The 55,301-nt window shown below is 69.1% G+C and carries 56 protein-coding genes (2 of these 56 cut by a window edge); 20 read left to right on the top strand and 36 right to left on the bottom strand.

Features of this window, described 5'->3' with window-relative positions; genetic code table 11:
• Window positions 1–259, bottom strand: partial view of a cytosine permease gene (locus HMPREF9056_RS06470; RefSeq protein ID WP_009403906.1) — the start only. Its footprint begins 1,190 nt before the window's first position; the window shows 259 of its 1,449 coding nt (coding positions 1–259); it begins with the start codon at window positions 257–259; the stop codon falls past the left edge of the window.
• A 262-nt stretch (window positions 260–521) separates the two neighbouring features.
• Here HMPREF9056_RS06470 and HMPREF9056_RS06465 point away from each other — a divergent pair, with 262 nt between their 5' ends.
• Complete coding sequence (locus tag HMPREF9056_RS06465; RefSeq protein ID WP_009403905.1) at window positions 522–710, top strand: CsbD family protein; 189 nt, start codon at window positions 522–524, stop codon at window positions 708–710.
• 74 nt (window positions 711–784) lie between these two features.
• Here HMPREF9056_RS06465 and HMPREF9056_RS06460 read toward each other — a convergent pair whose 3' ends face one another.
• The 3 genes from HMPREF9056_RS06460 to HMPREF9056_RS06450 all read right to left on the bottom strand — a co-directional run bounded on the left by HMPREF9056_RS06460 (window position 785) and on the right by HMPREF9056_RS06450 (window position 3,471).
• Window positions 785–1,960 (bottom strand): hypothetical protein, encoded by a 1,176-nt coding sequence (locus HMPREF9056_RS06460; protein WP_009403904.1) that lies wholly within the window; start codon window positions 1,958–1,960, stop codon window positions 785–787.
• A gap of 39 nt (window positions 1,961–1,999) precedes the next feature.
• Window positions 2,000–2,641 (bottom strand): hypothetical protein, encoded by a 642-nt coding sequence (locus tag HMPREF9056_RS14890; protein ID WP_009403903.1) that lies wholly within the window; start codon window positions 2,639–2,641, stop codon window positions 2,000–2,002.
• A 152-nt stretch (window positions 2,642–2,793) separates the two neighbouring features.
• Window positions 2,794–3,471 carry a ferritin-like fold-containing protein gene (locus HMPREF9056_RS06450; RefSeq protein ID WP_009403902.1) on the bottom strand — a complete coding sequence of 226 codons (678 nt, stop codon included), beginning with the start codon at window positions 3,469–3,471 and terminating at the stop codon, window positions 2,794–2,796.
• A 268-nt stretch (window positions 3,472–3,739) separates the two neighbouring features.
• Between HMPREF9056_RS06450 and HMPREF9056_RS06445 the strand changes: the two genes are divergently transcribed.
• A complete protein-coding gene (locus tag HMPREF9056_RS06445) occupies window positions 3,740–5,413 on the top strand; it encodes a DEAD/DEAH box helicase (protein ID WP_009403900.1) in 1,674 nt (557 codons plus the stop codon).
• Between the two features lie 62 nt (window positions 5,414–5,475).
• Here the strand turns inward: HMPREF9056_RS06445 and HMPREF9056_RS06440 are convergent, their stop codons facing one another.
• Entirely contained in the window at window positions 5,476–6,102 is a 627-nt protein-coding gene (locus HMPREF9056_RS06440) for a MarC family protein (RefSeq protein ID WP_009403899.1), read from the bottom strand.
• A 44-nt stretch (window positions 6,103–6,146) separates the two neighbouring features.
• Entirely contained in the window at window positions 6,147–6,992 is an 846-nt protein-coding gene (locus tag HMPREF9056_RS06435) for a PHP domain-containing protein (protein ID WP_009403898.1), read from the bottom strand.
• A gap of 36 nt (window positions 6,993–7,028) precedes the next feature.
• Here HMPREF9056_RS06435 and HMPREF9056_RS06430 point away from each other — a divergent pair, with 36 nt between their 5' ends.
• The 4 genes from HMPREF9056_RS06430 to HMPREF9056_RS06415 all read left to right on the top strand — a co-directional run bounded on the left by HMPREF9056_RS06430 (window position 7,029) and on the right by HMPREF9056_RS06415 (window position 11,339).
• Window positions 7,029–8,138 carry a Gfo/Idh/MocA family protein gene (locus HMPREF9056_RS06430; RefSeq protein ID WP_009403896.1) on the top strand — a complete coding sequence of 370 codons (1,110 nt, stop codon included), beginning with the start codon at window positions 7,029–7,031 and terminating at the stop codon, window positions 8,136–8,138.
• 69 nt (window positions 8,139–8,207) lie between these two features.
• On the top strand, window positions 8,208–9,836 hold the full coding sequence (locus HMPREF9056_RS06425) for an aminopeptidase P family protein (protein ID WP_009403895.1): 1,629 nt from the start codon (window positions 8,208–8,210) through the stop codon (window positions 9,834–9,836).
• A 169-nt stretch (window positions 9,837–10,005) separates the two neighbouring features.
• Window positions 10,006–10,377, top strand: coding sequence for a helix-turn-helix transcriptional regulator (locus tag HMPREF9056_RS06420; RefSeq protein ID WP_009403889.1), 372 nt, complete (start codon window positions 10,006–10,008; stop codon window positions 10,375–10,377).
• Window positions 10,374–11,339, top strand: a complete 966-nt coding sequence (locus HMPREF9056_RS06415; protein WP_009403881.1) for a cation diffusion facilitator family transporter — start codon at window positions 10,374–10,376, stop codon at window positions 11,337–11,339. Before HMPREF9056_RS06420 ends, HMPREF9056_RS06415 begins: the two co-directional genes overlap by 4 nt.
• A gap of 28 nt (window positions 11,340–11,367) precedes the next feature.
• Here the strand turns inward: HMPREF9056_RS06415 and HMPREF9056_RS06410 are convergent, their stop codons facing one another.
• Window positions 11,368–12,216: a sugar phosphate isomerase/epimerase gene (locus tag HMPREF9056_RS06410; RefSeq protein ID WP_009403879.1), complete on the bottom strand. Its 849-nt coding sequence runs from the start codon at window positions 12,214–12,216 to the stop codon at window positions 11,368–11,370.
• A 29-nt stretch (window positions 12,217–12,245) separates the two neighbouring features.
• A complete protein-coding gene (locus HMPREF9056_RS06405) occupies window positions 12,246–13,064 on the bottom strand; it encodes a general stress protein (RefSeq protein WP_034514048.1) in 819 nt (272 codons plus the stop codon).
• Between the two features lie 80 nt (window positions 13,065–13,144).
• Between HMPREF9056_RS06405 and HMPREF9056_RS06400 the strand changes: the two genes are divergently transcribed.
• The 3 genes from HMPREF9056_RS06400 to HMPREF9056_RS06390 all read left to right on the top strand — a co-directional run bounded on the left by HMPREF9056_RS06400 (window position 13,145) and on the right by HMPREF9056_RS06390 (window position 16,216).
• The gene (locus HMPREF9056_RS06400; RefSeq protein WP_009403877.1) at window positions 13,145–14,437 is read left to right on the top strand and encodes a CBS domain-containing protein; all 1,293 of its coding nucleotides are present in this window, start codon (window positions 13,145–13,147) and stop codon (window positions 14,435–14,437) included.
• The gene (locus HMPREF9056_RS06395) at window positions 14,430–15,002 is read left to right on the top strand and encodes a DUF1003 domain-containing protein (RefSeq protein ID WP_009403876.1); all 573 of its coding nucleotides are present in this window, start codon (window positions 14,430–14,432) and stop codon (window positions 15,000–15,002) included. The genes HMPREF9056_RS06400 and HMPREF9056_RS06395 overlap by 8 nt, the downstream gene beginning before the upstream one ends.
• Window positions 15,003–15,073: 71 nt before the next feature.
• The gene (locus tag HMPREF9056_RS06390; RefSeq protein WP_009403875.1) at window positions 15,074–16,216 is read left to right on the top strand and encodes an Mrp/NBP35 family ATP-binding protein; all 1,143 of its coding nucleotides are present in this window, start codon (window positions 15,074–15,076) and stop codon (window positions 16,214–16,216) included.
• 102 nt (window positions 16,217–16,318) lie between these two features.
• On the opposite strand, the gene HMPREF9056_RS06385 is transcribed toward HMPREF9056_RS06390, so the two are convergent.
• Window positions 16,319–17,248, bottom strand: a complete 930-nt coding sequence (locus tag HMPREF9056_RS06385) for a twin-arginine translocase TatA/TatE family subunit (RefSeq protein WP_034514046.1) — start codon at window positions 17,246–17,248, stop codon at window positions 16,319–16,321.
• A gap of 159 nt (window positions 17,249–17,407) precedes the next feature.
• Here HMPREF9056_RS06385 and HMPREF9056_RS06380 point away from each other — a divergent pair, with 159 nt between their 5' ends.
• Window positions 17,408–18,043: an O-methyltransferase gene (locus HMPREF9056_RS06380; protein WP_009403872.1), complete on the top strand. Its 636-nt coding sequence runs from the start codon at window positions 17,408–17,410 to the stop codon at window positions 18,041–18,043.
• A 148-nt stretch (window positions 18,044–18,191) separates the two neighbouring features.
• On the opposite strand, the gene HMPREF9056_RS13640 is transcribed toward HMPREF9056_RS06380, so the two are convergent.
• From HMPREF9056_RS13640 to dapE, 3 genes are all read right to left on the bottom strand, one after another.
• Complete coding sequence (locus tag HMPREF9056_RS13640; RefSeq protein WP_003782053.1) at window positions 18,192–18,359, bottom strand: DUF3117 domain-containing protein; 168 nt, start codon at window positions 18,357–18,359, stop codon at window positions 18,192–18,194.
• A 105-nt stretch (window positions 18,360–18,464) separates the two neighbouring features.
• Window positions 18,465–19,220: a TIGR00730 family Rossman fold protein gene (locus tag HMPREF9056_RS06375; protein WP_009403871.1), complete on the bottom strand. Its 756-nt coding sequence runs from the start codon at window positions 19,218–19,220 to the stop codon at window positions 18,465–18,467.
• Between the two features lie 104 nt (window positions 19,221–19,324).
• Entirely contained in the window at window positions 19,325–20,545 is a 1,221-nt protein-coding gene (gene dapE / locus HMPREF9056_RS06370) for a succinyl-diaminopimelate desuccinylase (RefSeq protein ID WP_009403870.1), read from the bottom strand.
• 309 nt (window positions 20,546–20,854) lie between these two features.
• Between dapE and HMPREF9056_RS06365 the strand changes: the two genes are divergently transcribed.
• Window positions 20,855–22,591 (top strand): phospho-sugar mutase, encoded by a 1,737-nt coding sequence (locus HMPREF9056_RS06365; protein WP_009403868.1) that lies wholly within the window; start codon window positions 20,855–20,857, stop codon window positions 22,589–22,591.
• A gap of 32 nt (window positions 22,592–22,623) precedes the next feature.
• On the opposite strand, the gene HMPREF9056_RS06360 is transcribed toward HMPREF9056_RS06365, so the two are convergent.
• The gene (locus tag HMPREF9056_RS06360; RefSeq protein ID WP_009403867.1) at window positions 22,624–23,484 is read right to left on the bottom strand and encodes an AraC family transcriptional regulator; all 861 of its coding nucleotides are present in this window, start codon (window positions 23,482–23,484) and stop codon (window positions 22,624–22,626) included.
• 109 nt (window positions 23,485–23,593) lie between these two features.
• Here HMPREF9056_RS06360 and HMPREF9056_RS06355 point away from each other — a divergent pair, with 109 nt between their 5' ends.
• Window positions 23,594–24,013 carry a DUF6157 family protein gene (locus HMPREF9056_RS06355; RefSeq protein WP_009403866.1) on the top strand — a complete coding sequence of 140 codons (420 nt, stop codon included), beginning with the start codon at window positions 23,594–23,596 and terminating at the stop codon, window positions 24,011–24,013.
• On the opposite strand, the gene HMPREF9056_RS06350 is transcribed toward HMPREF9056_RS06355, so the two are convergent.
• The 18 genes from HMPREF9056_RS06350 to HMPREF9056_RS06280 all read right to left on the bottom strand — a co-directional run bounded on the left by HMPREF9056_RS06350 (window position 23,969) and on the right by HMPREF9056_RS06280 (window position 41,392).
• Window positions 23,969–24,898, bottom strand: a complete 930-nt coding sequence (locus tag HMPREF9056_RS06350; protein WP_009403865.1) for a metal ABC transporter permease — start codon at window positions 24,896–24,898, stop codon at window positions 23,969–23,971. The two genes, HMPREF9056_RS06355 and HMPREF9056_RS06350, sit on opposite strands and share 45 nt — an antisense overlap.
• Window positions 24,895–25,938, bottom strand: a complete 1,044-nt coding sequence (locus tag HMPREF9056_RS06345; RefSeq protein WP_009403864.1) for a metal ABC transporter permease — start codon at window positions 25,936–25,938, stop codon at window positions 24,895–24,897. Before HMPREF9056_RS06345 ends, HMPREF9056_RS06350 begins: the two co-directional genes overlap by 4 nt.
• Window positions 25,935–26,735, bottom strand: a complete 801-nt coding sequence (locus HMPREF9056_RS06340; protein ID WP_009403863.1) for a metal ABC transporter ATP-binding protein — start codon at window positions 26,733–26,735, stop codon at window positions 25,935–25,937. The genes HMPREF9056_RS06345 and HMPREF9056_RS06340 overlap by 4 nt, the downstream gene beginning before the upstream one ends.
• 8 nt (window positions 26,736–26,743) lie before the next feature.
• The gene (locus HMPREF9056_RS06335) at window positions 26,744–27,958 is read right to left on the bottom strand and encodes a metal ABC transporter substrate-binding protein (RefSeq protein ID WP_009403862.1); all 1,215 of its coding nucleotides are present in this window, start codon (window positions 27,956–27,958) and stop codon (window positions 26,744–26,746) included.
• 252 nt (window positions 27,959–28,210) lie between these two features.
• Window positions 28,211–28,867: a deoxyribose-phosphate aldolase gene (gene deoC / locus HMPREF9056_RS06330; protein ID WP_009403861.1), complete on the bottom strand. Its 657-nt coding sequence runs from the start codon at window positions 28,865–28,867 to the stop codon at window positions 28,211–28,213.
• A 92-nt stretch (window positions 28,868–28,959) separates the two neighbouring features.
• The gene (locus HMPREF9056_RS13635) at window positions 28,960–29,310 is read right to left on the bottom strand and encodes a VOC family protein (protein ID WP_172635245.1); all 351 of its coding nucleotides are present in this window, start codon (window positions 29,308–29,310) and stop codon (window positions 28,960–28,962) included.
• A 28-nt stretch (window positions 29,311–29,338) separates the two neighbouring features.
• A complete protein-coding gene (locus tag HMPREF9056_RS13630) occupies window positions 29,339–29,563 on the bottom strand; it encodes a hypothetical protein (protein WP_087942209.1) in 225 nt (74 codons plus the stop codon).
• A gap of 64 nt (window positions 29,564–29,627) precedes the next feature.
• Window positions 29,628–30,437: a hypothetical protein gene (locus tag HMPREF9056_RS06325; protein WP_009403859.1), complete on the bottom strand. Its 810-nt coding sequence runs from the start codon at window positions 30,435–30,437 to the stop codon at window positions 29,628–29,630.
• Entirely contained in the window at window positions 30,434–31,780 is a 1,347-nt protein-coding gene (locus HMPREF9056_RS06320; protein WP_009403858.1) for a thymidine phosphorylase, read from the bottom strand. The genes HMPREF9056_RS06325 and HMPREF9056_RS06320 overlap by 4 nt, the downstream gene beginning before the upstream one ends.
• A gap of 72 nt (window positions 31,781–31,852) precedes the next feature.
• Entirely contained in the window at window positions 31,853–32,287 is a 435-nt protein-coding gene (locus HMPREF9056_RS06315) for a cytidine deaminase (protein ID WP_009403857.1), read from the bottom strand.
• The gene (locus HMPREF9056_RS06310; protein WP_034514044.1) at window positions 32,284–33,576 is read right to left on the bottom strand and encodes an ABC transporter permease; all 1,293 of its coding nucleotides are present in this window, start codon (window positions 33,574–33,576) and stop codon (window positions 32,284–32,286) included. The genes HMPREF9056_RS06315 and HMPREF9056_RS06310 overlap by 4 nt, the downstream gene beginning before the upstream one ends.
• Window positions 33,577–33,579: 3 nt before the next feature.
• Entirely contained in the window at window positions 33,580–34,899 is a 1,320-nt protein-coding gene (locus tag HMPREF9056_RS06305; protein ID WP_009403855.1) for an ABC transporter permease, read from the bottom strand.
• Complete coding sequence (locus HMPREF9056_RS06300) at window positions 34,896–36,425, bottom strand: ABC transporter ATP-binding protein (protein WP_009403854.1); 1,530 nt, start codon at window positions 36,423–36,425, stop codon at window positions 34,896–34,898. The genes HMPREF9056_RS06305 and HMPREF9056_RS06300 overlap by 4 nt, the downstream gene beginning before the upstream one ends.
• Window positions 36,426–36,482: 57 nt before the next feature.
• Window positions 36,483–37,583, bottom strand: coding sequence for a BMP family protein (locus tag HMPREF9056_RS06295; RefSeq protein WP_009403853.1), 1,101 nt, complete (start codon window positions 37,581–37,583; stop codon window positions 36,483–36,485).
• A gap of 206 nt (window positions 37,584–37,789) precedes the next feature.
• Entirely contained in the window at window positions 37,790–39,010 is a 1,221-nt protein-coding gene (locus HMPREF9056_RS06290) for a mannose-1-phosphate guanylyltransferase (protein ID WP_157185025.1), read from the bottom strand.
• A gap of 54 nt (window positions 39,011–39,064) precedes the next feature.
• Window positions 39,065–39,625 (bottom strand): hypothetical protein, encoded by a 561-nt coding sequence (locus tag HMPREF9056_RS14660; protein WP_253269955.1) that lies wholly within the window; start codon window positions 39,623–39,625, stop codon window positions 39,065–39,067.
• A gap of 76 nt (window positions 39,626–39,701) precedes the next feature.
• Window positions 39,702–40,724 (bottom strand): YihY/virulence factor BrkB family protein, encoded by a 1,023-nt coding sequence (locus HMPREF9056_RS06285; protein ID WP_009403849.1) that lies wholly within the window; start codon window positions 40,722–40,724, stop codon window positions 39,702–39,704.
• Entirely contained in the window at window positions 40,721–41,392 is a 672-nt protein-coding gene (locus tag HMPREF9056_RS06280; protein ID WP_009403848.1) for a 2'-5' RNA ligase family protein, read from the bottom strand. Before HMPREF9056_RS06280 ends, HMPREF9056_RS06285 begins: the two co-directional genes overlap by 4 nt.
• A gap of 277 nt (window positions 41,393–41,669) precedes the next feature.
• Between HMPREF9056_RS06280 and HMPREF9056_RS06275 the strand changes: the two genes are divergently transcribed.
• The 5 genes from HMPREF9056_RS06275 to HMPREF9056_RS06255 all read left to right on the top strand — a co-directional run bounded on the left by HMPREF9056_RS06275 (window position 41,670) and on the right by HMPREF9056_RS06255 (window position 47,321).
• Window positions 41,670–42,518 (top strand): DeoR/GlpR family DNA-binding transcription regulator, encoded by an 849-nt coding sequence (locus tag HMPREF9056_RS06275; protein WP_253269954.1) that lies wholly within the window; start codon window positions 41,670–41,672, stop codon window positions 42,516–42,518.
• 72 nt (window positions 42,519–42,590) lie between these two features.
• Window positions 42,591–43,865 (top strand): galactokinase, encoded by a 1,275-nt coding sequence (galK, locus tag HMPREF9056_RS06270; RefSeq protein WP_009403846.1) that lies wholly within the window; start codon window positions 42,591–42,593, stop codon window positions 43,863–43,865.
• Window positions 43,866–44,047: 182 nt separating this feature from the next.
• Window positions 44,048–45,115, top strand: a complete 1,068-nt coding sequence (locus HMPREF9056_RS06265) for a biotin/lipoyl-binding protein (RefSeq protein WP_009403845.1) — start codon at window positions 44,048–44,050, stop codon at window positions 45,113–45,115.
• Window positions 45,112–45,900 (top strand): ABC transporter ATP-binding protein, encoded by a 789-nt coding sequence (locus HMPREF9056_RS06260; RefSeq protein WP_009403844.1) that lies wholly within the window; start codon window positions 45,112–45,114, stop codon window positions 45,898–45,900. Before HMPREF9056_RS06265 ends, HMPREF9056_RS06260 begins: the two co-directional genes overlap by 4 nt.
• A complete protein-coding gene (locus tag HMPREF9056_RS06255) occupies window positions 45,897–47,321 on the top strand; it encodes an ABC transporter permease (protein ID WP_009403843.1) in 1,425 nt (474 codons plus the stop codon). Before HMPREF9056_RS06260 ends, HMPREF9056_RS06255 begins: the two co-directional genes overlap by 4 nt.
• Window positions 47,322–47,405: 84 nt before the next feature.
• Here the strand turns inward: HMPREF9056_RS06255 and HMPREF9056_RS06250 are convergent, their stop codons facing one another.
• Window positions 47,406–48,239, bottom strand: coding sequence for an exodeoxyribonuclease III (locus HMPREF9056_RS06250; protein WP_009403842.1), 834 nt, complete (start codon window positions 48,237–48,239; stop codon window positions 47,406–47,408).
• Between the two features lie 100 nt (window positions 48,240–48,339).
• On the opposite strand from HMPREF9056_RS06250, the gene HMPREF9056_RS06245 reads away from it, so the two are divergent.
• Together HMPREF9056_RS06245 and HMPREF9056_RS06240 are read left to right on the top strand one after the other, a co-directional pair.
• Window positions 48,340–48,636, top strand: a complete 297-nt coding sequence (locus HMPREF9056_RS06245) for an acylphosphatase (RefSeq protein WP_009403841.1) — start codon at window positions 48,340–48,342, stop codon at window positions 48,634–48,636.
• Window positions 48,637–48,648: 12 nt separating this feature from the next.
• Window positions 48,649–48,873: a hypothetical protein gene (locus HMPREF9056_RS06240; protein WP_009403840.1), complete on the top strand. Its 225-nt coding sequence runs from the start codon at window positions 48,649–48,651 to the stop codon at window positions 48,871–48,873.
• 128 nt (window positions 48,874–49,001) lie between these two features.
• On the opposite strand, the gene HMPREF9056_RS06235 is transcribed toward HMPREF9056_RS06240, so the two are convergent.
• Window positions 49,002–50,216: a choice-of-anchor L domain-containing protein gene (locus HMPREF9056_RS06235; protein WP_009403839.1), complete on the bottom strand. Its 1,215-nt coding sequence runs from the start codon at window positions 50,214–50,216 to the stop codon at window positions 49,002–49,004.
• A 333-nt stretch (window positions 50,217–50,549) separates the two neighbouring features.
• Here HMPREF9056_RS06235 and HMPREF9056_RS06230 point away from each other — a divergent pair, with 333 nt between their 5' ends.
• Window positions 50,550–52,442: a glycoside hydrolase family 68 protein gene (locus HMPREF9056_RS06230; RefSeq protein WP_009403836.1), complete on the top strand. Its 1,893-nt coding sequence runs from the start codon at window positions 50,550–50,552 to the stop codon at window positions 52,440–52,442.
• Window positions 52,443–52,555: 113 nt separating this feature from the next.
• Here the strand turns inward: HMPREF9056_RS06230 and HMPREF9056_RS06225 are convergent, their stop codons facing one another.
• The 3 genes in view from HMPREF9056_RS06225 to glyA are tightly spaced (at most 41 nt apart) and all read right to left on the bottom strand, a layout consistent with a single transcriptional unit that may run on beyond the window.
• Window positions 52,556–54,259, bottom strand: coding sequence for a glycoside hydrolase family 32 protein (locus tag HMPREF9056_RS06225; protein ID WP_009403835.1), 1,704 nt, complete (start codon window positions 54,257–54,259; stop codon window positions 52,556–52,558).
• A gap of 41 nt (window positions 54,260–54,300) precedes the next feature.
• A complete protein-coding gene (locus HMPREF9056_RS06220; RefSeq protein WP_009403834.1) occupies window positions 54,301–55,197 on the bottom strand; it encodes a bifunctional methylenetetrahydrofolate dehydrogenase/methenyltetrahydrofolate cyclohydrolase in 897 nt (298 codons plus the stop codon).
• Window positions 55,194–55,301: the 3' end of a serine hydroxymethyltransferase gene (gene glyA, locus HMPREF9056_RS06215; RefSeq protein WP_009403833.1), read on the bottom strand. 1,203 nt of this gene lie beyond the right edge of the window; the window shows 108 of its 1,311 coding nt (coding positions 1,204–1,311); its start codon lies beyond the right edge, outside the window; it ends in the stop codon at window positions 55,194–55,196. The genes HMPREF9056_RS06220 and glyA overlap by 4 nt, the downstream gene beginning before the upstream one ends.

Here is a 55,301-nt window from a genome sequence, read left to right as displayed (position 1 = left end):
TACCAAGGACGGCCACGACACCACACAGGAGGAAGGAGACGATGACACCGACGCTGCCCGCGACGACCGCCTGCCAGAAGGACAGTCCGAATCCGAGGACCCAGGCGCCCCAGGACAGCCCCAGGACGGAGATGTTGGCCGCGAACCAAGGCATGAAGAGATCGCTCGGCCGGCCTTTACGATCGGACTCGGCGATGACGTCAAGACCGGCATTCTCGACGCGGGTAGCGGAGGGCGCATCCGCAGCTGCACTGCTCATGGGCAATCGACCTCAGTGTCAGTATCGGGACACTCTCGAATGAGAGGTGCATGAAGTCTACGGGTCCTCAGGCGCGACGGACGACGTCAACGAGACGAGACGCGCAGCCCACGCCCCAAAAATAGGAAACAGTGCATGTCGCACTCGATTTCTATAGAAAATTTCACTGTATATCGAGCGTCATCTCAGATGTCGGCATGTATGGTCGAGGCATCCGCACGTCTCCGCCCTATGGAGACTCACCACGGGAAGGAGCTCTCACATGAGCGACAACGGAACCTTTGACAGGATCGCCGGCAAGGCGAAGGAGGCCACAGGCAAGGTCACCGGTAACAAGGAGACCGAGACCGAGGGCAAGCTCCAGCAGGCCGAGGGCAAGGTCAAGGAGGTCGCCGAGGACGCCAAGGACGCCATCCAGGGCGCGGTCAACCGTCTCAAGGGCGACAAGTAGAGCCCATCGCGGAATACACCGAGCGCCCAGCCCCGTGAAGGAGGCTGGGCGCTTCTCTGTTGCCGATACGGGCGTCAGCTTTCCGCAGGAATGAGGGTCGGCGCCACGTTGACGACGCTCTGTGAGGGATCCGCCTGCCCCCAGGAGTTGTTCCCCCAGGCCCAGGTGCCCTTGTCAACCGCGGCCCAGGTGTCATAGCCCGATGTGCCGATCCGGGTGGCTCCGTCGATCTTGTCCACCTGCACCAGCCCGGATGGGGTGTCCGAGACGGCGCCGTTGACCTGTCCGTAGCGGTTGGAACCGAAGCACCAGACCGTTCCCTGCGCCAGCGCGCAGGTGTGCTCATAACCCGAGACGAGCTCACTGGGAACAGCCGGCAGCTTACCGACCTCAACGGCCTGGTTGACGAGCGCCTCATCGGTCTTCTTGCCGAGCTGGCCGACCTCGTTGGCCCCCCAGGCGTAGACGGTGCCCGAGTCGTCCACGGCCACGGCGAAGCCCTTGCCGACGCTCAGTGCGGAGACCTTGACCTTCTCAAGCCCGGGCACCGCCGTCGGCGAGACACGCGCCCCCTGGGTGTTGGCCTGGGCATCAGCACCCCAGCAGGAGACGCCGGTGCCGCTGGAGGAGCAGACGAAGGATCCGCTACCGGCACGCAGGAACGCCGGCTTCGTGGCAGCGGAGGGCGCTGGCGCCGCCGACTCCTTGGCGGGCCAGAGCCAGTGTCCTCCCAGGGCACCCCCTACCAGCCCGATGACGAGGACTCCGACCGCAACGACCGGCAGGACCCAGCCACGGCGGGGAGTACTGTCGGAGTAGTCGGAGTACTGGGCGATTCCCTGACTGGACTGCACCTCGGTCACGGCGGGCAAGGGCTGGAGCCGGAAACCCTGCGGCTGAGGCTGCGTCGGCGTCACCGCCTGCGGCTGGAGCTGCTCAACGCCGGCCGGCTGCGTGGCGCCATAGTCCATGGTGGAACCGTCGGCATAGCCGCCCCCGTACACGCCATCGGAGGCGAAGACGCCTCCAGACCTCCCGTAAGGGGGCACGGGCTCCTGTGCAGGAGGCTGCTGCACAGACGGGTACCCGGCGGACTGGGGGGAGTATGCGGCAGACGAAGCGATCCGCTCGAGCTGTGCACGCTGCTCGGGCGTCCAGGCATGACCGGCGGCCAAGGCCTCCCGAGCACGCTCAGGGCTGCCACCGATGAACCACAGCACCCTGTCCCCGTCGAGCATCCGGTCATCCATGGGCGAGACCTCTCCTCAACGTGAAGGACCCGATATGCGTCAGTACGCCAACCGACGGCGCGCCATGAGCATGGCAGCGCCCGCGGCACCGGCACCCGCAGCCATCCAGGCGGCGGTCGTCCCCGCACCGGTCTGTGCGAGAGCGGGGCGGCTGGCGCTGGAGGAGCCCCCCTGACGAGGAGCGGCGGCCTGCTCGCGCGGAGCAGCAGCATCGGCAGAGCCCTGGGCCGGCCCCTCCTCGGATGCCACGGGAGCACCCTCGGAGGACTCCTCGGGCGCCGCCTCCCCCTGGGGAGCCTGCTGCTCAGGAGCGGCCTCGGAGCCGGAGGGGGCCGCGCCCTGGTTGTCCTCGGGCTGCTCGGCAGGAGCCTCCGGCTTGTTCTGCTGCGCAGCAGCGTTGTTGGCGTTCTGCGCCTGCTGATCATCCTTGCCGGCGTCATCCGCGGGGGCAGGAGCCGGCGCAGGCTCCGGAGCGGGTGCGGGAGCGGGCTTGCCACCATTGGGATCGGGGACGGCGGGGGCAGGCGTCTTGGGCTCGTTGGGCTCGGGCTTCGCGGGAGAGTCGACCTGCGCCGCCTGCTCGGCAGCCGGGGCGGGATCCGACTCGGCAGCAGCCGCACCGACCGGCACAGCGGACAGGGCAACGGCCGCAGACGCAGCCATCCACACGCTTCGCTTCATGGGAACTCCTTCAGCGCCGAGAACTGCGGTTCTCGAGGCGGGTCATGGGGCTTGGATACTCACACCCTACCCGGTAAAGCCCCGGTTCTGTCACGTTGCCGACACGGGCACCACTCCCACTGTTGGCCACCTCACACCTCGGACGTGAGTCGCTAGACCCGCAGGCCCAACCCCTTCATCCGCGAGACAGCCCCCTGGGACAGTACCGTGTGAAGCTGCTCGGGGCCTATGGATCCCAGTAGCTCGGGGAACTGGCCGAGGAGCCTCTGGAAGGTCCCGATCTCCTCGCCGACGACGCGCCTGCACCACAGCCCCAGCCGCGCGGCCAGCTGCGGGTCGGCTGAGATAGCGGCCTCCAGCTCGGCAACGGCGTAGGAGCTGATCGGGTCCTCGCCGAGCTCGTCGATGAGCCCGCCGCGCAGAGGCTCGGTCAGGGAGTCACTCAGCGCCATGCCGAAGTCGATGAGCAGCCCGAAGGCGATGTAGGTCTTGACCAGCCGCTCCGCCCAGTCCAGGGGGCGCAGGCGCTCGTCGAAGTCGCCGAGCACGTCCGTGAAGCGCCCCGCCGCCCCGGCGGCGTCGATGCCGTGAGCCGAGGCCAGGGCTACGACACGGTCGAAGGAAGAGACCTCCCAGGCACTCATGCGCAGCAGGTCGATGCGGGCACTCATCTGCGGGGCGCGGTCGGCGTCCTTGGCGTAGCGCGTGCAGGCGGCCGTCCGGGAGATGGCGACGACGCCGACGACGGACAACTCGTGCGGACCGACCTGCATCGGCGAGGAGGCGCTGGGCTGCGGTGACGGCGTCGACATCTGAGTCATGGGCCCCATCGTATCCAGATCGCGCCATGCGCGAAGCGACGCCGTGACATCAGCCACGCCCGCGGCACGTTTCCTCACCAAGGGAGGCCATCATGAGGTTTTCCCGCTACGCTGACGGCGTCCACGGTTGCCCGGTCGTCAGATGGACTCAGATATGACTCGCGATCGGCTGCCACCCCGACGGCGCCAACACCCACGCAGCGCGCCCTAGAGCTGTACGCGCGAGCGACGGATACGCCGGACCGGAACAACCTGATCAGAAGACTTAAGGAACCTCGTGAGCAACGAGCAGCACGGGGCCGACGCCGTCGAGCCCAGCCACAACTCCACAGACGAGCAGACCATCACCTCAGGCACCGGCACTCCCGCCTTCGCCTCCGGGATCATCGAGACGGCCGGCGCCCACGCCCCCGTCCTGGACGAGGCCACTCCCGACATCACCGACGAGGGCGACCAGACCGACCTGACGCGGAAGACCTTCGCCGACTTCGGCGTCGAACCGGAGATCTGCGAGGCCCTGGCCGCCAAGGGCATCACCCATCCCTTCCCCATCCAGGCGCTCACCCTGCCGGTGGCCCTCGAGGGGCAGGACATCATCGGGCAGGCCAAGACCGGTACCGGCAAGACCCTGGGCTTCGGCATCCCTCTGCTCATGGACACCCTGGGCCCCGGGGAGGAGGGTTGGGACGAGGACCCCGCCTCCGGCAGCCCCCAGGGCCTGGTCATCCTGCCCACCCGCGAGCTCGCCAAGCAGGTCGCCGAGGAGCTGTCCACCGCCGCCGCCAAGCGCACCGTGCGCATCGTCCAGGTCTACGGCGGACGCGCCTACGAGCCACAGATCGAGGATCTCGAGCGGGGCGCCGAGGTGGTCGTGGGAACGCCGGGCCGTCTCATCGACCTCATGGACCGTGGTGTCCTGGACCTGACCCACGTCACCACCGTCGTCCTGGACGAGGCCGATGAGATGCTGGACCTGGGCTTCCTGCCGGACGTGGAGAAGATCCTGGCCCGCACCCGAGCCGATCGGCACACGATGCTGTTCAGCGCCACGATGCCCGGTGCCGTGGTGACCCTGGCGCGCCGTTACATGACTCGTCCGACCCACATCCGCGCCCAGGACCCGGGTGATGAGGGCATGACCGTCCAGACCGTTCAGCAGGTCGTCTACCGCACCCACTCCATGAACAAGGTGGAGGTCGTCGCTCGGATCCTGCAGGCCGAGGGGCGCGGACGCACGATCATCTTCGCGCGTACCAAGCGCACGGCGGCCCGGGTGGCCGACGACCTGCGCGCACGCGGCTTCGCCACCGCCGCGCTCCACGGGGACCTCGGTCAGGGGGCCCGGGAGCAGGCGCTGCGCGCCTTCCGCAACGACAAGGTGGACGTGCTCGTGGCCACCGACGTGGCCGCCCGCGGCATCGACGTCGACGACGTCACCCACGTCATCAACTACCAGTGCCCTGAGGACGAGAAGATCTACGTCCACCGCATCGGGCGCACCGGCCGAGCCGGCAACTCCGGCACGGCGGTCACCTTCGTCGACTGGGACGACGTGCCGCGTTGGCGGATCATCGCCAAGGCTCTCGGCCTGCCCATCGAGGAGCCCGTGGAGACGTACCACACCAGCGAGCACCTCTTCTCCGACCTGTCGATTCCCGAGAAGGTCACCGGTCGCCTCCCCCGTCACAAGCGCACCCTGGAGGGCCTGGACGCCGAGGAGATCGAGGACCTGGGCGAGACCGGCAGACGCGGGCACAAGCAGTCCGGCCGGCAGGGCGGGCGCGCAGACCGCGGCCGGGGTCGCGGCGGCAGGGACACCAAGCGCGGTGAGCGCTCGCGCTCCCGGCGCTCGGCCGAGGGAGAGGCGAAGCCTCGGCGCAAGCGCACCCGCAAGCGCACTCGCGGGGGCCGCCCCATTGGCGGGGCCACCGACGGGTCCGCCGGCGAGTAGGCCGGACTGTCGCACGGCGACGGAGAGTCCTACGAGAGCCCGGCCGGCTCAGACAGCCCGGGTTAGAGGCGGGTCGCCAGGAAGGCGAAGACGCCGTCGGCCATGATCTGGACGGCGATCGCCGCCAGCAGCAGTCCCATGACCCTGGTGAGGATCCGGATGCCGGAGGTGCCCAGCACCCGGTTGAGGCCCAGGGAGAAGCGCAGGGCTACCCAGATGGCGATGTGTGTGCCGACGATCGCCGCCGTCACGGAGACCCATCCGGCCACGCCGCCGCCGGTGGTGTCCACCGCGACCATGGCCGCAACGATCGCTCCTGGACCTGCTAACAGGGGTGTGCCCAGGGGGACGAGGGCGGCGTTGGAGGTGACGGCATCAGGATCGGGGCTCTCATCGGCCTTGTCAGTCAGCAGCTCGAGCGCTACCAGCAGTAGGAGCAGCCCGCCGGCCACCTGGAGGGCGGGCACTGAGATGCCCAGGAACTTGAGGATGTAGCGGCCGAAGACCGCGAACACCAGGATGACGCCGAAGGAGACGAATGTGGCCTGACGCGCGGAGACGGCGCGCTCGGCGGGGCTCTGCCGCGAGGTCAGGGACAGGAAGATCGGGATGGCTCCCAGAGGGTCCTGGATGACCAGGAGCGTCATGAAGGTCGTGGCGAAGACCGCTGGTTCGAAGACGGACTGCATGGTGGCTTTCTATCACCGGCGATCGGCGGGAGTCAGAACGTGGTTCAGGGAGTGACAAGGTCGAGGACGCCCTCGTCGACGATCCGTTCCAGGAGCTCGGGCGGCATGAGGTTCTCCCCCAAACGGTTGGGCTTGCCGGCGCCGTGGTAGTCCGAGGCCCCTGACAGCCCCAGCCCCAGGCGCCGAGCCAGGACACGAACCTGCTCGCGCTGCTCGGGAGTCTGGTCTCGATGGTTCATCTCCAGGGCGGCCAGTCCGGCCTCGGCCATCTCGGCGAAGACCGCATCAGGCACAAGACGGCGCTGGCGGGACGAGGCGCGTGGGTGGGCAGCCACAGGGACCCCGCCGGCAGCGCGCACCAGGCGACAGGCCTCGACCGGGTCCAGTGCCCAGTGGATGACGTAGTAGGGGGAACCGGTGGCGAGTGGCCCGGCGAAGGCGGCATCACGATCGGGGAAGGACCCGGCCGCGACGAGGGCGTCGGCGATGTGGGGTCGGCCGATCGTGTGGGCGCCGGAGGACTGGACGATGACGTCCTCCCAGGTGATCGGGTAGTCCTCGCTGAGGCGCTCGACCATCCGCTGGGCACGGGTGTCCCGTGAGGTGCGGGCATGAGCGAAGGCCTCGCTCAGGGCCTGGTCGTCCCCCCGGTGCAGGTAGGACAGCAGGTGAAGGGTGATGCCGTCTGCGGCGCAGGAGATCTCGGTTCCGCGCAGGAGGGTCACGCCGGTGACCGGCACGGCGGAGGCGGCCTCGTCCCAGCCGGCCATGGTGTCGTGGTCGGTCAGCCCGACGACGTCGAGGCCGGACCCGGCCGCCCGGGCCATGAGCTCGGCGGGTGAGTCAGTGCCGTCGGAGCAGGCCGAGTGGGTGTGGGGGTCGATGCGCACTGGGACAGTGTAGGGAGGCATGGAAAACTGGACGACATGAGCGACCTGAGCCGAACGACAGATACCACGTCCAGCCTCGGCGACCACCCGGTCCGTTTCGGGGTGATCGGGGCCGGATTCATCGCCCGATGGTTCGCCGAGGCCGTCTCCCGCGAGCCGGCCGCCCAGATCGTGGCCGTCACCTCCGCCCGCCGTGAGCGCGCTACCGCCTTCGCCGAGGAGTACGGAGTCCCACATGCCTGCGCATCGCTCGAGGAGATGCTCGCGGCCCACGGCCCGGACTCCGAGGCCCCGATCGACGTCGTCTACGTGGGCTCTCCCAACTCCCTACACGCAGAGCATGCGATCACGGCGCTGGAGGGCGGTCTCCATGTTCTGGTGGAGAAGCCCTTCGCGCTGACGGCTGGCCAGGCCCACGCCATGGTGGACGCAGCCGGGCGGGCCGACCGTTTCCTCATGGAGGGGTGGCTCTCCGCCTTCGAGCCGGGCGTGGCTCGGCTGCGCGAGGCCCTGCCGCGACTGGGCCGGCTGCATCGGGTGGTGCTGTCCAAGGAGCAGTTCTCCTCTCGGATGAAGGCCTATCGGGCCGGCCAGCTGCCACCGGCCTTCGATCCTGCGCTGGGCGGCGGCTCCCTCATGGACCTGGGGATCTACCCCGTAAGTCTGGCGATCCACCTGTTCGGAGAGCCGGACCGGGTGACGGCCACGGGGGAGCTGCTCGACTCCGGTGCTGACGTGAGGGGGACGGTGATCCTGTCCTACGACTCCGGTGAGCATGCCGGATTGGAGGTCGTCTGCCTGCACTCCAAGACCTCCCCGGGGACGGAGTCGACCTTCGCTGCGGAGCATGACGTGCTGAGCATCGACGACTGCCAGTGGCCCGAGTGCATCGAGTTGCACGGGCCGACGGCAGACAGGAGCGCGGGCGAGGACGCGCAGGCTCATGAGGACCTGTCAGTGGAGCGCAAGGCGCAGCAGCCCGGCCGCCAGCTCGCCTACGAGCTGGCCGAGGTCTGCCGTCTGGTGCGCGCCGGAGCACGCGAGTCCGACCTTCACCCACTGAGCAGCTCGGTGGCGGCGATCGCCGCACTGGAGGAGGCCCGCCGTCAGGTGGGAGTGCGCTTCCCGGCCGACGAGCAGGGCTGATCCACGTCGGTGGTCTTGACGTTCTCTTCTCCACACCAGCAGGGGGTCGACGGTGGGATGATGCCTCCTATGACATCGATCTCCCCAGCAGACGACAACCGGTCCGACGACACCTCCTCGTCCACCTCCTCGAGTGAGGTTCCCCAGTCCCTGGCGGCGCGCGGCTCCAACCGGTCCCGACAGCCCGACAACCAGGCCTTCAGAGACTTCATCGGCTCGGGCTGGGGCCCTCGCCCCGAGGGACTGCCCTCCCGCAGCGAGGCGGCTCCGTGGGCGGCCGCCCGCCGCGAGGCCCTCGGGCGACTCTTCCCCGGCGAGCGCCTGGTGCTGCCCGCAGGCACGCTCAAGGTGCGCAACAACGACTGCGACTATCGCTTCCGACCGCACAGCGCCTTCGCCCACCTGGCCGGGACCGGCACGGACTTCGAGCCCGACGCCGTGCTCGTCCTGGACCCACTCACCTCGCCGGCCCAGGACGCGGACTCCCCGGACAACGCCGATGACGTGGGTGGTGCCGCCCCGACACACGAGGCGGTCCTCTATTTCCGCCCTCGGGCCTCACGCTCCAGCCGAGAGTTCTACGGCGACCCTCGCTACGGCGAGCTGTGGGTGGGAGTACGTCCCTCCCTGGAGGAGGTCGAGTCGGCCACCGGCATGCGCTGCGCCCACATCGACTCCCTGCCTGACGCCCTGGCCAAGGACGCGGGGCCCGGAGCGGTCCACCTGCGCGTCGTCGCGGAGGCCGACGAGTCCGTGACCGCCCTGGTGACCACCACCCGCCGGCAGGTCGGGCTTGAGACTGGTCAGGCCGCTGCCGAGGTCGACGCCGGCCTGACCGAGGCCGCCAGCGAGCTGCGCCTGATCAAGGACCCCTGGGAGATCGACCAGCTGCGCGCCGCCGTCGCTGCCACCAAGGCCGGCTTCGACGACCTCATCCGCTCCATCCCGAGGGCCCGTGGCCACTGGCGCGGCGAGCGGGTCCTGGAGGGGGCCTTCGGGGCCAAGGCTCGCGAGGAGGGCAACGGCCTGGGCTACGACACGATCGCCGCGGCCGGCGATCACGCCAACACGTTGCACTGGATCAACAACGACGGCGCCGTCGAGCCCGGCCAGCTGGTCCTGGTGGACGCCGGCGTCGAGGTCGACTCCCTCTACACCGCCGACGTCACCCGCACGATCCCGGTCGACGGCCGCTTCACCGAGGCGCAGCGCCGGATCTACCAGGCGGTTCTCGACGCCGCCGACGCCGCCTTCGCCCGGGCGGGCACGCCCGGCTGCCGTTTCAAGGACGTTCACGCCGCCGCCATGGAGGTGATCGCCGCCCGGCTGGAGGAGTGGGGGATGCTGCCCGAGGGAGTGAGCGCCGCCGACTCACTCGCCCCCGAGGGCCAGTACCACCGGCGCTGGATGGTGCACGGGACGAGCCACCACCTGGGTCTGGACGTGCACGACTGCGCCCAGGCGCGCCGCGAGATGTACATGGACGCCGAGCTCGAGCCGGGCATGTGCTTCACCATCGAGCCGGGACTGTACTTCCGCCAGGACGACCTGCTGGTGCCCGCCGAGATGCGGGGCACCGGTGTGCGCATCGAGGACGACGTGATCGTGCGCGAGGACGGCGGCGTGGAGCGTCTCACCCAGGACGTCCCCCGCACTGTGGAGGAGGTCGAGGCCTGGGTGAGCAGTCTCATCGCCTGACTGCTTCTTTGGTCGCTTCCCCGGCCACGAGCCCGGTGCGGGCCGGTTGCCACTGCGGCAGCCGGCCCGCACCGTCATGTGTCAGGAGACAGGGTGGGCGGTGTGAAACCAGTTCGAGGTCGGTCAATAACCCTTGCACGTCATCGTTATCCATAGATAGCATCGTCATATGACGATGAAACATGGGCTGCTCCCCGAGGACCGCTCGCAGGACCATGGCGCCGTGCACGAGGCCTCCACCGTGGCCTCCCTGCTCGATGTCCTGGGGGACGCCACCCGCCTGGCGATCCTGCGCCACCTCCACGGCGGCGAGCACCGGGTGGTGGAGCTGACCGAGCACCTGGGCCTGGCCCAGTCGACCGTCTCCCAGCACCTGGCGATCCTGCGCAGCGCCGGTCTCATATCCAGCCACTCCCACGGGCGGGCCAACGTCAGCCGGATCGAGAACCCCGAGGCCATCGAGCAGGTCCTGGCCGCGGCCGAGTCCCTGGCCGCCATCATCTCCGCCGATGCCTCGAGCCGGGACAAGGAGCAGCCGTGAGCACCCCCCGCAGCCACACGCACCACGATCACTCACCCGCCTCCGAGCACTCCCACGGGCACACGCACGGCCACGGCGCCGGTACCTCGCGCGGTCGGCTCCTGGTCGCCCTGTGCCTGTCGGCCACCGTCCTGGTGGCCGAGATCGTCACGGCGCTGCTGACGGGTTCACTGGCACTGCTGGCCGACGCCGGGCACATGCTCACCGACGTCGCCGGCCTGGTCATGGCGCTGACGGCCGCGCACCTGTCCACGCGGCCGGCCACGGACCGCTCCACCTGGGGCATGCGCCGGGCCGAGGTCATCGGGGCGGCACTCCAGGCGGGCATGCTCGCCGTCGTCGGCGTCCTCGTGGCCTTCAAGGCGGTCCACAATCTCGTAGAGCCCCCGCAGGTCGAGGCCTCCGGCATGCTCGTCATGGGTGTCATCGGGCTGGTCGCCAACGTCATCGCGCTACTGGTACTGGCCGGCGGGCACGGCGACAACCTCAACATGCGCGCAGCCTTCCTGGAGGTCCTCAACGACGCCCTGGGATCTGTCGGCGTCATCATCGCCGCAGTCATCGTGGCATACACCGGCTGGACCCGTGCGGACGCGGCGGTCTCCCTCGTCATCGCCGCGCTCATCCTGCCGCGGGCCGCCTCCCTGCTGCGCTCCGCGGGCCACGTCCTCATGGGCTTCACTCCCAAGGAGCTGGATCTGGCACAGGTGCGCACCCACATGCTCGGGGTCGACCACGTCGAGGAGGTCCACGACCTGCACGCCTGGACGGTCGCCTCTGGGATGCCGGTGCTGACCGCGCACGTCGTCGTCCGCGACGAGTGCCTGCGCGACGGCCACACCGAGGAGATCCTCGACCGGCTGCAGGGCTGCGTGGCCGAGCACTTCCCAGTCAGGATCCAGCACGCGACCCTCCAGATCGAGCCCGTCTCACACCTCGACCACGAGCCCGCACACTGCTGAGAACCGCGAGCGCCCGCTCGCCAAGGGCTCAGCCGCGACGGTAGCGCTTACGGGTCGGCTCGGGGATGTGCGCCGGCTCCCCGCCCTCGAGGTGCTCCCGGGCGAAGGCGAGCGCGCTGGCGAGCCCCTCGAGGCGCTGGGCGGCCGTCATGGACCGAGTGGTCACCTCGACGACCACCTGTCCCCCGCCGGCCTCGAAGCCGGTGGCGACCAAGTGCTTGAGGACCCCGGCGCAGTCCTGGTTGCCCTGCCCGGGGAGCAGGTGATCGTCCAGGGGCCCGGGCACGCCGTCGGTCAGGTGGAGATGGCGCAGGGTCGGCCCCAGGGAGCGGGCCATGGCCAGGGCGTCGGAGCCTGAGGTGGCGGCGTGGGAGATGTCCAGCGTCACCGACTTGTAGCCCTGCCCCACCGGGTCCCAGGTGGGCGAGTAGGCCTGGAAGTCACGTGTGGAGTGGGCGTGGCGAGGCCGCCAGGTGAACATGTTCTCCACCGCCAGGTGGATGCCCGTGGTGGCCTCGCGCTGCGCGACCCCGGCGATGAAGGAGCGCGCGTAGCGGGTCTGCCAGAAGAAGGGCGGGTGCAGCACCACGGTGGGAGCCTCGAGGTAGTGGGCCAGCTCGATGGAGCGGTCCACCTTGTCCCAGGGGTCCACTCCGAAGACTCCGCGGGTCACCAGCAGCGTGGGGGCGTGGACCGCCAGCACCGGCTGGTCGAACTTCTCCACCAGGGACGCCAGGCGGGTGGCGTCCTGGGACGCCTTCTCGCTCCAGACCATGATCTCGACGCCGTCGTAACCCAGCTCCTGGGCGATCGCGAAGGTATCGGGAACGCTGCCGGGAACCACGCAGGCAGTCGACAGCCCCACCGGAATACTCATTGCTGAAATCCCTCGTCCCTCAGTGCCCGTCAGTCATCGTTGCTGGAGCCGGCCTCGTCGGCGGGGCCCTGCGACGACGGCGAGCCGCCAGAGCCCCCCTGGTCGTCTCGACGCGGGGGACGCCGGAACGGGTCGTAGTCGTCGGGGACGGAGGGAGTGCGGGACTCCGGCCCCAAGACGCCACCGGGGGTGATGCCGGGAGCCGAGTCGGAGACGCTGCTCCCGGGCTGCGGCAAGCGCACCCCGAAGCGGGGTTGCTCGTCGGGGCGGGAGCCGAAGGCCGTCGGTCCGGAGGCCTCCTCCCGAGCCCGACGACGTTCCTGGGAGCGGCGCAGCGCCTCTCCTCCGCGCGAGAGGTTGCCCGGGACGTCGGCCAGCGCCTGGGTCGCCTCACGGGCCTCACGGGCGGCGATGATCGAGTAGCGCGAGGCCACGACCTGGCTGATCGAGGTGAAGTCGCGCCGCCCGCGCGTCAGGGCGTAGCTGAAGAGCTGGAAGACGATGCCCCACAGCACCCCCAGCAGGACGCAGGCCCAGAAGTTGAGCCGGGGCCCGCTGCTGCCGGCCACCGACATGATGAGACCGAAGAACACCCCGATCCACAGACCGCTCATCGCGCCCGACATCGCCGCGCGCCCCCAGCTCATACGCCCGGTGATGCGCTCGACCTGACGCAGGTCCGTACCGATGATCGCCAGGTGCTGAACCGGAAAACCCTGGTCCGACAGGGCGTCGACGGCCCTCTGCGCCTCGGGGTAGGTCGCAAAGGAGGCCACCTCCTCCCCCTGTGGCATGACACCACCGCCGGGCGAGGTCAGGGAGGACAGCGGGCTCGGATTGGCACTCATGGGGGCTATCGTCGCACGCGCGGGCACGCGGTACAGACCCATCGGCAGGCATTCACGCCTCAGGCGCATAGGCTTGGCTTGTGGAGAACACCAGGACGCGCACGACCAGCAGGGTCTTCGTGGCCCGCCTCATCGGCACCTCCGTCTTCGACCCCCTGGGCGACGCGGTGGGCAAGGTTCATGACGTCGTCGTCCTGCTGCAGATGCGTGGCGAGCCGCGAGCCGTCGGGTTCGTCATCGAGGTCTCCAGCCGGCGCCGCGTCTTCCTGCCTCTGTCCCGGATCACCGCGATCGAGCCCGGAGCCGTCATCACCACGGGTCTGATGAACATCCGCCGCTTCACCCAGCGCCACGTGGAGACCCTCGTCGTCGGTGAGCTGCTGGACCGGGTCGTCACGATGCGTGACGGCTCCGGGACCGTCACCGTGCGAGACGTCGCCATCGAGCGTGACCGCGGCATGGACTGGAAGGTGACCCGGCTGTTCGTCCAGCGCGCCTCCACCGGGCCGCTGGGCCTGCGTCGCGGCGAGACCTTCACAGTGCGCCCCGATGAGGTCGCCGGGCTGGCCGCCAGCGCCGACCAGCAGGGCGCCACCGCGCTGCTGGCCACCCTGGAGGACCTCAAGGCCGCCGACCTGGCCGACGTCATGCGCGACCTGCCCCAGGACAGCCAGATGCGCGTGGCCGCCGAGCTGACCGACGAGCGCCTGGCCGACGTCCTCGAGGAGCTCGGCAACGAGGACGCCGTCGCACTCCTGTCCCGTCTGGAGGCCGGACGCGCCGCCGATGTCCTGGACGCGATGCAGCCCGACGACGCCGCCGATCTGGTCGCCGACCTCCCTCAGCTCAAGGCCGCAGAGCTCCTGGGCCTCATGGAGCCCGGGGAGGCCGAGGACGTGCGCCGTCTCATGGCCTATGACGACTACACCGCCGGCGGCCTCATGACCACCGAGCCGATCATCCTGCCCCCCGAGGCCACGGTGGCGACCTTCCTGGCCCAGTCGCGCAAGGCCGAGATCCCCCCGGCCCTGGCCGCCGTCGGCTTCGTGTGCCGACCTCCCCTGGAGTCGCCCACCGGCAAGTTCGTGGGCATGGTCCACTTCCAGCGGGCCCTGCGCGAGCGCCCCCAGCGCCTGGTCGGCTCGATCGTGGACACCGACATCGACTCGGTGCGCGCCGAGGACTCCATCGGTACCGTCACCCGCCTGCTGGCCACCTACAACCTGACCGCCCTGCCGGTCCTCGACGATGCCGGGCGCCTGCTGGGCGCCGTCAGCGTCGACGACGTCCTGGACCACCTCATGCCCGACGACTGGCGCGTGGCCGACGAGGCCGTCACCGACGAGACGATCGAGAGGGGCGCCAATGCCTGACCAGCTCGACCAGCCCTTGCCCGACAACCGTTTGCGGTGGCTGCGCAGGACCCATCCGGCACACGCCTCCCGCTCGGACGGGTTCGGTCGCTTCGCCGAGGCGACCGCCCGCTTCATGGGCTCACCCAAGTTCGTGCTCTACATGTCGATCTTCGTCATCGTGTGGATCGTAGCGAACCTCGTCCTGGCCAGGATGCAACGGGCGTGGGATCCCTACCCCTTCATCCTGCTCAACCTGGCCTTCTCCACCCAGGCCTCCTACTCGGCCCCCCTCATCATGCTGGCGCAGAACCGTCAGGACGACCGCGACCGGGTCACCGCCGAGCAGGACCGCCAGCGTGCCCAGCGCAACCTGGAGGACACCGAGTTCCTCACCCGGGAGATCGCTGCTCTGCGCCTGGCCATGAATGACGTCGCCACCCGCGACTTCGTGCGCAGCGAACTTCGCGACATGCTCGGCGAGATCCTTGCCGAGGAGCGTCTCACCCGCGAGGAGATCGCGGAGTTCCAGGAGGGGGCCGACGACGATGCAGGCGACCAGCCGGACCAGCGCGCGACGCACTGAGTACAGGCTGACCTTCCCACGTGGGACGTGCCACCTGTTGAGGCGCCAAGCGCCGCCCCTAGGATGGGGACATGCCGCTACCGACTCATGACGCCGTCATGGAGGCGCTGGATCGGGTCATCGACCCCGAGCTGCGCCGCCCCGTCACCGACCTGGGAATGGTCTCCTCCGTTGACATCGCCGAGGACGGCGTCGTCAGCGTCGAGGTGCTCCTGACCGTAGCCGGATGCCCCCTGAAGGACACGATCACTGCCGATACCCGGCGCGAGGTCGGTTCCGTCGAGGGCGTCACCGATGTGCGGGTGAGCCTGGGCGTCATGAACGACGAGCAGAAGGCCGAGCTGCGCCGCCGGCTGCGCGGAGGAGCCGCCGAGCCGGTGGTGCCTTTCACCCAGCCGGGCAACCTCACCCGGGTCTACGCCGTCACCTCCGGCAAGGGCGGGGTCGGCAAGTCCTCGGTGACCGCGAACCTGGCCGCCGCCATGGCCGCCCAGGGACTGAACGTGGGCGTCGTCGACGCCGACATCTACGGTTTCTCCATCCCCCGCATGCTCGGGGTGGACCGGGTGCCCACCCAGCTCGACGGCATGATCGTGCCACCCGTGGCCCACGGGGTGAAGGTCATCTCGATCGGCATGTTCGTCGAGGACAAGCAGCCGGTCGTCTGGCGCGGCCCCATGCTGCACCGAGCCGTCCAGCAGTTCCTCTCCGACGTCTTCTGGGGTGACCTGGACGTCCTCCTGCTGGACCTGCCGCCCGGAACCGGCGACGTGACCATCTCGGTGGCACAGCTGCTGCCGAACGCCGAGATCCTCGTGGTCACCACTCCGCAGACGGCCGCCGCCGAGGTGGCCGAGCGAACGGGGCTCATCGCCGCACAGACCCACCAGAAGGTGGTGGGCGTCATCGAGAACATGTCCTACATGCCCCAGCCCGACGGCTCGCGCCTGGAGATCTTCGGATCCGGCGGGGGCACGATCGTCAGCACCTCCCTGAGCGAGACTCTCGGCTACGAAGTGCCGCTGCTGGCCCAGCTACCGTTGGACATCCGTCTGCGCGAGGGCTCCGACACCGGTCACCCGGCCACCGTGGCCGACGAGGGCAAGCCCGTCGCCGACGCCCCCGCAGCTTTGGAGCTGTCCGCCGTCGCTCAGCGTCTGACCCACCGTGCTCGCGGCCTGGCCGGCAAGAGCCTGGGAGTCACCCCGGCCTGATCTGCGTCCTCGCTCTCGCCATCTCTCGTCGAGCTGGGCATTGTTCGCCTAAGCCGACGGTTTTTCTGCCCGGCTACGCGAGAAGCACCTGGCTCGATGAGGTCAGAAATCGACGGCGACGCGCGCGACCTCGGCACGAGTGCGGGCGGCGGCGTTGGCGGCGCGCACGATGTCACGCGGAGACAGAGGACGCACTCGGGTGCCGGAGTCATCAGCCGTCGCTGAGGCGTCCCTCTGGTGCTCACCGGAGGCACTCCCCGGTTCGACCAGGCTCGCCGGGACCTCCGCCGGCTCCGTACCGGGCTCCGGCGGCTCGGACTCGACTGCCTCGTACTCGACCTGATCAGTCGACTCAGCCGGCTCGGGCTCATCATCGGACTCAGTACCGCCCGCCGTCTGAAGCACACCCTGCGGCACGGCAGAGGTCTCAGGCTTCTCGGTGTCCCCCGTACTCTCAACAGCCTCGGCCGCATCTGCGCCCCGGACGGCCTCCAGCACGTCCTGAGACTCGGGAGGGACATCTGCGCCGGTCTGCGGCTGTGTGGCATTCTCCTGGCTGTTGCTCCCAGCGCTCTTCTCAGCATCGTCAGCAGCGCTGCTCGCGCCGTCCTTCTCGACAAGCTGCTCGGCCCGCTTGGCCTCGATCTGCTTGCTCAGCGACTTGGCCCGGTCCTGCGTGACGACGTCGTTGACGGCCTGGGCGGCGTCGTCGGAGACCTCCTTCGCGGCCGAGCCGACGGACCTGAAGGGGTGGGCGAGGTCCTCGCGGATGGCGTCGATATCCTCCCCCAGGGCGTCGCGCACGATCTTGCGCGGGTCGTACTGGCGCGGGTCGAGGCTGGACAGGTCCAGGTCCGCCATCTCGGGGCCGACCTCCTCGGCGATCTGACTGCGCGCGTTGTCCAGGAACACCCTGAGCTGACGCACCATCTGCGTGAGCTTGCGGGTGTACTCGGGCAAGCGCTGCGGCCCCACCACGATCACCGCCACCAGGACGATGACGAGGAACTCAGATCCAGAAATGCCGAACACGCCGCCAGTATAGGGAGTCCTCCCAGGCCGGGCCCGCATCGGTTCGCCTACCGGCGGACTCACCCGGGTACCCGCCCTTCCCCCTATCCGGCCGAACACCTGGAACAATGTGATTTGAGGGGTCGCACCTGGCACCCCGAAGCAGGAGAAAGGCTCACAGTGAGTGCGGACAAGACGCTGAGCTGGTCCTACACGGAGGACTTCACCGCGGAGGACGAGGCCACCGCCCAGGCCCGTATACGCGGGCTCGAGCTCGGCATCACCCCGGTCTCCTCCGGAACGGGTGCGGCGCTGCGGATGCTGGCCGCCTCGGTAGGCGCAAAGTCCGTGGCCGAGGTCGGCACCGGCACCGGCGTCTCGGGCCTGTGGCTGCTGGGCGGCATGGGCTCCGACGGGGTCCTCACCACGATCGACGTCGAGCCCGAGCTCCAGCGCGAGGCCCGTCGCGCCTTCGACGGGGCCGGTTACCCCTCCTCACGCACCCGCATCATCCAGGGACGCGCCTCGGACGTCATGCCCCGGATGGCGGCCCGCTCCTACGACATGGTGGTGCTCGACGTCGCCCCGGAGGAGGCGATCCTCCTGGCCTCCAACGCGCTGCGGATGCTGCGTCGCGGCGGGGTCCTGGCCGTCACCCGGGCCCTGTGGAACGACCACGTGGCCGACCCGGCCCGCCGCGACGTCACCACCGTGGCAGCCCGTGAGCTCGGCAAGGCGCTGCGCGCCTCACGGGCGCTGCTGACAACACTGCTGCCCGTCGGAGACGGCCTGCTCGTCTCCGTACGCCAGACCTGATAGCACGCCACCAGGAAAGGCTGGACACAGGAAGAGGGCCGGACCCGCGTGGGTCCGGCCCTCTCCTCATAGGCTGGATGACCCGGTCACCGATTCCTCGACGCCGAGGACCGCGTGGGACCGGCAGTACCCAGGCCGCCCGGATCGATCAGATCTTGGCGTTGGCCAGGGCCTCTCCAAGCTCCTTGACCTCGTCGGCCGTGATCTCGAGGACGAGTCGACCGCCGCCTTCAAGCGGAACCCGCATGATGATGGCGCGGCCTTCCTTGACGACTTCGAGAGGGCCGTCTCCGGTCCGGGGCTTCATGGCAGCCATGTGCTCACCTTTCGTCAGTGCTGCGCGGGCACATCGCCGCGCGACCTGTCATATTCTACGACATTCAAGGTGCAACGTTCGAGGATGCGTCCGCGATAACACAACTCACGCCCCGCCCTGGCCGTTGCGCAGCCGACGGGCGGCACCGACCACGTAGTCCACCGCCTCCCCGGCGTCATCGACGACATGAAGCAGGTCGGGATCGGCCGGCGAGATCATTCCGCGCTCGATCATGGCGGTGCGCACCCACTCCAGGAGCCCGCCCCAGTAGCCGCTGTCCACCAGAGCGATGGGGAAGGAGGAGATCTTCTGGGTCTGGACCAGGGTGAGGGCCTCGAAGAGCTCATCGAGGGTTCCCATGCCGCCGGGCATGACGACGAATCCGTCGGAGTACTTGACGAACATGGTCTTGCGGGCGAAGAAGTAGCGGAAGTTGACCCCGAGGTCGACGTAGTCGTTCATGCCCTGCTCGTGGGGCAGCTCGATGCCGAGCCCCACCGAGGTGCCACCGGCCTCGTGGCACCCGCGGTTGGCGGCCTCCATCATGCCCGGCCCGCCTCCGGTGATGACGGCGTAGCCGGCGCGAGCCAACCCGGCTCCGATCTCCGCAGCCACCTGGTAGGTGGGATCCTCGGGCCTGGTGCGGGCCGAGCCGAAGACGCTGATGGCAGGGCCCAGCTCGGCCAGGGCCCCGAAGCCCTCGACGAACTCTGCCTGGATGCGCATGACCCGCCACGGGTCGGAGTGCAGCCAGTCGGCGTCGGCGGCGCTGCTCAGCAGGCGCGCGTCGGTGGTCTGGGAGGGGATCTGGGTGCCGCGCAGCACCACTGGCCCCTTGCGGTAGGACTCGCGTGTACTCATGTGGTCATGATTCCTCAATCCGGCCGGGGCGGCGATGCATCTGCCGCTCCGGAAAGTAGCGGACAGCGAATGACGAGGAGAATGACGAAGAGTAGCTGCCGCCTTCAGGCCAGCCAGTCGCGCAGGATGGAGGCGACGGAGTCGATCTGATCGACGGGGCAGTGCTCGTCGTCGGTGTGGCAGAGCACCGGGTCACCGGGTCCGAGGTTGACCGTGGGCACCCCGGCCGCCGAGAAGCGGGCGACGTCGGTCCACCCGTACTTGGGGCCGATCCCTCCCCCGCGAGCCCGCACGGCCTCGACGAGCTCGGCGGCCAGGGGTGAGTCCAGGCCGGGGCGCGCCGCCGGCGAGAGGTCGTCGACGACGACGTCGACTCGTCCGGTTCCCGCAGTGATGACGGGCAGTTCGGCGTCGCCATCAGGCACCTCGACGCCGTCGGCCGGCAGTCCGGCCAGAATGCGCAGGGCACGGGCGAGGGCCTCATCGGCAGCCAGGTCGGGGGCGAAGCGGTAGTTGACACCGATGCGACAGCGGTCGGGAATGGTGTTGGTGGCGACACCGGCCTCAATGCTCACCACGGAGAGGCTCTCACGGTAGGTCAGCCCATCGACCTCGACCTCGCGCACCGGGGCGTTGGCGGCACGCTCGATGATGGGAGCGGCGGCGTGGACGGCATTGACTCCGCGCCATGCCCGCCCGGAGTGGGCCGCGGTGCCGTGGACGGTGAGGTAGATGCGCAGAGTGCCATTGCAACCGCCCTCGATCTGGGCGCCGGTGGGCTCACCCAGGACGGCGAAGTCGGCCTCCAGCCAGTCGGGATGGGCCTGAAGGGTGAGTCCCAGACCGTTGAGGTCGCTGGTGACCTCCTCGTTGTCGTAGAAGACCCAGGTGACGTCGCGGCGCGGCGCGCTCAAGGTGGCAGCCAGGTGAAGGGCGGCCGCGACCCCACCCTTCATGTCGACGCTGCCACGACCCCAGATGACCTCTCCGCCTTCTCTCCGCTCGAGGCGTCCGGGGACGTTGTCGGTGCGCAAGGATACGGGAACCGTGTCGAGGTGGCCGGCGATGACGACCCGCTCAGAGCGGCCCAGGTGGGTACGGGCGACGACGGTGTTGCCATGGCGCAGGACCTCCAGGTGCGGCAGCCGGCTCAGGGCCTCCTGGACTGCGTCTGCCAGTGGGGCCTCGGTCCCGGAGACGCTGCGGGCATTCACCAGGGCCAGGGCCAACTCGGCCGGGCTCACGACATCCGGCCCCGTCAATGGGGGCAGGGCGACGGTGGCGGACTGGCCTGAGAACGGTTTCGGCGAAGTGGGGGAGGTCATGCCCAGAGGCTACTGGAGACCGGAACATACCGGCCCGCCCATGGCAGGTCCATCGGTTCAGGTCGGCCGTCTTCCTGTAGCTGGCCCACCACGTCGAGCACTCGGTCTCCTCACTCCAGGCCCTCATCACACCGGTACATCCCATTTTTCTAAAACGACCTCGAATTATAATTCGAATTTAATTCGAAATTACTTATTTCATGCGCGATCCGAGAACATCTCACCTGGATTCTTCCTGTGTCTGGAAACACCCGTGAGGAGAGTCATTGTGAGCGCTTCCAGAACTTTTAGCGCGGTACCGTCACCGATATGACCCGAGGCCACACAGACGTAGACGACGACGCCGTGAATGCCTGGATCCACGACGATCCGGACCCCACCACTCGCGCAGAGCTCACTGAGCTTCTGGCGGCGGCCCGCTCTCACGGTGAGCAGGCCGCAGTGGCTCAGGCAGCCCTGAGCGATGCCTTCAGCGGCACACTCGCCTTCGGTACGGCCGGGTTGCGCGGCCGCCTGGGCGGTGGCCCCAACCGGATGAACCGGGTTGTCGTCATTCGAGCCGCGGCTGGATTGTCGGCCTACCTCAAGGAGCGCCTCGGCAAGGGTTTCAGCGTCGTCATTGGTTACGACGCCCGTCATAACTCCGAGCAGTTCGCCCGCGACACGGCCGCTGTGGTCACTGGTGCGGGTGGGCGAGCCATTCTCTTCGAGTCCTACTGCCCCACCCCGGTTCTTGCTTTTGCTCTGCGGCACTTGGAGGCCGACGCCGGGGTGATGGTGACCGCCTCGCACAACCCGCCCCAGGACAACGGCTACAAGGTCTACCTGGGCGGCCGGGCCGTGACGGACTCGGGCCAGGGAGCTCAGATCGTCCCCCCTTATGACACGCAGATCGCGGCGGCGATCGACGCTGTCGGCCCGGTCGAGTCCGTGCCGCGTCCACAGGCGGGCTGGGAGACTGTCGACCCGGCCGTCCAGGAGGAGTACATAGAGCGGACTGCCCAGGTAGCGCGGATGAAGGCCCCGACTTCAGTGAGGATCGTGCTGACGGCGATGCACGGCGTGGGCGGGGCCACCTGCCGTGAGGTTCTTGCCCGGGTCGGATTCACTGACGTCGTCGAGGTGGCCGAGCAGTTCGAGCCCGACCCGGACTTTCCGACGGTCACCTTCCCCAACCCTGAGGAGCCCGGAGCCCTGGACCTGGCGCTTGCCAAGGCACGGGAGGTCGAGGCAGATCTGGTGATCGCCAATGACCCCGATGCCGATCGATGCTCGGCCGCGATCCCGGACGGCGATTCCCCTGGCGGCTGGCGCCAGCTGACCGGTGACGAGGTCGGTGCGCTCCTGGGTGAGCAGGCCGCCGAGCTGGCCGCCTTTGCCGGCAACGGGGTCCTGGCGTGCTCAGTGGTCTCCTCCCGCCTACTGCGCCGAATCGCCCAGTCCCACGGGCTGGGGTTCCGCCGTACCCTGACGGGCTTCAAGTGGATCAGTCGGGAGCCGGGGCTGGTCTTCGGCTACGAGGAGGCACTGGGGTACTGCGTGGACCCTGCAGCGGTGCGGGACAAGGACGGCATCTCGGCCTCAGTGAGGCTGGCGGTGCTGACCTCAGTGCTCAAGCAGCAGGGGCGCACGCTGCAGGACCTGCTCGACCGGCTGGCTCGCGAACACGGACTGCACGCCACGAGCCCGTTGAGCATGAGGGTCGAGGACCTTGGGATCATCGCCGAGACCATGGAGCGCCTACGCTCGGGCGGGGCCCCGGCCAAGCTCGCCGGCTCCCCGGTCTCCACAACGGTGGACCTGCTCGACGGCGTCTCGGACGGCAACGGCGGCACACTGCCTCCCACGAATGGCCTGGTGTGGGTGACGGCCTCGGATGACCGTGTGGTCGTGCGTCCTTCCGGGACCGAGCCCAAGCTCAAGTGCTACTGCGAGGTCATCCTGCCGGTGGGCGACAGGCCGGTGAGCGAGGTTCGTCGGGATGCGGCTGAGCGCCTGGAGACCATCAAGGCCGACCTGCACGGCGTCCTGGGGATCGCCGCCTGAGCCGAGAGCCCTCCACCGCATCATCCCGTTGATCATCCGTTGATGAGGACCTCAAGGCTGCGCCGATAGGCGCTGGGGCTCATCCCGCAGGCGGCCCTGAAGGCGCCCGCCAGGTGGGACTGGTCGGCGAAGCCGAGATCGGCGGCGATCGTGGCAAGGTCGGCGTCAGGGCGCGCCGTGAGTGCCAGAACCACCTCCTGGAGCCTGATGCGGTGCCCCACCCATCTTGGTCCGCGTCCCAGGGTGGCGCGCAGGCAGCGCTGGATCGTGCGCTCGCTGACGTGCAGAGCCGCAGGCAGGGAGTCGCCTGTGCGCCGGTGAAGCCGGGAGCGCAGCTCATCGACCACCCGGTTGGCCAGGAGTCCACCCTCCGAGAGCGGACGGTCGGCCAGCCGTGCCCGGATCGCCTCATCGGCGGCCTGAGTGCGGGCCTGGGGCGTGGGGTGGGCCGCGACCCTGCGCATAAGTGCGTGCAGTCCAGCGTCCAGCTCCTCGGTCAGGGGGAGCGTGGTGTTGGCCAGGCGCTGGGGCGAGAGCGCACCGAGGACGGCGAGTCCCGCGGGTCGCAGCCGTACGGCGAACACCCTCCCATGGCCGTGGATCGTGCGGCGCCAGGCGCGGGCCTGGACTCCGGTGATCACCAGGGGCGCGGGCACATCACCCTCCTCCACCGTCAGGGTCACGGCCGGGGCATCAATGATCCGCTGGTCGATGCTCCGGTCACCCAGGTTCCACGAGACGTGCCAGTACTGGTCGACGACGTCGGCCACCGCAGGATCGGGCGTCACCCAGTGCGCGTGGTAGCGGGTGAGGTTATCCGGCGCCAGCACCCCGGTGCGCTCCTGTGGACGGATCGGGGACTCCCGTGGATCACAGTCCAGATCGACTGACATGGCCCCTAGTGTGGCACGCGCCCGTGCCTCGCCGTGGCCGTCGCGATCACCACCGCACCTGTCGCCTTTCTCCTATGCCAGCACTGCCGGCCCCCTTAGCGTTCTGGCCATGAGCAGCACCAACTACACTGAGACATTCATCCAGGTTGCCGAGGACTGCCCGGCGCAGGGCGCGCAGGTGCCTCCTGCTGGCCCGGCAAGCAGGCCCCCGACGATCGCCCTCCTCCAGTACCGGCTCCTCAGTGAGCGCCCCTACGAGCTGACCTCCGACGACCTGCTGTTCGAGGTGCACGCCATCCGTCAGAACATCGAGCCCCCGGAGCGGACCGCACAGCGGGAGGCCTTCTTCGCCAAGCCCCAGGCCTGTCTGCGCTCCTCACCGCTGGCCAAGCGCTACGGCTGGGGATTCCATCATGACGGCCAGGGCCGGGTGGCGCTGGTCCCTCTCGGCTCGACGCGCTACCAGGAGCTTTCGGAGGACTCCTCACTCACCCAGCTGAGAGCCATGCGCTCGCGCCGCGCCTCCTGACGTGACTCGTTCCAGGATCCTCACCCGGGTCTTGCTCATCACAACCCAGTGGGCGACGGCGGAGATGACGTACACCAGCCCCGAGGCCACGGCGATGACGCCGCCCGCGGACAGGCTCAGCCGCACCGCGGCCAGCAGCCCCACCAGGGCGGTGGCAGCGCCGAGGAGCGGGGCCGCCACGAGCAGCCGGCGCATGGTGGAGGTCCACGGTGCCAGCGCGGCCGCCGGCGCGGCGATGAGCGCGATGGGCAGGATCGTGCCGACAGCGGGAACGAGCATGACGATGGTCAGGGTGATCATGAGCATGACGGTCCCCTCGGCCCAGGCAGGGCGCAGTCCACTGGCGCGGTAGCCCAACGGGTCGAAGCTGTAGAAGATGAGGAACCGCCCGGCAACCATGAGCGCGAGCACCGTCAGCACCAGGACGACGCCGACGGCGACGACGTCGACGCGGCTGACGTTGAGCACGGATCCGGCCAGGAAGGAGTCCACCTTGAGAGGCAGCGGGGAGAACCACTTGTTGAGGAAGTAGCCCAGGGCGAAGCCGAAGGTGAGGACGACGCCGGCGGCCGACTGGGACGAGACCCCGGGAACCTGGGAGAGGCGTCGCATGAGCCAGATCATCGGCAGGCACATGAGGGCGGCCCCCACCAGTACCAGGGCGGACAGGAGGGTGAAGTCGGCACGCTGGCCAAGAAGCGCCTGCGAGGACCAGGCGGCTACGACAACGCCGACGATCGCGCCCGGGAAGGTCGCGTGGGTGAGTGACTCGGTGAAGAAGATCCGGCGATGGACCAGTGCGACCGCGCCCACGAGCCCGGCCAGCAGCCCCATGAGGACGACCTCGATAATGGGCAGCAGGAGAATGTCGAGCCCGATGCTCATACCCGGCTCCTTTCAGCCGCCGGGGCCGCAGCGCTCTCCGATCCCACAGCGCGACCGGCGGTGCTGTCCGCGCCCGCGTTCCTCGAGGTCGTCGGAACCGTTGCGGACCGTGTCGACCGAGCGCGCTGGATGGCCCCGCGAAGCCGTTCGCGCGCGGCGGCGACACCGACGGCGAGGAGGAGGATCGCGGTCATCACCAGGGCCACGGCGGCCTGCGGGGAGATTGGCTTGTCGAGGGTCTCGGGCAGGGCCATGAGCAGCATGCCGAGGTACCCGCCACCCACGCCGACAGCGATCGCGACCGCGACCATGGAGCGCACCCGGGAGGCGAGGATGCGCGCCGTCGTTCCTGGGATGACGAGGTAGCCGATGACGAGGAGGGTTCCCACCGCCGTCGAGGCCGAGACGACCGCGGCCGCGATGGCGGTGTTGAGGGCCAGGTCGAGCGCGAGGAGACGCAGACCCGAAGCACGGGCACCGGTGCGGTCGAAGGCGTAAGCGACCTGCTCCTTCCAGGTCGCCATGATGAGCAGGAGCGCGACGGTGCACACGATGAGCGCCTGAGCCAGGCGCTCATCGGTGACTTCCAGGAGACGGCCAAACATGAGGGCCTCAAGCTGTCCGGACATGTCGCCCTTGGCCAGGGACAGGATGAGCCCGATGGAGAAGAAGCTGGTGAGGACGACGGCGGTTCCGGCCTCGGAGGCCTCGTTATGACGCGCGCGGTGAGAGACGAGCGTCAGGACCAGGGCCGCGGCAACGGCGACGACGGAGGCGGCCGGGATGATCGCATTGATCCCCCAGTAGACGGCGCCGGCGACGATCCCGGGGAAGACGGCGTGGACCAGGGCCTCCGCACTGAACTCGGCGCTGCGCAGGTTGATGATGACGCCGATGACGCCGGCGACGATGCCCAGAAGCACCACCATGACCAGGGGCCGGAAGAGAAAGGGGGCATCGGCCAAGGGCGCGAGGCCGGGGACATTGAGGGCTGCCAGGCGCAGCTGCTCGAGGACCTGGCTGAAGAGCGTACCGTTCACTGTGACTCCCCCTCCCCTGCTCCAGATCGCAGGCCCAGCAACCGGGTGGTGCCGTGGCCGCCATAGGCCTCATCGATGTAGCGGGCCACGAGGACCTCGTCACGCGGCCCGAAGGCGATCTGCCGCCCTGCCAGGAGTGCCGCCTGCTCGCAGGTCTCCTGAGCCAGGACGAGGTCGTGGGTGGAGATGATCAGCGAGATGCCCTGCTCCTTGAGGTCGGTGATGATGGAGAGCAGGGCTTCACGGTTTGGCTGGTCCAGGCCGTTAAAGGGCTCGTCGAGGAGGATGAGACGGGGGCGGGCGGCCACGCAACGGGCGACGAGGACGCGCTGCTGCTGGCCGCCGGACAGGGTTCCGAAGCGTCGCTCGGCCCGGTCGGCCAACCCCACGCTTTTGAGGGCGTCCAGCGCCCGACGACGGGTTTGGGCGCCGGGGCGCCGCAGGATGCCGAGCTGGGAGTACATGCCCATCTGGACCACCTCCCGCACGGTGACGGGGAAGGTGGGGTCGAGGTCGCTGACCTGCGGAACGTATCCGACGGACCCGCGCGGTGCCCTCCCCGGCACCGCCCCGTTGACCCGCACCCGCCCGGAGCTGACAGCCACCATGCCGAGCAGGGCCCGCATGAGGGTGGTCTTGCCCGAGCCGTTGGGGCCGACGAGGGCGAGTGCCTGTCCGGCTGGGACCTGCCCGGTGACCCCGGTGAGCACCGTGGCGGTGCCGTAGGAGAAGGAGGCGCCCTCCAGGGTGACGACCGGCTTGGCCGAGGCGGGTGCGGGATCGTGGGGCTCTGTCATGTGCTGCCTCACTTGACGTCGGATGCCTTGGGGGTCCACCGGGTGAGGTCCGTGGGAATCTCGGCTACTGTACCGCCCCACGCCTTGGTGAGGTTGGAGACGTTGTGGAGGATGGAGCCGATGTAGGTCTCGCCGTCGGAGCCGGGGGCCCCTAGGGAGTCGCCGTAGAGGGCCTCGTCACCGATGACGGCCTTGACCCCGGCGACCTCGGCGACCTTCTCGATGGACTTGGGGTTATTGGAGTTCTCGGCGAAGATGGCCACGGCACCGGAGGCCTTGACCTTGTCGGCGGTCTGGCGGATCTTGTCCGCGGTCGCGTCCTGCTGAGAGTTGAAGTCGGACAGAGCGGCACCCTCGAACTTCACGCCAAACTCGTTGCTGAAGTAGCCGAAGGCATCGTGGCTGGTGAACAGGACCCGCTTGTCCTGGGGCACCGAGTCGAGAGAGCTGGCGGCCCACTCGTCGAGCTTCTTGAGCTTGGCGGCGTAGGCGTCCACATGGTTGCGGAAGACGCCGGCCTGGTCGGGGGCGGCCTTCTCCAGGGCGGCACCGATGTTGGTGACCTGGACGATGGCGTTCTTCGGGGAGGTCCACACGTGAGGATCGAAACGGAACTCCGGCTCACTCTCACCCTCCTCCGGAGGGAAGGGCCACGTGGCCACCTCGACCTTGTCGCCGCCCCGGTCGACCTTGTAGGGCTTGGACTCCTCCTTCTTCTGCTGGGCTTTCAGATCATCGACGTCGGCAGCCCCGGCCACACCGGAGGTGACCACCATGGTGCCCTTGAAGCCGGTGGAGTCGACGGCGGAGTCGAGGAAGTGCTCCAGGTCGACGCCGGAGACGAAGAAGAGGTCCGCCTCGGACAGGGCCTTGGACTGGGGCGTGGTCATGTCGTGCTCGTGCGCCGAGGCGTTGGGGGCCAACAGGCAGGTGAGCTTGAGGTGGGACGTGGCCTTGGCGGAATCGGCACCGAAATGCTGGGTCTTGCCGTCCGCACCGGTGCGCTCGAAGGAGAGGTCGCTGGAGGCGTCTCCCTCAGCATCGCCAGTGGCGAGCTGGGTGATGTAGTCGCAGATCTGGGTGGTGGAGGCGACCGCCTTGACCGTTCCCGGGGCGTCGGCGGAGGTCGAGCTGTGACCACAGGCTGCCAGGGCGGGAGCGGACAGGGCGAGGCAGGCGAGCGCCGCGACGCTGCGGCGACCCGTACTGGGGATGGTTCTCATAGCATCGAGTATAGTTTCGGGGAGCCGAAACTTCGCAAGTTAAGGCGATCCTTCGACAGATCGCGCCGGCAGGTGGCGCGGTGGGCACATTCAGGAACGGGCAGGACCATCGTCGCGGCGTCAGCCCGAACTCCACGACCCTTGGCTGTCAATGAGGGACACATGGGTGCACTCCACGACCGTCGGAAGTACGTGCAGTGCAGCCAACCCCCGGCCAGTAGACCCCAGGGCTCGTGCAGTGCGCACCCGACCTCAACCGACTGAGAGCCCCTCAAGGACGGCGGCGGAGGCGGACAGGCCCAAGCGGTTCGCACCGGCCTCGACCATAGCGAGGGCGTCGGCAGCGGTGCGGATGCCGCCGGAGGCCTTGACGCCAAGACGGTCTCCGACCGTGGCGCGCATGAGGGCGACGGCGTGGGCGGAGGCGCCGCCGGCGGGGTGGAAGCCGGTGGAGGTCTTGACGAAGTCGGCTCCGGCAGCCTCGGCGGCACGGCAGGAGGCGACGATCTCGCCATCGGTGAGGGCGGCGGACTCGATGATGACCTTGAGGACGGCGCCCCGGCAGGCCTCTCGCACGCCGCGGATGTCGGCTTCGACGGCGTCGAAGTCATCCTCCTTGATGAGGCGAAGATTGACAACCATGTCGATCTCCTCGGCCCCCTTGACGACGGCGTCGGCGGCCTCAGCGGCCTTGACGGAGGTGGCATGGGCGCCGGAGGGGAATCCGCAAACGGTGGCCAGGTGCAGGTTATCGGGCAGCTCCAGCGGGAGAAGGCTCGGGGAGACGCACACGCTGTAGGCGCCCAGAGCGGCGGCCTCGACGACGAGCGCGTCGACCTGGGTGGCAGTGGCCTCGGGCTTGAGGAGGGTGTGGTCGACGAGGGAGGCGATCTGGGCACGCGTGGTCATGGGGTTCCTTCCTGGTGGAGCAGTCGCGCCATCATGAACTGACCTGCCTTATGTGGGCAAAACAGACATGCGACGCAGCGTCGACGATGGAATCACAGATGAGAAAGGACGTTGATGATGTTTCCATCAGCATCTCGAAGGAAGAAGCGACGCACTCCCCACTCCTCCACTGCGAGATCATGCACGATCTCCCACCCGTTCTCCCGAGCAATCCTATAGACGCCATCCAGATCATCCACCTCAATAGAGACCGACGGATTGACAGGCGCAGTGGGATCAGAAGTGATCAGACCGATTTGAACAGAATGATCTCCTGGCGGAGACAGGGTCGCAATCCAACCATGATTCATGATCACCTCCATCCCGGTGATACGACGGTAGGCTTCGATGGCGGCATCAAGATCACGCACAGTAATGAGTGGCATGATACGTTGGGTCGACATAGATATCACTCTCACCAACTGGTTCTCGTCACGGACGGACTTCAACGGAGCGCGAGCCGACGCACCTGTTTCTCACCCTTGCAGTCGCGAGCACTACTGCGATCACCGACCCCAGAATCGGGACGGAGATGGCGCACAGCAGAACCACAGCGCTGCGAACCCCTCTTGCACCGACAACGAGGTACAGCGCCGAGACCACGCCCACAACATACAGCAGAACAAGCGCCGCTTCCGGTACAGACAGAGAGAACACGCACCCATCCTTTCAGGACGGCAGAACTTTCCCACCCTTTGAGTCAGGATAATACTCTTACTGGTCAGTTTTCGGGCGCGATGACGGCGATGACACGGGGCCAGCCGCCGAGCTCGCGGAGGCCGGGGCGGTGCGGATCGCGCGGGGTTGTCAGGTCGAGGGCCCGCACCGATCCGCTGGAGGGCTCGTAGATGTGCACGCTTCCCTCACCGGGGTCGTCCTGCCCGATGGTCCGCCAGGGCAGGGCCAGAACATAGTGGCGGGGAACGGCCGGAGTCCGAGCCAGCACAGCACGCAGCCGAGTCCCCAGCGCAGCCCCAGTCGCAGCGTCGCGATCGAGTACGAGCGGACCGCCGGTGACGAGGATGACTGGGAGCCCACCCGCCAACGCCTCACGGATCGAGGCGACCTCCAGCCTCCAGGCGGAACCGTGGTCGCTCACCCACTTCACTGCGTAGTGACGGCGGCGCTTCTCCGCGCTCTGGGCACAGGCGGCCACGATCTCGATCTGCCGGGCCACGGACCAGGGCGTGGATCCGAGCGCCTTCGGCCAGGGCAGGAGACCCAGGCCGCGGGAGTTCATGGCCCGTTGGATCCGCAGCTGGTGACGGGACAGAAGAGAGACCAGCTGCTTGCCCTCGCGGCCAGGTACCGACGACGCTGCGGCCCTCTGGGTGAGCTTCCCCGTCACGGTCTGACGTTCGCCGGGCGTCAGAAGCAGTCGGGCGGCCAGGAGGCAGGTGGGCCCACAGGTGGTGCCGTCGGTCTGAGTGAGGGTGATGGCCTGGCCCGCCTGGGTGAGGCGGCCTACCCGCAGCCGGGAGTTGACGGCCCGGGCGACGATGGTCGGCTCTACCTGCCGGGGCGCGGTCATCCGATCCGCTCCAGGACGACGCCGCGCTCACGGCAGGCGACGGCGTCGGCCGCCTCCTGCGATCCGGCCTCGGAGATGACGAGGCCGCCCGCGAGCGCCTCCCGGGCGCGGGCGAAGCGCTCGGGGGTAGCGGTGTGGAGGGTGAGCAGCGACTGTCCGGTGCGCACCGGGTCCCCGGGCTTGGCGTGCATGGTGACGCCGGCTACGGCCTGGACCGGGTCCTCCTTACGAGCGCGCCCGGCCCCCAGGCGCCAGGCGGCGACCCCGACGGCGAGTGCGTCGAGGGTGGTCAGGACGCCGTCGGCCGGGGCGGTGACGGTCTCGGTCTCCGGGGCGAGGGGCAGGGGCGCGTCCGGGTCCCCTCCCTGGCGGCGGACCATGTCGCGCCAGATATCCATGGCGCGCCCGTCGGCCAGGGCGGCACGGGCCTGGTCCTCCCCCACGGGGTTGCCGGCGGCGGCGCACATCTCCAGGGCCAGGGCGACGGTGAGATCGACGACGTCGGCCGGTCCCCCACCGGCGAGCACCTCGAGGGACTCGGCGACCTCGAGGGCGTTGCCGGCGGTGAGCCCGAGCGGGGTGGACATGTCGGTGAGCAGGGCGCGGGTGGTGACGCCGGCGTCGGTACCCAGGGCCACCATGGTAGAGGCGAGCTCGCGGGCCTGGTCCAGCTCCTTCATGAAGGCGCCCGAGCCGACCTTGACGTCCAGGACGAGGGCGCCGGTTCCCTCGGCGATTTTCTTGGACATGATCGAGGAGGCGATGAGCGGGACGCAGGAGACGGTGGCCGTGGTGTCGCGCAGCGCGTAGAGGCGCTTGTCGGCAGGGGCGAGGCCCGCCCCGGCGGCGCAGATGACGGCGCCGGGGCCGCTGAGCCCGAGCATCTCCAGGATCTCCGCGCCAGTGAGGTCGGCCCGCCAGCCGGGGATCGACTCCATCTTGTCCAGGGTCCCGCCGGTGTGCCCGAGGCCACGCCCGGAGAGCTGGGGGACGCTCACGCCGAAGACAGCCACAAGCGGCGCCAGCGGCAGGGTGATCTTGTCGCCCACTCCCCCGGTGGAGTGCTTGTCCGCCGTCGGGCGTCCGAGGCCGGAGAAGTCCATGCGCTCCCCGGAGTCGATCATGGCGCCGGTCCAGCGGGCGATCTCGGCTCGGCTCATGCCGCGCAGATAGATGGCCATGGCCAGGGCGCTCATCTGCTCCTCGGCCACCACACCGCGGGTGTACGCATCTACGACCCAGTCGATCTGGGCGTCGCTCAACGCGACGCCGTCGCGTTTGGCGGCGATGACGTCGACGGCGTCGAAGGGCTCGACGGCCGGCGGGGTGGCGGGAACGGTCATAGGGGCTCTCCTCGTCTCGGCTCGTCAGCTGCGCATCAGACGGTTGGTCGTCGGCTCTGCGTCAGCCGTGTATCAGCTCTGCTCGTCGACGACGCGTTCGACGTCGTCGGCGGTGAAGCGGTCGGGCAGGACCTCGTCGATGGTCATCCTCCCTGAGGGCATGGCCAGCACCATACCGTCGGCGGCGTGCTCGCTCAGGAGCTGACGGCAGCGCCCGCACGGCGCACACGCCCGGCCGTGGGCGTCCACGCAGGCGAAGGCGACCAGACGGCCTCCCCCGGTACGGACGAGCTCGGAGACGAGGCCGCACTCGGCGCACAGAGTGACTCCGTAGCCGGCGTTCTCCACGTTGCAGCCCGAGACGAGGCGGCCGTCGTCGACCAGGGCGGCGGCACCAACCTTGAAGCGGGAGTATGGCGCATAGGCCTGGGCCATGGCCTCGACGGCGAGATCGTGCAGGGCTCGCCAGTCGGCGTCGGTCAGGTCAGTGGGCACGATGCTGCTCACGGGTAGGGTACCCCCTCGGCGGCGGGCGCACGCACCTTGCCCACGAATCCGGCCACCGCCAGGATCGTCACGATGTAGGGGATCATCGAGATGATGTCGGGGGACACCGAGCTGCCGATGACCGGGAGGGTCTGGGCCACTGAGGTGGCGAAGCCGAAAAGCAGCGCCGCGCCCAGGGACCCCAGGGGCCGCCAGGCGCCCAGGATCATGGCGGCCAGGGCGATGTAGCCGTTGCCGGCGGTCATGTCGTTCTCGAAGGACAGGCCCGAGCCGACGGTGAAGAAGGCCCCGCCGAGCCCCGCGAGCGCTCCGGCCAGGGCGAGGTTGGCCACGCGGGTGCGTAATACCTTGATGCCAACGGTGTCGGCGGCCTTGGGGTGCTCGCCGCAGGCCCGCAGTCGCAGCCCCCAGCGAGAACGGAAGAGCATGTAGGACAGGACCGCCACAGCCACGTACATGAGGTAGACGAGGATCGTCTGGCGGAAGAGGACCGGCCCGACGAGGGGGATCCGGGACAGGATCGGCACCGCCAGGGCGGGCAGGCGCAGGGCCCGGTTGAGGCTGGGGCTGGAGGACAGGAAGGTGGAGAACAGGAAGCCGGTGAGACCTGAGACCAGGACGTTGAGAACGACGCCGACGACGATCTGGTTGACCCGGTAGCGCAGGCCGAACAGGGCCAGCAGGAGTGCCACGAGGACTCCGGCCACGGGCGCGGCGAGGAGTCCCGCCCACGGGTTGGTGCAGGCCGAGGCGACGACGGCGCCCAGGAAGGCCCCGCCCAGGAGCTGGCCCTCGATGGCGATGTTGATGGTACCCGAGCGCTCCCCGATGATCCCGGCCAGCGACCCGTAGACGAGGGGGACGCTCAGTCCCAGCGCGGAGGACAGGATGGTCACCAGGGGGATGACGCCGTGACGTCCGGCGCCGGCCCAGGCCAGGAAGGTGATGACGAATCCGAGGCCGAGCAGGACGGTGACCCAGGTCGGGATCCTGCCGCGACGCCGAGCCCTGCTGAGGGCCACGGTGGTGGCCGCTGCGACGATCCCGGCAGCGACGAGGATGACCAGGCGCGCGTTGAGCTCGAGGTTCCCGATCTGGAAGAGGTCGGAGGAGGCACTGAGGTCGAAGGTGGTTGAACCGTGGGCGCTCATTGCCATGAGCCCCTGGAGGAGGAGCACGACGACGCCGGTAATCGGGATCTTGAGGTTCATGGGCTCGACGGCCACGGGGGTGGAATCAGCTGAAGCGGCGAGGGTGCTTGACTTGGCTGAGGCGGTTGGCACGCTCATGGCTCAGGCCTCCTTCGCGGCCGGGGCGGGCGCCGTAGCCGGGGCTGAGGCGGAGGACGGATCGGCGCCGCCGTCCTGAGACTCTCGGCGCTCCGGGAGTCGGAAGATGGTCCGGACCAGGGGCGGTGCGGCGATGAACAGCACGATCGTGGACTGCAGGACCAGGACGATCTTGATGTGGGTGCCCGGCGCCGCCTGCATGGCGGTGCCGCCGGCGCGCAGCGCCCCGAAGAGCAGGCCGGCCAGGACGGTTCCTACGGGCCGGGAGCGCCCCAGCAGCGCCACCGTGATGGCGTCGAACCCGATGGTCCCCACAACGGACTCGTCCATGCCCTTCTGGGTTCCCAGGACCGGCGCGGTGGCGGCCAGCCCGCACAGGGCGCCGGAGATCATCATGACCAGGCTCGTCACCCACGGCACGCTCATACCGGCGGTGCGAGCGGCATCAGCGTTGAGGCCGGTGGCCCGCAGCTGGAAGCCGAGGCGGGAACGCTCCATGAGCCACCACACCGCCACGGCGACCAAGAGGGCCAGGATGAAGCCGGCGTGGAGGCGGAAGGAGCTGCCGGCCAGCGAGGGGTACTGAGCGGTGTCGGCCACGGCCAGTGACTTGCGGTTGCCGGTCTCCCCCTCCCCGTTGAAGGCCTTGAGGCTGAGTAACTGGGACAGCAGGTGGGCGGCGATCGAGTTGAGCATGATCGTCACGATGACCTCGTTGGCACCGGTGCGGGCCTTGAGGACGCCGGCGATTCCGCCCCACACCAGACCTCCCAGGGCCGCCCCGACGACGGCCACGATCAGGTGGGCCGCCGGCGGCATGTTCCAGGAGATACCCGCGTAGCAGGCCGTGATCGCCCCGAGGATCATCTGCCCCTGGCCGCCGATGTTGAACAGGCCGGCGCGGAAGGCCACGGCCATGCCGAGCCCCGCGATGATGAGCGGGGTGGCGTTGGTCAGGGTGTCGGTGATGGGGCGGATCATGCGCACGCCCGTGGTGGCGCGCCAGTCGAGGATGGCGCCGCGCAGCAGGGAGCTGTAGGCCTCGCTCAGAGTGGATCCGGCGGCGTGGAGGAAGTCGCCGGGACGGTTGAGCAGGTAGGTGGCGGTGTAGCGCACCTCGGAGTCGGCCGCGAGGATGAGGATCGAGCTGAGGAGCAGGGCGGTCAGGATCGCCAGGAGCCCGACCATGGCGGGAGAGGAGGCGACCTGCCGCAGCAGGGCGGCCTGGCCGGCCGGCCGGCTGCTCCGGCTGCGCGCGGAGCGGTCCTCGGACTGGTTCGTCGGCGTCGGTGCGGTACTGGAGCCGGTGGTGGGGGTGCTCATCGTGGCTGCTCCTGAGGGTCGTGGGCTTCCTCGGCGGGGGTGCCGGCCATCATGAGGCCCAGGGCGTCTCTGGCGGTGTCGGCGGGGACGGTGCCGACGATCCGCCCGCGGTACATGACGGCGATCCTGTCCGCCAGGGCGTAGATCTCATCGAGCTCGGAGGAGATGATGAGGACGGCGGTGCCGGTATCCCGCTCGGCGACGAGGCGCTGGTGGACGAACTCGATGGAGCCCACGTCCAGACCGCGGGTGGGCTGGGAGGCGACGAGGACCTTGAGGGGCCGGGAGAGCTCGCGGGCGAGGATGGCCTTCTGCTGGTTCCCTCCCGAGAGGGTGGAGATGGCGTCGTCGACGTCGGTGACGCGCACGTCGAACTCCTCGCGCATCCGGTGGGCGGCCTGGCGCACGCGCGTTGGGGACAGTGACGGGCCGCGCCCCAGGGAGGGGTCGTCGTAGCGGTCGAGGATCATGTTCTCGGCGACGGAGAGCTCGGCGACCATGCCGTCGGTGGAACGGTCCTCGGGGACGAAGCCGAGCCCCGAGCGCAGCCGACGGCGCACCCCGTGGCGGGTGACGTCGTGGCCGTCGAAGGCGATAGTGCCGGTGATCGGCGAGCGCAGCCCCAGGATGACCTCGCTCAGCTCGGTCTGCCCGTTGCCCTGGACGCCCGCGATGGCGAGGATCTCGCCGGCGCGCACGCGCAGGTCGATGTCGTCGAGCAGGACGGTGCCGTCCTCGACGAGGCTGATACCGTCCAGGACGAGCCCGTTGTCCCCGGGGTCGGCCGGGGGCTTGTCAACGGTGAGGGAGACGTCGTGGCCGACCATGAGGCCGGCGAGCTCGGAGGCCGAGGCGGTGGGCTCGGCGGTGCCGACGACGCGGCCGCGGCGGATGACGGTGATGATGTCGGCGACCTCGCGGATCTCGCGCAGCTTGTGGGTGATGAAGACGATCGAGGTGCCCGAGGCCTTGAGCTCTCGCATGATGGTGATGAGCTCATCGGTCTCCTGCGGGGTGAGCACAGCGGTGGGCTCATCGAGGATGAGGACCTTGGCGTCGCGGGCCAGGGCCTTGATGATCTCCACGCGCTGCTGGACGCCCACGGGCAGGTCCTCGACGAGGGCATTGGGGTCGACGTCGAAGCCGAAGCGGCGGGAGATCTCGGTGACCTTGGCCGCGGCGGCACCGGCGTCGATGATCCCCAGCGGCCCCACCGGCTCGTAGCCCAGGGCGACGGACTCGGCCACGGTGAAGACAGGCACGAGCATGAAGTGCTGGTGGACCATGCCGATGCCGGCGGCCACGGCGTCACCCGGCCCGGAGAAGGTGACGGGCTCGTCGTCGATGAGGACCTGTCCGGCGTCGGGCTGGTGGAGGCCGTAGAGGACGTTCATCAGCGTGGACTTGCCCGCGCCGTTCTCACCCAGGAGGGCGTGGATCTGCCCGGGCTCGACGGTCAGGTCGATGTGGTCGTTGGCCACGAGCGGCCCGAAGGCCTTCGTGATTCCGCGCAGCTCAAGCTTCACAACAGGCTCGCTTCCGGGTGGCGGTGGAGGCCCGGGGCGCCGGCCCCGGGCGGGCGTTCAGGAGGGGTCGTAGGGGGTCGAGACATCGAGAGACCCGTCGACGATCTGGGTGCGAAGCTCCTCGATCCGGGCCTTGACCGGCTCGGGTACCCGGGAGTCGAAGTCGTGGAAGGGGGCAGTGGCCACACCCTCGTTCTCGAGGGTTCCGATGTAGGGATCGGCGGAGAACCTGCCCTCGGAGGCGTCCTTGACGGTGTCGAGCACCGAGTTTCCGATCTCCTTGACCACCGAGGTCATGATGATGCTGCCATCACCGGTGGAGGCGTAGCCGTCGGAGTCGACCCAGATGACGGCGTTGGCGCCACCGGCGTCGTTCTTCTGCTTGACGGAGGACAGCGTGCCCTGGCCGACGGGGCCGGCCACCGGCATGATGATGTCCGCCCCCTGGGAGATGAACTGCTCGGTGATGGCCTGGCCCTTGGCGGCGTCGGAGAAGTTGCCTACGAAGGACCCGCCCTTGCCGGTGGTGGCGTCCCAGCCCTTGACCTGGACGGAGGCACCGGTGTCCTCGTTGTAGCGGGCCACACCTCTGGCGAAGCCGTCCATGAAGATCTGGACGGTGGGCAGGGGCTTGCCGCCGTAGGTGCCCACCACCCCGGTCCGGGAGGTACCGGCGGCGGCGTATCCAGCCAGGTAGGCGGCCTCGGCCGTCTTGAACAGCAGCGGCTTGGCGTTGGGCAGAGTGGCAGGTTGTCCGTCGGCTCCGATGAAGGAGGCGTCGATGAGGGCGAACTGGATGTCAGGGTTGGCCTTGGCCGACTCGGTCAGGTCGGCGGCGATGTTGAAGCCGACGCCGATGACGAGCTTGCAGTTCTGCTGGATGAGCGCGTAGATGTTGGTGGCGTAGTCGGCCGAGCTCTCCGACTGCACGGCGATGGTCTTGACCCCCAGCTCCTTGCCGGCCCGGTCCAGACCCTTCTTGCCGGACTCATTGAAGGAGTGGTCGTCGAATCCGCCTTCGTCGGAGAGCATGCAGGCGGTGAAGTCCTTGGCGCCCTCCAGGTTGCGGGTGGGCCGCTGCGCCGGCGGCGTCCCGCAGGCGGCCAGGACCAGGGCCAGGGCCGCGCCGAGCGTCATCGCGGAGCAGGCCTTGTTCATGGAAACCTCCGTGGTTCTCGCGTGCGGCAGGTGGCACGTTCGGTTTCCAAGGATATGCGAAAGCACGTGATTCTCACACCGTGCGATTCACCAGGGCCGGCTTACGACCGTGTCGGTTTCGCCGCGTTGGGGCCGGTATCGGGGGATCTCTTCTCCCGGCGCCGGGCCCTTCGAGGGTCTCAGACCCGTGGCTCTGGTGAGACTCGCTAGAGCAGGTCCTCACGCCCGGCCGCCCTCAGGGCGTCGACGACGCCTTTGACGTCCTGGGCGTGCTCAGGCGTAGTGACCAGGAGTGCGTCGGGTGTGTCGACGACGACGGCGCCCGGTACGCCGAGCAGCACCACCGTGCGTCCGGAGGTGGGGGCGATGAGGGCACCGTCGGAGCCGATCGCCCGGACGTCAGCCCGAGGGGCCTCGGGAGCCGAGGCGTCGACGCCGTCGAGCACTCGCGCCCCGTCTGCCAGTCCCTCGGTGCGAGAGGCCACGAGCTCCGTCAGGGCATCGAAACCGCCGACGTCGTTCCACCCCATGGAGACGGGCACGGCGGCCACTCCCCCGGCGGCGGCTACCGGCTCGGCGATGGCGTGGTCGATGGCGATCTTCTCCAGGGCCGGCCAGCGCTCGGCCAGGACCTCCTCGCGCTCGGGGGTGTCCCAGGCTGCGGCGATGGCCTCGATGCCGGCGGCCAGCTGCGGCCTGAGCTCGGCCAGGTGATCCAGGAGCACGCCCGTGCGGGCCACGAACATGCCGGCGTTCCAGCGATAGTCGCCGGTAGCCAGGTAGGCGGCGGCGGTGTCGGCGTCAGGCTTCTCGGTGAAGCCCAGGACTCTGAGACCGTCGGGGGCGCCGGGCACATTGGTGGGGTCTCCGGCATGGATGTAGCCGAAGGCGGTCGAGGGGCCGGTGGCCTCGATCCCGATGGTGACCACCCAGCCCTGCTCGGCCAGGAGGGCTGCCTGGCGCACGGCACCGGCGAAGGAGGCCCGGTCGGCCACCGTGTGGTCGGCGGCGAAGGACCCGACAATGGCGTCGCGCCCGTGGCGGTGGGCGATGACGGCGGCGGCCAGGCCGATAGCCGCCATGGAGTCGCGCGGGGAGGGCTCGGCAAGGAGGTTGTCGCGCGGGATGTCCGGGAGCTGGTCTGCCACGGCGGCGATGTGGGCGATACCGGTGACGACCGTCGTCGTGGCGGCCAGCGGCGCCAGACGCTCGACGGTGTCCTGCAGGAGGCTGCGACCGACCCCAGTGAGGTCGAGGAGGAACTTGGGGCGGTGACGCCGGCTGAGCGGCCACAGCCGGGTGCCCGCCCCTCCGGCGGGGATGATGGCGTGGATGGCCGGGGCCGAGCCACCGGAAGGACCGGAGCCTTCAGGACGCACGGCGTGATCGAGCTTGCCAGGGTCAGCAGGAGTATCAGTCACCGGCACAGGCTATCCGTTCGAGCAGCCGCCTCGCACACACCACAGCCCCGGTCTCAGCACCTACATCCCCGGCCGAACGACCTTCCTCGACTGAGCCGCTTTCACAATCCCGGCGGCAATCAGACCGACGATGCCGAGCACCACCCCACCAGCCGCCACCTTGCGAACCGGATAGGCGCTCTCGCCGAGCCAACCTCGGTTCTCCCACCGGGTACGAGCCCTATGGCTCTCAATCGTGATGGGACAGTCCCCCTGGTCCGGATCACTGAACCCGGAGCTGACGGGCTCGTCGGTGACGCATTCATACTTAGGCCCCGGACCACTCGGAGGAATAAGACTAATCCCGATGGCTCCTGCTCCAGACACCAGCAGAACCAGCGCGACGATAAGTACTCGTTTAGCCGCTGACACTGCGACTCCTTTCGTGAGAAATAATACGCGAGTCATGTTCGACGCCATAATGTTACCCGCATCAACAAGGGCATCAAAATCCTTGGACTCACATCTCACCGATGCACAGACGATCTCCGAATCAGCGGCCAGCCCAGGTGCCCCGGAATACTTGAGGCCTAGTTCCCTTTTGAATTCGTGAGAATTTTGTATCCAGAACTCATCAACCACCTCCGCATAGACTGATGAGGTGCGTACGGCACCTGACGGCGCTCCCACTTCCCCACAAAAGCGGTTCCAGCCGCGCTCAGGGAATCGGCACCGGGGGAACGTAGTCGGGGTGCGCCGTGGGGTCTGCCTCGAGGCTGCCGGTGATGGACTGGCGGGGCCAGGTCAGGGTCTCGGGCACGGAGAGCGTCACGTAGTTGGGGCGCTCGTGGGCGTGGACCTCGTCGGGGTGGTCGACGTCGCGAGGCAGCGGCGGGTTGGCCATCCAGGCCGCCACGAGCAGCACGGTACGACTGGTCAGATGCAGCCACAGGACGAGGACAGCGATGGCGGCGAAGGAGGCCAGGAGAGGATTGCGGGACACCGAGCTGACCGCACCGGTCCCCACTTGGCGCAGCACGCCGAGTGCGAAGGCGCCCAGCATGCAGCCCAGCGTCAGATCGCGTCGGGGAGGACGGACGCCGCAGATGGTGATGAGGAGCGCCAGGACACCGGTGTCGATGAGGAAGGAGATGAGGAGCGTCGTCAACCACGCCCCGGTACCGGTCAATGAATCCGGCAGCCCCAGGGCCCGACCGACGTTACCGGACAGCGTCGTCGTCACCACCGAGGCCACGGCAGTCACGAGCACCCCGGCCACGATGACGAGGAACCCGGCGATATTCGCCAGCTGCCCGATCATCGGCCTCATCACGGGGTTGACCAGCCCGAACATGGCGCGCAGCGCGATCTTGAGAGTGCCCATGAGGCTGATGACCGAGTAGATGAGCGCCCCTACCGCCACCACGGAGCCCAGATTGAGCGCCGAGGTGAGCGTCAGCTGTTCCACCGAGACCAGCCCCTGGCCGTTGCCGGTGTCGATGACGCCGGGCAGAAGGGAGTTGATCGAGTCGACGACGGCCGCGCGGAGGGTGGGACGATTACCGAGCATCGCCATGAGCATGCTCACGCCGATGACGAGCACCGCAAAGACTGAGAACATACCCGTGTAGGCGATCCCTCCGGCCATGAGCGCACCGCGCGCCGTGCCGTAGCGGATCAGGGTCCGGCCGACCCGCGTGCGCCGGCCGGCCGCCACCAGCGCCTTGACGCGCTCGATCACACCGAGACCACGGGAGTTGTCGGAGCCGGCGAGACGGTAGGCGCTTCGGCCTCCTCAGCCGCGGCGGGCACCAGAGAGCCCCCGAAGGCGAAGGCGGCTGCCACCTCCCAGCCTCCTGCGAGGCTCGGGCGCCCGGTGCTGCCTCGCCTGGCGGAGTGACCGGGCTGACTGAGGTGGCGGTAGAGGTGGAGCTTGGTGACGGTGAAGTCCATGGTCAGCTCAGCGCCCTTTCTCGCTGCGGTGTCGAGGCCGTCATCAGCGACCTCGTGGGCCAGGGTCACGTGCGGATGGAAGGGGAAGCTGAGCGACCGGGCCAGGGGGCCGCGACGGTCGCGGACCCGCCCCTGGAGGCGGTCACACTCCTCAGCGCCGCTGCGCAGGCCGAGGTAGACCACCGGGCTGACGGGGCGGAAGGTACCGACCTCGTCGAGGTGCACATCGAAGGGCGTCGTCCCGGCAGCCACGTTGCGCAGGTGCCGCATGACCTCGTCGAGCGAGTCGACGTCGACGGCAGTGGGCGGCAGCAGGGTGATGTGGGGCGGGACGACCTCGGCCAGGGGGTCGCCGGCGGCCTCCCGCACCTCCCGCACCTGGGCGGCGTAGTGGGATGGCAGGGCGATGGCCACACCGATGACGCACTGGTGAGCGCCTGGTGCGGGGATCTGCATGGCTCCTGAGCTCCTACGGGACGGCTGGCTGATGTTGACTGATGCTGACTGATATGGAGTCGTGCGTCAGGACGACCGGATGTCCTGAGGGTGACCTGAACACACTACCGCGCCACACCCTCCGCGTCCCAGCCGGGGGCGCCGCGCGAGCGGGACAAGTGTGCCATGACCGACCGAATGGCTGAAAATCGAACTACCGCCTACCTCCTCTGCTCGACTCTGTGCGGGAACGTGCGAACATGGTGTTTTCACCGTTGAGGTCTGGCAGACTGGTCCCATGCAACCCGGCCCCTCAGCCTCCTCCATCGGCTCGTCCCGACCGGCCCCGATGCTCGCCCGCCAGCGCCAGGAGCACATCCTGGAGCGGGTCGCGACCACCGGTGGCATCCGCGTGGCCGATGTCGTCGAGGAGCTGGGGATCTCGGAGATGACCGTGCGCCGCGACATCACCGAGCTCGTTACCCAGGGGCTCGTCGAACGCGTCCACGGCGGTGCGGTGGCGGCCGGCCCCACCACCCTCGAGCCGCGCTTCACCGCCAAGTCCACCCTCAACCTGGACGCCAAGCGTCGCATCGGCCAGGCCGCCGCCGAGATGGTTCGCCCCGGGGACTCCCTGGCGCTGTCGGCCGGGACCACCACGCTGGCGCTCGCCCAGGCCCTGACCGAGCTGGAGCACTTCGCCACCTTGACCGTCATCACGAACTCGCTGCCCGCCGCACAGGTCCTCTTCGACGCCGCCGACGCCGCCCGCGCCGAGAACCGCGACGCCCCCACGGTGGTCGTCACCGGGGGCGAGCGCACGCCGTCGAACGCCCTGGTGGGACTGGTGGCCGTCGACGCGCTGCGCACGATGCGCGTGGAGTGGGTCTTCCTGGGCGCCCACGGCTTCACCCCCGAGGCGGGGCTCATGACCCCCAACCTGCTGGAGGCCTCCGCCAACCAGGCACTCGTCGCCGCCGGGCGCACGGTGGTGGCCACGCTGGACTCCTCCAAGTGGGGAGTCCTGGGGCTGAGGTCCTTCTGCGCCACCCGGGACATCGGGGTCCTCGTCACCGAGGCCGAGCCCGACGCCGACACCGTCGACGCCCTCCAGCAGGCCGGAACCCGATTGACCGTCGCAGCCTGACCCCGGCAGCTCCTCGTCCTCAACAGCACTCCACCCACTCACCCAACGCACAACTCACTACAGGAGACCACGATGACCAACGATGCTCCCGTCTTCGCCCCCGCCCTGAGCCCGCAGGAGGGCGCTGAGGCCGCGACCACCCTGTTCCGCGAGGTCTTCGAGGCCGAGCCCGACGGCGTCTGGTACGCCCCCGGACGTGTCAACATCATCGGCGAGCACACCGACTACAACGGCGGCCTGGCCCTGCCCATCGCCCTGCCCCACAGGGCTCACCTGGCACTGCGGCGTCGCAACGACCGCATCGTGCGGCTGGTCTCCCCCCAGACGCGGGAGAAGGTCGACGTCATGGACCTGGACACGATCGGTCCGAAGGGGACCCCCGGGGAGGTGGAGCACTGGGCGGCCTACATCGCCGGCGTCGCCTGGTCCCTGGAGCGCGACGGATTCAAGAACCTGCCCGGCTTCGACGCCGCCCTCGTCTCCTGCGTGCCCCTGGGCGGCGGACTGTCCTCCTCCGCCGCCCTGGAGTGCTCGGCGGCCGTCGCCATCGACGAGGTCGCGGGCCTGGGGCTGGCCGGAACCCCCGAGGAGCCCAACGACGCGGGCCGCGCCCGCCTGGTGACCAACTGCGTGCGCACGGAGAACGAGATGGCCGGAGCCCCCACCGGCGGTATGGACCAGTCGGCCTCCCTGCGCTGCCGCGAGGGCCACGCCCTGGAACTGGACTGCCGCGACGGATCGGTGGCCCACGTACCCTTCGACCTGACCGCCGAGGGGCTGGCCCTGCTGGTCATCGACACCAAGGCCAAGCACTCCCTGGACGACGGCCAGTACGGCGCCAGGCGAGCCGCCTGCGAGCGCGCCGCCCGGATCCTCGGGGTGGAGCTCCTCGCGGACGTCGCGATCGGGGACCTGCCCGGCGCCCTGGAGCGGCTCTCCTGCGCCGACGACGATGCCATCGAGCTGGTCAAGCGCACCCGGCACGTGGTCACTGAGATCGACCGCACCCGCCAGCTCGTGGCGCTCCTGCAGGACGGGCGCCCCCTGCGCGGCGAGAAGCTCGCCGAGACGGGCAGGCTCATGGACGCCTCGCACGAGTCGCTGCGCGTGGACTACGAGTGCACCTGCCCCGAGCTGGACGTGGCTGTGGAGGCGGCCCGCACCGCTGGCGCTCACGGGGCTCGTATGACCGGCGGTGGCTTCGGCGGCTCGGCGATCGCCCTGGTGGACGCAGATGCTGTCCATGAGGTGGCCACCGCCGTGGCAGGGGCCTACGAGCGTGAGGGCTTCAACCCGCCGGCCTTCCTCGACGCGGTTCCCGCCGCTCCGGCGGGCCGACTCGTCTGAGCCGCACGACACCGCCGACTCCCACACGTACCTGACGGTACTCAGTCCTCTCCAACCTCGGTTGGAGAGGACTTTCAGCATTCATCCTCCAGAATGAGGTCAGACAAGCGTCCTTACCATAGTCTTTGACCGTATTAATGCGGAACGCGGGCTCCCCACCCGGTTCCGCTTCCGTTGTCATCATGGAGGACGCCGTGAAGCGCTTTGTCTGGCCCGCCCTCAAGACCTTCCTCGCGGTGGTTGTCGCCGTCGCCCTGGTGAAGATCGCCTTCTTCCCCTCGCAGAACGAGGGCGCGACCGCCGATATTTCCCCCGGCTACGCCGCCGACGTCAAGACCGCCACCGTGACCACCGGCAGCATCTCCAACACGGTCGAGGTCAAGGGGCGCATCGTCCAGGACGCCGCCGTCGACGTCCAGGCCGACCTGGCCGGCGTGGTGGACTCGGTCGCCGTGGAGAAGGACACGCAGGTCAATGCCGGCGAGCCTCTGCTCTACATCAAGCACTCCGAGCCTCAGAACCCGGTGACCAGAACGGATGAGGAGGGCAACGTCACCCAGACACCGGTGGCGGACAAGGTCACCTGGTCCACGATCTACGCCCCCGTCAGCGGCACCGTGACCCCCAAGGTCATCAAGCAGCAGGAGACCGGCGTCGGCGTCGTCGTCGCCACCATCGCTCCCTCGACCTACTCGGCCACCGGCACCGTCAGCGCCTCCCAGCAGTACCGACTCACCAACGCCCCCACCGCCGCAACCGTGACGCTGGAGGGCGGCCCGGCCCCCTTCCAGTGCAACAGCCTCAAGATCGGGACCAAGTCCACCACCTCCACCACCACCGGCGGGGACGGCTCGACGACCACCACCTCCGGTGACGGAACCAGCGTGGAGATGCGCTGCTCAGTGCCCGCGGACCAGAAGGTCTTCGCCGGCATGCCCGCCACCATCAGCGTCGACGCGGGCAGTGCCTCCGACACCCTGCTGGTGCCGGTCACCGCCGTGGAGGGCAAGGTCGGCTCTGGCTTCGTCTGGCTGGTTCCCGACTCCGGGGACACGTCCAAGGCCGTCAAGACCGCGGTCACCCTGGGGATCACCGACGGCACGAACATCCAGGTCACCGCCGGCCTCAAGGCGGACCAGAAGGTCCTGCAGTTCGTGCCCAACAAGGACACGCGCCGCACCGGGACGCCGGACACCTGCGAGCAGGACAACTCCGCCTGCTACGACTCCGACGGCAAGGAGATCCTGTGAGCGAGCTGCTGGAGCTGCGGGGGATCACCCGCACCTTCGCCGTGCCCGACTCCGCACCGTTGAAGATCCTCACCGGCGTCGACCTGAGCGTCTCCCCCGGCGAGCACGTGGCCATCGTGGGGCGCTCGGGAACCGGCAAGTCCACACTGCTCAACATCCTGGGACTCATCGACCAGCCGACGTCGGGCTCCTACACGCTGGGCGGCACCGACACCTCCCGGCTCGGCGAGAGCCGTCGCGCCCACCTTCGGGGACGGACCTTCGGCTTCGTCTTCCAGTCCTTCAACCTCATCTCGGGACTGAGCACCACCGAGAACGTCGCCGCCCCGCTCCTGTACGACAACGGCAGGGCCTTCTGGACCCGCAGCACGCGCGCGGCCGAGCTGCTCGAGGCCGTGGGCCTGGGAGACCGCGTGGACTCGCCCATCTCACGCCTCTCAGGTGGTGAGCAGCAGAGAGTCGCCATCGCCCGAGCCCTGTCCCGGCGCCCCAGCGTCATTCTCGCCGATGAGCCCACCGGCGCCCTCGACGTCGACACCGGCAACTCGGTCATGGCGCTCCTGGAGCGCCAGTGCGCCGAGAACAGAGCCGCTCTCATCATCATCACCCACGACCTGGCCGTGGCCGGACGCGCCCACACGCAGTACCGCCTCGACCACGGCGTCCTCACTCCGATCTCGGTCAAGCGCCAGCAGGTCGGCAGCCTGGAGGAGTTCAGCGAGGTCGTCGCCCCACCGGACTCCCCCCACCCCACCGCTCCCACCAGCCGCGAAGGAGCCTCATGAACGGCATTCTCACCGGATTCTTCGGCGCCCTCGTCGAGGCCTGGGCCCAGCTGCGCATCGGCAAGCTGCGGGTCCTGCTGTCCCTGGTGGGCGTGGCGGCCGCGGTGGCCGCCATGACCTTCGTCATCGCCCTGGGGCAGGTCTCCGTCACCGCGATCAACAAGGTCGGTGAGAAGTACAACGGTCGGCAGGGCACGGTGACGATCAGCGTCAACCCCACCGGCAAGGGCCTGAGTCAGGTGGTCCAGGCCGACGACGCCCCCGAGGCGAGCGCGGACGCGAGCACCGGCAGCAGCACCGGTGGCGCCGGGGGCGGTCAGGGCAGCGGCAGCTCAGCGGGCTCCGGGGGCTCGGGCGGTGGTGCGGGCAGCTCGGACACGAGCACCACCAGCGCCGCCACCTCCGCGAGGATCTCAGGGGCGATGACCAGCTTCGTCGAGCGCTACGACATCAAGTCCTGGGCGACGACCTATACCTCCAACGTGCGCTTCTCCTTCCCCGACGGCTCACGGTCCGTCTCCACCCAGACCGTGAGCCTGGGCTACGGGCTGCTGCACCACAAGACCGTGGCCCAGGGGCGCTGGTTCACCGCGCAGGACGAGGATGACCTCTCCCCGAGCCTGGTCGTCACCCAGGGGTTCCTCGACGCGATGGGGATCCAGCAGTTCAGCGGGCCGATCACCGTCACCTCCTTCTCCCCCGTACAGACCTCCTTCACGATCGTCGGGGTGCTGGAGGCGGAGGACCTCTCCCTCATCGGTTGCAGCGGGGACCCTGAGCGGGACGCGGGCCTGCCGTGCACGCAGCCCGTCACCGCCTTCGCCCTCAACACCCCCTACGAGAGCTGGCTGCCCAAGGATGCTGATCGTCCCGCTCCTACCCTGGAGGTCTGGGCCGGAAAGAGCGGTGCCAAGGAGATGGCGGGTCTGGCCAGGAAGGACCTGGATGCCCGCTTCGGCCAAGGCTCGACCCAGGCCTCCGACAACCTCTCCGGCGGCAGCCTGAGCTCCAGCGCGGGCACCTTCACCAAGGTGGTCACGGCCGCGGGCGTGTTCGTCATGCTTCTGGGCGCCCTGAGCCTGGTCAACATCGCCCTGGTGACGGTGCGCCAGCGCATTCACGAGATCGGGGTGCGGCGCTCCTTCGGAGCTACGAGCCGGCGCATCTTCTTCTCCATCATGATGGAGTCGGTGGTGGCCACGGTGGTGGCCGGAATCGTCGGCATCGGGCTCGCGATCATCGGGATACGCACCCTGCCGTGGGCCGCCTACCTGGGCATCCCGGTCACCACTACGCCGCCCTTCCCCATGGTGGCCGCCGCCATCGGTCTCGTTGCGGCCACCGCCGTCGGCGCCCTGGCGGGGATCATCCCGGCGATTGTGGCCACCCGTATCCGGCCGATCGACGCCATCCGCTACTGATCCGCTGATCGCGGGGGCGGGCGCTCACAACGCGCCCGCCCCCGTTCATCGGTGCTCAGAGACAGTCAGTCGCACTCAACCGAATCAGCTGTACTCGATGACGAGCGGGGCGTGGTCTGACCAGCGCGAGGCATAGTCGGGCGCCCGATCCACGGCCACGCTGCGGGCCCGCTCGGCCAGGGCGGGGGTGATGACCTGGTAGTCGATCCGCCAGCCGGCATTGTTGTCGAAGGCCTTGCCGCGCTGGGACCACCACGTGTAGGGCCCCTGCTCCTCATCCCCCACGAGGCGGCGCGACGCGTCCACCCAGCCGGAGGAGAACCAGCCCTCCAGGTGGGCGATCTCCTCGTCCATGACTCCGGCGATCTTGTTGTGGTTGGGCTTCCAGCTCTTGATATCGCGCTCGGAGCGCACCACGTTGAGGTCCCCAGCCATGAGGACCTGGGGGCCACTGTTGCGGGCAGCGGCCAGAAGATCGGCCATGCGGGCGTCGACGAGCTCGAGGTGGGCGTACTTCTGGTCCATCTTCTCGGTGCCGAGCTGGCCGGAGTGGAGGTAGGCGGAGATGATGGTGAGCCGCTCGAGGCCGTCGAGACCGGTGAGGGTCAGGTCCGCCTCGAGCCAGCGCCCGGAGTCGACGTCGGGTTCCTCAGTCCCGGGAGCGGCCACGCCGTAGCGCAGCTCGCCGAGGCCGGCGGGACCACCCTCGCGCACGGCGACGCCCACGCCGGCGCGCCCCTTGATGCGGCACGGCCAGATGGCTGACTCGTAGCCGGGCAGGAGGTCGGCCGCGATCCGCTCATCGGCGCGGACCTCCTGAAGCAGGAGGATGTCAGGGGCGGAGGCGGTGAGCCACTCCCCCATGCCTTTGCGGGCGGCGGCTCGGATGCCGTTGACGTTGACGGTGGCGATACGCATGGCGGCAAGACTACGCGGTCGGGTACAAGCCATCCCTGAACCGTTCCTGCACCGGGCCTCATCGGTTCCTGCTACGCGCCGAGCCTGAGACGATAGGGGCATGAGCGAGAACGGCACGAGGGTGAGAAGCGTGCACGTCCTGGTCCACGGCACCGTCCAGGGGGTGGGCTTCCGCTACCACTGCGCCTACACCGCCCAGGACCTGGGCGTCGTGGGCCAGGTCCGCAACCTGCCTGACGGCGACGTCGAGGTCATGGCCCAAGGTGAGCCGGGCGCTGTGGCCCGACTGATATCGTGGCTGAGACATGGACCACGGTGGGCGTCAGTGCGCAAGGTCACCGTCACCGACCTGCGCGCCGGCTGCCTGGAGAACCGCCGGTTCGAGATCACTGGATGAGAGGAGCATGTCATGAGTGTCGATAACGATTCCGAGTCGCGCAGCAGGCGACGAGTCGCCTTCTGGATGACGATCGTCGTCCTTGCCGCTTTCCTTCCTGTCCTGGCCCAGACATCATTTCCAGCACGCTTCACCACCGTCCTGTGGCTGACCTCCATGCCGCTGTGCGTTTTGGGCTGCGCAATGCTGGCCAGGGAGGCGGCGGCGCGCCGAGCCTCTAGGCAGGACCGGGACTGACATCATCCCGACGCCACCCGTCTTGCAGCATCACCGTCTACGGGGCAAGGCCTGAGGCATAAGTCGGGGGCGGGTGAAGAAGACCTTCACCCGCCCCCGACCTGATGCCTCACGGCAGTCCCATGACCTCAGTCCGCCTCGGAACCGGTCAGGCGACGCCGGCGCAGCATGAGCGCCATACCACCGCCGGCCAGGAGCAGCAGGGCGACGATCGCCACGGCCAGCGCCTGGGTACCGGTCAGGGGCAGGCCGGCCACGGCGCTCTTGGTCCCCGAGGTGGGCGTGGCGGCGCCGTAGTCGGCGACGCCCGGCTTGCCCTGGCCGACAGGAGCGTTCGAGCCGTTACTGTCCGCCCCGTTCGAGCCGTTGGACTCGTTCGAACCGTTGTCGGCGCCGGGGATGTCGCAAGTGCCGGCCTTGGCGGTGCAGGGTTCGGCGATCTGCTTGTCGGTGAAGCCCAGGCCCTGGGTGCGCAGGAGCACGGTCGAGTCGAGCTGGCCGTCCTGGGCGTCGGCGATGGCCACGCGCACGTGCACGGTCTGGCCCGGGGTCACGGCGGCCTGGCAGGGCAGGGCGGAGGTGTAGCCGTTGAACTCCACCGGGATCTTCCCCGGCGTGTGACCCGAGACGTTGGCCGTGTAGTAGTCGGCGTTCGAGGACTCGTTGACGGTGGACGCGCTGACGGCTGTCTGGGAGCCGGGTACGTAGGCGCACTCGGTGCCGTTGACCTGGATGCTCAACGGGTCCTTGTAACCGCGTGACTGCCAGGAGGCCGGGGTGCCCTCGGTGGCGCCGGCGTACTCCTCGGATCCGAGGCTGTAGTAGAGGACCACGTTGGAGCTGGTGGCGGTGACGTCGAACTCGAGGACGGCCTCGTCGTAGACATCGGTCCCGGACACCTGCGCCAGACTCGCCGGGTCCTCGACGACGCCGAAGTCGCCGGTGGTGTCGAGGGCGTCATTGGGACCCAGGACCGCGGAGCGGGTGAAGTCGACGTCGGAGTCAGCGGCGGGGTCGGGGTCGATGAGGGAGCCGGTGGACAGGGCGACCCCCTCGGTGATGGCGTTGCCGTCGCCCGGCAGCCCCTTGACGGTGCCGATCTGGACGTCCTTGCCGGAGACGGACGCATTGGTCACGGTCGCGTTCGGGCCTGCGACCATCTGGGCGAGGGACTGGGGGCTCACCGTGGAGGCGTCACGCAGGGACGTGGTGGACTGCCCCGCCGTGTTCGACGTCGGGGCGGCCACCGCCGAGGAGGCCGCGCCGAGGGCCAGCGCAGCCAGGAGAGCGGTTGTTGGTGCGGTTAACCGTCGCAGACGGATGGGAAAGGTACTCACAGGCATCTCCGAAGTAACGCAGACGGTGCCCGACGACGGGCGACCGCCTGAACCGACAGGCGTGGGAGACCAGACAGCTCACGGAGAACGACCTCAAGACTAACCGGCCGAAAACATAGCATGTTGTGGGGTATATCACTGAAAATGCCAAAATCCTCAACAAACCCTGAAAACTCGGGGCGTGCGCCTTTGGTAGGAGGTGTCCGGCATTGGAAGGAGGACCCAAAGACCTGTTCTCCAATCTTCAGGTTCCCCTAAGGTATGGGGCTGGGAGATCAAGAACATCGGCTCACGGCGCACTGACACCCTCATCCCTCATGAGTAAGGACAGTACGGACAATGACCGTGACACACACTTCGTTCCGCGCCCGTCGCAGACGACTGGCCGCGGCACTGGCGCTCGGGCTCCTGCTTGCCGGGACCGGAACCACTGCGCTCGCTGACGAGACCCCGTCCCCCGGCCCCAGCACCTCCGCCGAGGCCTCCCCCGAGGCGGGAGCCGACCAGAAGGCCGCACAGGCCCCCGCCGACCAGCCAGCCCAGGCCGGCCAGGCGGACCAGAAGGCCGGGCAGGCCGACCAGCAGGCCGCTCCGGGCGCCGCTGCGCAGGACGCGAACGGCTTCAAGGCCGACAACCCGGGCTGGGCCAACGCCACCAAGCACACTGGTGCGGCCCACGGGGTCGAGGAGAACTACACGGCCAAGTGGACTCGCGCCGACGCCATGCAGATCCAGCGGGTCTCCAACCCCAATGCGCCGTCGGGCACCAACTCGATGCCCGAGCAGTACACGATGCCGGAGATCTCCAACGGTTTCCCGGCCACGAGTGATGACGTGTGGGTCTGGGACACCTGGACCCTGACCGATGACGCCGCCCACCAGATCTCCTACAACGGCTGGGAGATCGCCTTCTCCCTGGTGGCCGACCGGCACGCCGGCTACACCTTCGACGACCGCCACACCCACGCGCGGCTGGGCTTCTTCTACCGCAAGGCCGGTACGCAGACCTCCTCGGCCGACGGCGCGAACAGCTCCAACGGCGGCTGGACCTACGGCGGGCACGTCTTCCCCGACGGCGCCTCCGGCTCGATCTTCGAGGACCAGAGCTTCACGGCCCAGACCGAGTGGTCCGGTTCGGCTCGCCTCATGGAGGGCAACAAGATCCGCATGTTCTACACCTCGGTGGCCTTCTACAACACCACCACCGGCGGCAGCGGGGACAACGGCTACGGCCAGAACGGCAACAACGGCGCCTCCAAGCCCTACGACCCGCGGATCGTGCAGTCCGAGGGACGCATCCACGCCGACGAGAACGGCGTGTGGCTCACCGGCTTCCGAACCCAGCACCAGCTGCTCGTCCCGGACGGCAAGTACTACCAGACCCGCGAGCAGAACCCGGGCGTGAACTTCCGCGACCCCTTCACCTTCCGCGACCAGAACAACCCCTCCGACCCCACCGACTACATGGTCTTCGAGGGCAACTCGGCCTTCGTGCGTGAGCAGCAGTACGTCGACGCCGCCGCCAAGGCCGGTCAGAACACCGCTCTGGCCACCTGCACCGAGGAGGACCTCGGCTACGAGAAGGGCGATCCCAAGGCGGAGACGGTCGACGCGGTCAACCAGCGCGGTGGCTACTACCAGCTGGCGAACGTGGGACTGGCCCGGGCCAAGAACAAGGCGATGACCGAGTGGGAGTACCTGCCTCCGCTGCTGAGCGGCAACTGCGTCAACGACCAGACCGAACGGCCGCAGATCTACTTCCAGGACGGCAAGTACTACCTGTTCACGATCTCGCACCGGGAGACCTACGCCGACGGGCTCCAGGGTCCCGAGGGCGTCTACGGGTTCGTGGGCGATGGGCTGCGATCGGACTACAAGCCGCTCAACCAGAACACCGGTATCGCGCTGGCCAACCCGATCAACCTCAACTTCAACCCGGGTAAGCCCTACACGCCGGACTTCAACCAGAGTCCGTACACCTTCCAGTCCTACTCGCACTACGTGATGCCGGGCGGTCTGGTGACGTCCTTCATCGACTCCATCGGTGGCAACCACGACGGCAACCCGGTGCGTGGAGGCTCGCTGGCCCCGACGACGAAGATCACCATCTCCGGGGACACCACCTCGGTGGACCGCACCTACGGCACCAACGGCCTGGGAGGATTCGGGGACGTCCCCTCCGACCGGGCCCGGAACAACGGCGGTGACACCCGCCCGCAGCGTCTGAAGTAGGCGGGGCGAGCAGGACGCCACTGCACCACAGCACGCAGAGATGAGGCGGGGTCCGCGGAACAGGTGTTCCGGCGGACCCCGCCTCATCGTCGTCGGGCTCTCCTGGCGCGCACCTACAGGGCGGCCGTCAACGGTGTGAGGCTGCCTGAGGTGATGGTGGCCGTACCCGTGGCGCCCAGGACGATCTCCTGGCAGCCGGGGTCGGTGAAGACCAGGAGGCTGCCGACGGTGGCACCGTCGTCGACGAAGACCTCGAGGCTGGAGCGGTCGAGGTAGAGGTGCAGGCGCACCGTCGAGCCGGTGGGACGATGGGGCACCTCGCGGCGCAGGGCGAAGTCGGTCCTGGTGCCCTCGTCCTTGCCGTCGACCTGCGTGAGACCTCCGTTGGTGCGGTCCAGGTAGAGAGTGCCGGCCGAGACGTTGACGCCGACGCGCACCTCCTGGGTCCTACCGTCGACCTCGCCGCGGGCCAGGCCCAGCCAGGCCTCCGAGGCCTGGGAGAGGTCCAGGGTCAGGTCGATCTCGACCGTGCGGCCCGTGCCCAGGTCCGTCACCGTGTCGGTGGCCTTGAGACCGGCGAGGTCGGTGGCCTTGCCGCGCAGAGCGTCGAGCTCGGGGACGGGCTTCTGAATGAGGGTGCGCTTGCCGTCGACGGTGGTCAGGGACAGCTCACGCGGGATGCTCATCTCGCCGCGCCAGTCGCCAGTGGGAAGCGAGTAGGGGTAGTTCCAGTTGCCCAGCCAGGCCATCCACACGCGGCGGCCCTCGACGTGCTCGAAGCTCTGGGCGGCGTAGAAGTCCTGGCCGGCGTCGGTGAAACGGGTCTGGCGGTCCTCGGGGAAGAAGACGGAGCCGTCGAAGTCCCCGATGAAGTACTGGGCGGTGGAGCCGGCCGTCTCCTCGTTGGCACCCACCGAGAGGGTCATGACCCAGCGAGTGCGGCCGTCGCTGGAGTCGGTCAGGGGGAAGAGATCGGGGCACTCCCATACGGCGGCGTGGGAGCCGATGTCCTGGCCGAAGTCGCTGGCGTGGGTCCAGGCCTTGAGATCGGTGGAGCGGAACAGAGAGACATGGTCCCCGGCGGAGACGATCATGACCCAGGCCTTGGAGTCCTCGTGCCAGAAGACCTTGGGGTCGCGGAAGTCCTTGCGCCCGTCGTTGGGGATGACGGGGTTGCCGGAGAAGCGCTGCCAGGAGCGGCCCCGGTCGCTGGAGTAGGCCAGGGACTGGGCCTCACCACCCTCGGTGGAGGTGTAGACGGCCACCATGCCGCCGCCCTTGACCAGGCCGGAGGTGTCAGCGCCGTCGACGACGCAGCTGCCGGACATGGCCAGGCCCTGCACGTCATGCTCCAGGGCCACCTCCTGGCGCTTCCAGTGCACCATGTCGGAGCTGATCGCGTGGCCCCAGGTGCCGTCCTGCTGGTGGAAGAGGTGGTACTCGTCCTCGTAGAGGACCAGGCCGTTGGGGTCGGCAAGGTTCCCCGTGGCAGGGCTGTAGTGGTAGGCGGGGCGGTAGGCGGCCGAGGCCGGTGAGTCGGTCGTGTCCGTGGCCGTAGGGACCGACGAGCTCCTGCGCCCCGTGGAGCAGCGCACCAGGACAGCTCCGCCCACGATAAGGGCGCCGGCACCGGCAGCCCCCAGGAGCAGGGTCCGACGCCGCAGGCCGACCCTCCGAGGCTCCGGCGGACACGCCTCCGGCTGAGTCGGCTCGGACTCCGGGGAAGTCGCAGTTGGCTCCTGGGAATCGGCCGTCTCAGCCGGCTGGATGGGCTGGTGGGGATGGGAGGGGTGGGCGCCGTGGGACTCGTCCGTCATGCCCTAAGGTTAAACGGCCGGTCAGGTGACCGGTGATGTCCCTACAGCGAGCGCTCCGCGGTCTCGACCACGTTGGCCAGCAGCAGGGCGCGGGTCATGGGCCCCACACCGCCGGGGTTGGGCGAGAGCCAGGCGGCCACCTCATCGACGCCGTCGGCGACGTCACCGGCGATACGGCCCTTGCCGGTGGCCGGGTCGACGACGCGCGAGACGCCCACGTCCAGCACGACGGCGCCAGGAGCCACCATCTCCGGGGTGATGATGCCGGAGCTGCCGGCCGCCGAGATGACGACGTCGGCCCGGCGCACGTGGTCGGCCAGGTCGGTGGTTCCGGTGTGACAGATGTCGACGGTGGCGTTGACGTCCTTGCGCCCCAGGAGCAGGCCGATGGAGCGGCCCACCGTGACGCCGCGGCCGACGACGCACACGTTGCGGCCAGCCAGGTCGATGCCGTGGCGCTCCATGAGCTCGATGCAGCCGCGCGGAGTGCAGGGCAGGGGCGAGTCGATGGGCCCCGAGGCCCGCAGCACCAGGCGCCCCAGGTTGGTGGGATGCAGGCCGTCGGCATCCTTGGCCGGGTCAACGCGCTCCAGGATGGCGTTGGTGTCCACGCCAACCGGCAGCGGGAGCTGGACGATGTAGCCGGTGCAGGCCGGGTCCGCGTTGAGGCGGTCGACAGCGGCCTCCACCTCGGCCTGGGTGGCGGAGGCTGGCAGGTCCTCGCGGATGGAGAGGATGCCGACCTCGGCGCAGTCGGCGTGCTTGCCGGCGACGTACTTGACGCTGCCGGGGTCCTCCCCCACCAGGACCGTGCCCAGGCCGGGGGTGACGCCGCGCTCGCGCAGCGCCGCGACGCGTTCCTTGAGCTCCGCCTTGAGAGCGGAGGCCGTGGCCTTGCCGTCCAGGACCCGGGCGGCCCCGTTCCAGGGGGCCCTCACTGGGCCAGCCCCGGGTAGAGGGGGAAGGCGTCGGTCAGGGCGCGTACGCGGCCGCGCAGAGCCGCTAGGGTCTCGTCATCGGCAGTGCCGGCGGCGCCATGAAC

It is taken from the genome of Actinomyces sp. oral taxon 170 str. F0386 (assembly GCF_000195595.1).
GTDB lineage: Bacteria > Actinomycetota > Actinomycetes > Actinomycetales > Actinomycetaceae > Actinomyces.
This window is presented reverse-complemented; position numbering and strand designations above follow the sequence as displayed.

Excerpts from the sequence above, each read along its gene's own strand:
- HMPREF9056_RS06465 (WP_009403905.1), top strand. The coding sequence starts at position 522 with ATGAGCGACAACGGAACCTTTGACAGGATCGCCGGCAAGGCGAAGGAG.
- HMPREF9056_RS06460 (WP_009403904.1), bottom strand. The coding sequence starts at position 1,960 with ATGGATGACCGGATGCTCGACGGGGACAGGGTGCTGTGGTTCATCGGT.
- HMPREF9056_RS14890 (WP_009403903.1), bottom strand. The coding sequence starts at position 2,641 with ATGAAGCGAAGCGTGTGGATGGCTGCGTCTGCGGCCGTTGCCCTGTCC.
- HMPREF9056_RS06450 (WP_009403902.1), bottom strand. The coding sequence starts at position 3,471 with ATGGGGCCCATGACTCAGATGTCGACGCCGTCACCGCAGCCCAGCGCC.
- HMPREF9056_RS06440 (WP_009403899.1), bottom strand. The coding sequence starts at position 6,102 with ATGCAGTCCGTCTTCGAACCAGCGGTCTTCGCCACGACCTTCATGACG.
- HMPREF9056_RS06430 (WP_009403896.1), top strand. The coding sequence starts at position 7,029 with ATGAGCGACCTGAGCCGAACGACAGATACCACGTCCAGCCTCGGCGAC.
- HMPREF9056_RS06425 (WP_009403895.1), top strand. The coding sequence starts at position 8,208 with ATGACATCGATCTCCCCAGCAGACGACAACCGGTCCGACGACACCTCC.
- HMPREF9056_RS06420 (WP_009403889.1), top strand. The coding sequence starts at position 10,006 with ATGACGATGAAACATGGGCTGCTCCCCGAGGACCGCTCGCAGGACCAT.
- HMPREF9056_RS06410 (WP_009403879.1), bottom strand. The coding sequence starts at position 12,216 with ATGAGTATTCCGGTGGGGCTGTCGACTGCCTGCGTGGTTCCCGGCAGC.
- HMPREF9056_RS06405 (WP_034514048.1), bottom strand. The coding sequence starts at position 13,064 with ATGAGTGCCAATCCGAGCCCGCTGTCCTCCCTGACCTCGCCCGGCGGT.
- HMPREF9056_RS06395 (WP_009403876.1), top strand. The coding sequence starts at position 14,430 with ATGCCTGACCAGCTCGACCAGCCCTTGCCCGACAACCGTTTGCGGTGG.
- HMPREF9056_RS06390 (WP_009403875.1), top strand. The coding sequence starts at position 15,074 with ATGCCGCTACCGACTCATGACGCCGTCATGGAGGCGCTGGATCGGGTC.
- HMPREF9056_RS13640 (WP_003782053.1), bottom strand. The coding sequence starts at position 18,359 with ATGGCTGCCATGAAGCCCCGGACCGGAGACGGCCCTCTCGAAGTCGTC.
- HMPREF9056_RS06375 (WP_009403871.1), bottom strand. The coding sequence starts at position 19,220 with ATGAGTACACGCGAGTCCTACCGCAAGGGGCCAGTGGTGCTGCGCGGC.
- dapE (WP_009403870.1), bottom strand. The coding sequence starts at position 20,545 with ATGACCTCCCCCACTTCGCCGAAACCGTTCTCAGGCCAGTCCGCCACC.
- HMPREF9056_RS06365 (WP_009403868.1), top strand. The coding sequence starts at position 20,855 with ATGACCCGAGGCCACACAGACGTAGACGACGACGCCGTGAATGCCTGG.
- HMPREF9056_RS06360 (WP_009403867.1), bottom strand. The coding sequence starts at position 23,484 with ATGTCAGTCGATCTGGACTGTGATCCACGGGAGTCCCCGATCCGTCCA.
- HMPREF9056_RS06355 (WP_009403866.1), top strand. The coding sequence starts at position 23,594 with ATGAGCAGCACCAACTACACTGAGACATTCATCCAGGTTGCCGAGGAC.
- HMPREF9056_RS06350 (WP_009403865.1), bottom strand. The coding sequence starts at position 24,898 with ATGAGCATCGGGCTCGACATTCTCCTGCTGCCCATTATCGAGGTCGTC.
- HMPREF9056_RS06340 (WP_009403863.1), bottom strand. The coding sequence starts at position 26,735 with ATGACAGAGCCCCACGATCCCGCACCCGCCTCGGCCAAGCCGGTCGTC.
- HMPREF9056_RS06335 (WP_009403862.1), bottom strand. The coding sequence starts at position 27,958 with ATGAGAACCATCCCCAGTACGGGTCGCCGCAGCGTCGCGGCGCTCGCC.
- deoC (WP_009403861.1), bottom strand. The coding sequence starts at position 28,867 with ATGACCACGCGTGCCCAGATCGCCTCCCTCGTCGACCACACCCTCCTC.
- HMPREF9056_RS13635 (WP_172635245.1), bottom strand. The coding sequence starts at position 29,310 with ATGTCGACCCAACGTATCATGCCACTCATTACTGTGCGTGATCTTGAT.
- HMPREF9056_RS06325 (WP_009403859.1), bottom strand. The coding sequence starts at position 30,437 with ATGACCGCGCCCCGGCAGGTAGAGCCGACCATCGTCGCCCGGGCCGTC.
- HMPREF9056_RS06320 (WP_009403858.1), bottom strand. The coding sequence starts at position 31,780 with ATGACCGTTCCCGCCACCCCGCCGGCCGTCGAGCCCTTCGACGCCGTC.
- HMPREF9056_RS06310 (WP_034514044.1), bottom strand. The coding sequence starts at position 33,576 with ATGAGCGTGCCAACCGCCTCAGCCAAGTCAAGCACCCTCGCCGCTTCA.
- HMPREF9056_RS06305 (WP_009403855.1), bottom strand. The coding sequence starts at position 34,899 with ATGAGCACCCCCACCACCGGCTCCAGTACCGCACCGACGCCGACGAAC.
- HMPREF9056_RS06295 (WP_009403853.1), bottom strand. The coding sequence starts at position 37,583 with ATGAACAAGGCCTGCTCCGCGATGACGCTCGGCGCGGCCCTGGCCCTG.
- HMPREF9056_RS06280 (WP_009403848.1), bottom strand. The coding sequence starts at position 41,392 with ATGCAGATCCCCGCACCAGGCGCTCACCAGTGCGTCATCGGTGTGGCC.
- HMPREF9056_RS06275 (WP_253269954.1), top strand. The coding sequence starts at position 41,670 with ATGCAACCCGGCCCCTCAGCCTCCTCCATCGGCTCGTCCCGACCGGCC.
- galK (WP_009403846.1), top strand. The coding sequence starts at position 42,591 with ATGACCAACGATGCTCCCGTCTTCGCCCCCGCCCTGAGCCCGCAGGAG.
- HMPREF9056_RS06265 (WP_009403845.1), top strand. The coding sequence starts at position 44,048 with ATGGAGGACGCCGTGAAGCGCTTTGTCTGGCCCGCCCTCAAGACCTTC.
- HMPREF9056_RS06255 (WP_009403843.1), top strand. The coding sequence starts at position 45,897 with ATGAACGGCATTCTCACCGGATTCTTCGGCGCCCTCGTCGAGGCCTGG.
- HMPREF9056_RS06250 (WP_009403842.1), bottom strand. The coding sequence starts at position 48,239 with ATGCGTATCGCCACCGTCAACGTCAACGGCATCCGAGCCGCCGCCCGC.
- HMPREF9056_RS06245 (WP_009403841.1), top strand. The coding sequence starts at position 48,340 with ATGAGCGAGAACGGCACGAGGGTGAGAAGCGTGCACGTCCTGGTCCAC.
- HMPREF9056_RS06240 (WP_009403840.1), top strand. The coding sequence starts at position 48,649 with ATGAGTGTCGATAACGATTCCGAGTCGCGCAGCAGGCGACGAGTCGCC.
- HMPREF9056_RS06235 (WP_009403839.1), bottom strand. The coding sequence starts at position 50,216 with ATGCCTGTGAGTACCTTTCCCATCCGTCTGCGACGGTTAACCGCACCA.
- HMPREF9056_RS06230 (WP_009403836.1), top strand. The coding sequence starts at position 50,550 with ATGACCGTGACACACACTTCGTTCCGCGCCCGTCGCAGACGACTGGCC.
- HMPREF9056_RS06225 (WP_009403835.1), bottom strand. The coding sequence starts at position 54,259 with ATGACGGACGAGTCCCACGGCGCCCACCCCTCCCATCCCCACCAGCCC.